The 57671-nt window shown below is 39.0% G+C and carries 45 protein-coding genes (2 of these 45 only partly in view); 16 read left to right on the forward strand and 29 right to left on the reverse strand.

The features are described from left to right. Both ACOQO5_RS04255 and ACOQO5_RS04260 read left to right on the forward strand, forming a co-directional pair. Positions 1-896, forward strand: the 3' end of a protein-coding gene (locus ACOQO5_RS04255; RefSeq protein WP_420580443.1) for a S9 family peptidase. 1024 nt of this gene lie to the left of the window's left edge; only the last 896 of its 1920 coding nucleotides appear in the window; its start codon lies off the left edge, out of view; the stop codon is at positions 894-896. 228 nt (positions 897-1124) lie between these two features. Then, positions 1125-4394, forward strand: a complete 3270-nt coding sequence (locus ACOQO5_RS04260) for an ELWxxDGT repeat protein (RefSeq protein WP_420580444.1) — start codon at positions 1125-1127, stop codon at positions 4392-4394. A gap of 57 nt (positions 4395-4451) precedes the next feature. Here ACOQO5_RS04260 and ACOQO5_RS04265 read toward each other — a convergent pair whose 3' ends face one another. The 3 genes from ACOQO5_RS04265 to ACOQO5_RS04275 all read right to left on the reverse strand — a co-directional run bounded on the left by ACOQO5_RS04265 (position 4452) and on the right by ACOQO5_RS04275 (position 8305). Next, positions 4452-5915, reverse strand: coding sequence for a M64 family metallopeptidase (locus tag ACOQO5_RS04265; RefSeq protein WP_420580445.1), 1464 nt, complete (start codon positions 5913-5915; stop codon positions 4452-4454). 220 nt (positions 5916-6135) lie between these two features. Further along, positions 6136-7227 (reverse strand): hypothetical protein, encoded by a 1092-nt coding sequence (locus ACOQO5_RS04270; RefSeq protein WP_420580446.1) that lies wholly within the window; start codon positions 7225-7227, stop codon positions 6136-6138. Positions 7228-7276: 49 nt separating this feature from the next. Further along, on the reverse strand, positions 7277-8305 hold the full coding sequence (locus ACOQO5_RS04275) for an alpha/beta fold hydrolase (RefSeq protein ID WP_420580447.1): 1029 nt from the start codon (positions 8303-8305) through the stop codon (positions 7277-7279). 521 nt (positions 8306-8826) lie between these two features. On the opposite strand from ACOQO5_RS04275, the gene mfd reads away from it, so the two are divergent. From mfd to ACOQO5_RS04290, 3 genes are read left to right on the forward strand one after another with little or no spacing between them, the layout of a single operon-like run. Beyond that, complete coding sequence (gene mfd / locus ACOQO5_RS04280) at positions 8827-12186, forward strand: transcription-repair coupling factor (protein WP_420580448.1); 3360 nt, start codon at positions 8827-8829, stop codon at positions 12184-12186. Positions 12187-12227: 41 nt separating this feature from the next. Beyond that, positions 12228-12836 carry a DUF2867 domain-containing protein gene (locus ACOQO5_RS04285; RefSeq protein ID WP_420580449.1) on the forward strand — a complete coding sequence of 203 codons (609 nt, stop codon included), beginning with the start codon at positions 12228-12230 and terminating at the stop codon, positions 12834-12836. Positions 12837-12882: 46 nt separating this feature from the next. Next, a complete protein-coding gene (locus ACOQO5_RS04290; protein WP_420580450.1) occupies positions 12883-13539 on the forward strand; it encodes a hypothetical protein in 657 nt (218 codons plus the stop codon). Between the two features lie 7 nt (positions 13540-13546). On the opposite strand, the gene ACOQO5_RS04295 is transcribed toward ACOQO5_RS04290, so the two are convergent. The 4 genes from ACOQO5_RS04295 to clpB form a co-directional block, all read right to left on the reverse strand. Then, positions 13547-14266 (reverse strand): 3'-5' exonuclease, encoded by a 720-nt coding sequence (locus ACOQO5_RS04295; protein ID WP_420580451.1) that lies wholly within the window; start codon positions 14264-14266, stop codon positions 13547-13549. 19 nt (positions 14267-14285) lie between these two features. Continuing rightward, positions 14286-15176, reverse strand: a complete 891-nt coding sequence (locus ACOQO5_RS04300) for an MBL fold metallo-hydrolase (protein WP_420580452.1) — start codon at positions 15174-15176, stop codon at positions 14286-14288. A gap of 244 nt (positions 15177-15420) precedes the next feature. Beyond that, on the reverse strand, positions 15421-15783 hold the full coding sequence (locus tag ACOQO5_RS04305) for a response regulator transcription factor (RefSeq protein WP_420580453.1): 363 nt from the start codon (positions 15781-15783) through the stop codon (positions 15421-15423). Between the two features lie 295 nt (positions 15784-16078). Next, a complete protein-coding gene (gene clpB / locus ACOQO5_RS04310) occupies positions 16079-18694 on the reverse strand; it encodes an ATP-dependent chaperone ClpB (RefSeq protein WP_420580454.1) in 2616 nt (871 codons plus the stop codon). A gap of 166 nt (positions 18695-18860) precedes the next feature. Here clpB and ACOQO5_RS04315 point away from each other — a divergent pair, with 166 nt between their 5' ends. From ACOQO5_RS04315 to ACOQO5_RS04325, 3 genes are all read left to right on the forward strand, one after another. Continuing rightward, positions 18861-20468, forward strand: a complete 1608-nt coding sequence (locus ACOQO5_RS04315; protein ID WP_420580455.1) for a LuxR C-terminal-related transcriptional regulator — start codon at positions 18861-18863, stop codon at positions 20466-20468. 94 nt (positions 20469-20562) lie between these two features. Beyond that, on the forward strand, positions 20563-22986 hold the full coding sequence (locus ACOQO5_RS04320) for a BspA family leucine-rich repeat surface protein (protein WP_420580456.1): 2424 nt from the start codon (positions 20563-20565) through the stop codon (positions 22984-22986). Between the two features lie 103 nt (positions 22987-23089). Continuing rightward, a complete protein-coding gene (locus ACOQO5_RS04325) occupies positions 23090-24205 on the forward strand; it encodes a TRAP transporter substrate-binding protein (RefSeq protein WP_420580457.1) in 1116 nt (371 codons plus the stop codon). Here ACOQO5_RS04325 and ACOQO5_RS04330 read toward each other — a convergent pair. The 17 genes from ACOQO5_RS04330 to ACOQO5_RS04410 all read right to left on the reverse strand — a co-directional run bounded on the left by ACOQO5_RS04330 (position 24202) and on the right by ACOQO5_RS04410 (position 44390). After that, positions 24202-24645, reverse strand: coding sequence for a GNAT family N-acetyltransferase (locus ACOQO5_RS04330; RefSeq protein WP_420580458.1), 444 nt, complete (start codon positions 24643-24645; stop codon positions 24202-24204). The two genes, ACOQO5_RS04325 and ACOQO5_RS04330, sit on opposite strands and share 4 nt — an antisense overlap. Next, positions 24605-25855, reverse strand: a complete 1251-nt coding sequence (locus tag ACOQO5_RS04335; protein WP_420580459.1) for an MFS transporter — start codon at positions 25853-25855, stop codon at positions 24605-24607. The genes ACOQO5_RS04330 and ACOQO5_RS04335 overlap by 41 nt, the downstream gene beginning before the upstream one ends. 122 nt (positions 25856-25977) lie before the next feature. Further along, positions 25978-26391, reverse strand: coding sequence for a MaoC family dehydratase (locus ACOQO5_RS04340; RefSeq protein ID WP_420580460.1), 414 nt, complete (start codon positions 26389-26391; stop codon positions 25978-25980). Continuing rightward, positions 26392-26844 (reverse strand): hypothetical protein, encoded by a 453-nt coding sequence (locus ACOQO5_RS04345; protein WP_420580461.1) that lies wholly within the window; start codon positions 26842-26844, stop codon positions 26392-26394. It abuts the gene before it with no gap. 334 nt (positions 26845-27178) lie between these two features. Beyond that, positions 27179-28354, reverse strand: coding sequence for an acetyl-CoA C-acyltransferase (locus ACOQO5_RS04350; RefSeq protein ID WP_420580462.1), 1176 nt, complete (start codon positions 28352-28354; stop codon positions 27179-27181). 33 nt (positions 28355-28387) lie between these two features. After that, complete coding sequence (locus ACOQO5_RS04355) at positions 28388-28744, reverse strand: four helix bundle protein (RefSeq protein ID WP_420580463.1); 357 nt, start codon at positions 28742-28744, stop codon at positions 28388-28390. A 38-nt stretch (positions 28745-28782) separates the two neighbouring features. Next, positions 28783-31185: a 3-hydroxyacyl-CoA dehydrogenase/enoyl-CoA hydratase family protein gene (locus ACOQO5_RS04360; RefSeq protein ID WP_420580464.1), complete on the reverse strand. Its 2403-nt coding sequence runs from the start codon at positions 31183-31185 to the stop codon at positions 28783-28785. Beyond that, positions 31178-31642, reverse strand: coding sequence for a MarR family winged helix-turn-helix transcriptional regulator (locus ACOQO5_RS04365; protein ID WP_420580465.1), 465 nt, complete (start codon positions 31640-31642; stop codon positions 31178-31180). Before ACOQO5_RS04365 ends, ACOQO5_RS04360 begins: the two co-directional genes overlap by 8 nt. A 125-nt stretch (positions 31643-31767) precedes the next feature. Beyond that, positions 31768-33576 carry a tetratricopeptide repeat protein gene (locus ACOQO5_RS04370; RefSeq protein WP_420580466.1) on the reverse strand — a complete coding sequence of 603 codons (1809 nt, stop codon included), beginning with the start codon at positions 33574-33576 and terminating at the stop codon, positions 31768-31770. A gap of 382 nt (positions 33577-33958) precedes the next feature. Further along, positions 33959-35716, reverse strand: a complete 1758-nt coding sequence (locus tag ACOQO5_RS04375; protein ID WP_420580467.1) for an Ig-like domain-containing protein — start codon at positions 35714-35716, stop codon at positions 33959-33961. Continuing rightward, a complete protein-coding gene (locus ACOQO5_RS04380) occupies positions 35713-36597 on the reverse strand; it encodes a class I SAM-dependent methyltransferase (RefSeq protein WP_420580468.1) in 885 nt (294 codons plus the stop codon). Before ACOQO5_RS04380 ends, ACOQO5_RS04375 begins: the two co-directional genes overlap by 4 nt. A gap of 3 nt (positions 36598-36600) precedes the next feature. Then, positions 36601-38463: a tRNA uridine-5-carboxymethylaminomethyl(34) synthesis enzyme MnmG gene (mnmG, locus tag ACOQO5_RS04385; protein ID WP_420580469.1), complete on the reverse strand. Its 1863-nt coding sequence runs from the start codon at positions 38461-38463 to the stop codon at positions 36601-36603. Between the two features lie 79 nt (positions 38464-38542). Then, the gene (gene ybeY, locus ACOQO5_RS04390) at positions 38543-38974 is read right to left on the reverse strand and encodes an rRNA maturation RNase YbeY (RefSeq protein ID WP_420580470.1); all 432 of its coding nucleotides are present in this window, start codon (positions 38972-38974) and stop codon (positions 38543-38545) included. Further along, positions 38974-39375 carry an ATP-binding protein gene (locus ACOQO5_RS04395; protein WP_420580471.1) on the reverse strand — a complete coding sequence of 134 codons (402 nt, stop codon included), beginning with the start codon at positions 39373-39375 and terminating at the stop codon, positions 38974-38976. Before ACOQO5_RS04395 ends, ybeY begins: the two co-directional genes overlap by 1 nt. A gap of 33 nt (positions 39376-39408) precedes the next feature. Further along, entirely contained in the window at positions 39409-42456 is a 3048-nt protein-coding gene (locus ACOQO5_RS04400) for a DUF4175 family protein (RefSeq protein ID WP_420580472.1), read from the reverse strand. A 245-nt stretch (positions 42457-42701) separates the two neighbouring features. Beyond that, the gene (locus ACOQO5_RS04405; protein WP_420580473.1) at positions 42702-44030 is read right to left on the reverse strand and encodes an ABC transporter substrate-binding protein; all 1329 of its coding nucleotides are present in this window, start codon (positions 44028-44030) and stop codon (positions 42702-42704) included. After that, a complete protein-coding gene (locus ACOQO5_RS04410) occupies positions 44031-44390 on the reverse strand; it encodes a hypothetical protein (RefSeq protein WP_420580474.1) in 360 nt (119 codons plus the stop codon). 85 nt (positions 44391-44475) lie between these two features. Here ACOQO5_RS04410 and ACOQO5_RS04415 point away from each other — a divergent pair, with 85 nt between their 5' ends. Continuing rightward, positions 44476-45168, forward strand: a complete 693-nt coding sequence (locus tag ACOQO5_RS04415; RefSeq protein ID WP_420580475.1) for a ComF family protein — start codon at positions 44476-44478, stop codon at positions 45166-45168. A gap of 47 nt (positions 45169-45215) precedes the next feature. Here ACOQO5_RS04415 and gldJ read toward each other — a convergent pair whose 3' ends face one another. Beyond that, on the reverse strand, positions 45216-46445 hold the full coding sequence (gldJ, locus tag ACOQO5_RS04420) for a gliding motility lipoprotein GldJ (RefSeq protein ID WP_420580476.1): 1230 nt from the start codon (positions 46443-46445) through the stop codon (positions 45216-45218). 237 nt (positions 46446-46682) lie between these two features. Here gldJ and ACOQO5_RS04425 point away from each other — a divergent pair, with 237 nt between their 5' ends. Both ACOQO5_RS04425 and ACOQO5_RS04430 read left to right on the forward strand, forming a co-directional pair. Continuing rightward, complete coding sequence (locus tag ACOQO5_RS04425; RefSeq protein WP_420580477.1) at positions 46683-47306, forward strand: sigma-70 family RNA polymerase sigma factor; 624 nt, start codon at positions 46683-46685, stop codon at positions 47304-47306. A gap of 110 nt (positions 47307-47416) precedes the next feature. Beyond that, the gene (locus tag ACOQO5_RS04430; RefSeq protein WP_420580478.1) at positions 47417-48583 is read left to right on the forward strand and encodes an aspartyl protease family protein; all 1167 of its coding nucleotides are present in this window, start codon (positions 47417-47419) and stop codon (positions 48581-48583) included. 3 nt (positions 48584-48586) lie between these two features. Here ACOQO5_RS04430 and ACOQO5_RS04435 read toward each other — a convergent pair whose 3' ends face one another. The 3 genes from ACOQO5_RS04435 to ACOQO5_RS04445 are packed head-to-tail and all read right to left on the reverse strand — an operon-like array spanning position 48587 to position 52402. Next, the gene (locus tag ACOQO5_RS04435; protein ID WP_420580479.1) at positions 48587-48949 is read right to left on the reverse strand and encodes a FlgD immunoglobulin-like domain containing protein; all 363 of its coding nucleotides are present in this window, start codon (positions 48947-48949) and stop codon (positions 48587-48589) included. Next, positions 48909-51356 (reverse strand): flagellar basal body rod modification protein, encoded by a 2448-nt coding sequence (locus ACOQO5_RS04440; protein WP_420580480.1) that lies wholly within the window; start codon positions 51354-51356, stop codon positions 48909-48911. Before ACOQO5_RS04440 ends, ACOQO5_RS04435 begins: the two co-directional genes overlap by 41 nt. Further along, positions 51356-52402 carry a saccharopine dehydrogenase family protein gene (locus ACOQO5_RS04445; protein ID WP_420580481.1) on the reverse strand — a complete coding sequence of 349 codons (1047 nt, stop codon included), beginning with the start codon at positions 52400-52402 and terminating at the stop codon, positions 51356-51358. The genes ACOQO5_RS04440 and ACOQO5_RS04445 overlap by 1 nt, the downstream gene beginning before the upstream one ends. A gap of 158 nt (positions 52403-52560) precedes the next feature. Between ACOQO5_RS04445 and ACOQO5_RS04450 the strand changes: the two genes are divergently transcribed. After that, entirely contained in the window at positions 52561-53496 is a 936-nt protein-coding gene (locus ACOQO5_RS04450; RefSeq protein WP_420580482.1) for a glycerophosphodiester phosphodiesterase, read from the forward strand. Next, positions 53493-53996, forward strand: coding sequence for a hypothetical protein (locus ACOQO5_RS04455; protein WP_420580483.1), 504 nt, complete (start codon positions 53493-53495; stop codon positions 53994-53996). The genes ACOQO5_RS04450 and ACOQO5_RS04455 overlap by 4 nt, the downstream gene beginning before the upstream one ends. Here ACOQO5_RS04455 and ACOQO5_RS04460 read toward each other — a convergent pair. Beyond that, positions 53993-55573 (reverse strand): SulP family inorganic anion transporter, encoded by a 1581-nt coding sequence (locus tag ACOQO5_RS04460; protein WP_420580484.1) that lies wholly within the window; start codon positions 55571-55573, stop codon positions 53993-53995. The genes ACOQO5_RS04455 and ACOQO5_RS04460 overlap by 4 nt on opposite strands. 157 nt (positions 55574-55730) lie before the next feature. Between ACOQO5_RS04460 and ACOQO5_RS04465 the strand changes: the two genes are divergently transcribed. The 3 genes in view from ACOQO5_RS04465 to fabF are tightly spaced (at most 33 nt apart) and all read left to right on the forward strand, a layout consistent with a single transcriptional unit that may run on beyond the window. Further along, positions 55731-56840: a sulfotransferase family protein gene (locus ACOQO5_RS04465; RefSeq protein ID WP_420580485.1), complete on the forward strand. Its 1110-nt coding sequence runs from the start codon at positions 55731-55733 to the stop codon at positions 56838-56840. A 33-nt stretch (positions 56841-56873) separates the two neighbouring features. Next, the gene (locus tag ACOQO5_RS04470) at positions 56874-57434 is read left to right on the forward strand and encodes a TetR/AcrR family transcriptional regulator (RefSeq protein ID WP_420580486.1); all 561 of its coding nucleotides are present in this window, start codon (positions 56874-56876) and stop codon (positions 57432-57434) included. 8 nt (positions 57435-57442) lie between these two features. Beyond that, positions 57443-57671, forward strand: the 5' portion of a protein-coding gene (gene fabF, locus ACOQO5_RS04475) for a beta-ketoacyl-ACP synthase II (RefSeq protein ID WP_420580487.1). Its footprint extends 1019 nt past the window's final position; only the first 229 of its 1248 coding nucleotides appear in the window; the start codon lies at positions 57443-57445; the stop codon falls past the right edge of the window.

Raw genomic sequence — 57671 nt, forward strand, 5'->3', positions numbered from 1 at the left:
ATTCCAGTACGCCAAGAAATTTGTATGTGTATGACTTCCGTACAAGTGAATACAAAAAACTCACGGATACCATGAGCAAAGAAATCAATCCGGATGATTTAGTTGCCGGAGAAGTGATCCGATTTTCCTCTTTTGATGGCATGCAAATACCTTCGATTTTATACAAACCCAAAGGATTGAAGCCTGGAGAAAAAGTACCTGCTATGTTGATGATTCATGGTGGCCCTGGTGGTCAGACCCGATTAAACTATACGCCAAGGCTTCAATATTTTGTAAATCATGGTTACGCTGTCCTGGCGGTGAATAATCGGGGGAGTTCCGGGTACGGCAAAACATTCTATGCGGCTGACGATTTGAGACATGGACAGGATGATTTACAAGATTGTATAGAGTCGAAGAAATTTTTGGCTACACTAGACTATATAGACACTGATAAGATTGGGATCATGGGAGGAAGCTATGGCGGATATATGGTGATGGCCGCACTGGCCTTTGCACCTGAAGAGTTTGCTGTTGGTGTCAATTATTTCGGCGTGACCAACTGGTTGAGAACCATCAGGTCTATCCCGCCGTGGTGGGAGTCTTTCAGAGAAGCATTATATACGGAAATGGGAAACCCTAATACTGAAGATTCGGTAGCACTATATAACAAATCTCCATTGTTTTTTGCTCATCAAATTACAAAGCCATTTATCGTATTGCAAGGAGCTAATGACCCTCGAGTACTCCAGGTAGAATCGGACGAGATGATAGAAGAAGCCAGAAAAAATAATGTGCCTGTAGAATATGTACTCTTCGATGACGAAGGACATGGCTTCAAAAAGAAGGAAAATAATATTACGGCCTCAAAAGAAGTGCTGAAATTCTTAGATAAACATTTGAAAGAGGTGAAGTAAGTATTTCTTATTTCAACCACCGGCAGTCTGACAAACCATAGAAATCTTAATGTCACAGCTAGTTGCATTAAGATTTCTCTCTTCTCCTTCTTTCGGTTAGCTCGTTCAAAATGACAAAGGGTTTAGATTGCAACTTTAATGCATGTGCTCTGGATTATTAGAGCCATATAATATTCTCCTAAAAAGGAATAAAAAGTATATACTTTTACAGAAACATTACTTTCTCATATGCACAAGATTTTTGGGACAATAGTTGTCCTTATTTTACCACACCTTCTTTATTCACAAGTCCAGCTCGTTAAAGATATTAATACAGATCCAGCATCAGTCCTGGAGGACAATCACTATAACGACATATTTTATGAGTGCGGAGATTATTTATATTTTGCAATTGATAATGAATTAGGGAAAGAATTATGGAAAACAGATGGAACTTCTGATGGTACGACCTTAGTTCTTGACTTGAATAAAGGTCATAACGATGGCATAGTAGAATCCTTTGTCTGTCTTGATAACATCCTGTACTTTCTTGGTAGAGATGGAAAAGAGCAAAACCAATACCTTTGGGATCTATGGTCAACAGATGGTACGGCCGCTAGTACTCATTTGATTAAAAAATTGGACAACGACCTCACTTCTTTAATAACTGACAATAGCAAAATTTTTGGAACTAGGCGCACAACAAGTAACACCCTGGAACTCTGGTCAAGTGACGGATCCGAAGATGGTACTCTAGTATTTGCTACAATTTCAAATGGTGATTCTTACATACAGGCATATGAAGGATTAGCAGTCAATTCGCACCTGTTTTATGTGATTGGTACATACGTGGAAGACCAATTTATCTTTCAATTGTGGACAAGTGATGGTACTCAAGAAGGGACCTTAAAATTACTCGAGAGTGATAATTATATTAACTATTTGATTGAGTTTGATGGTAAATTACATTTTGTAACGAATAACGAATCAAATTATCAACTCAGAATAAGTGATGGAACGCTTGAGGGCACACAGTTAGTAACAGAAATGACTGGTCATGTACAGTCTTTCATTCCATTTGGTGATCAATTGGTATTTACTTCTGGAGGTAGTCACTGGATTACTGATGGAACTGAATCAGGTACTGTTATTTTAGGTACCGGATATATCGATGCAGGCGTTGAATTAGGAGGTCTTTTTTATGGAATTGGCATTAAAAACAGCCCCCGTTCCAGTTTCCTAATGTCTACTGATGGAACGGCATTGAATACAGAGACAATCGCTGATTTCGAAGGAACTGTAAGTATTTACCATGATATTCCTACTCTCAATGATCAAATGGTTTTCCCCATTTATAGCGACTCTTATGGTGAAGAATTAGGAATAAGTGACGGTACTGAAGTAGGCACCATCATGTTAAAAGATATCTATGTTGGTTCTGAATCATCAATTCCAAGGTCCTGGGCAAATTACAAAGGAAAGGTTCTTTTTCTTGCCAAGGACGAAACTCATGGAACAGAACTGTGGTCCACTGATGGTACTACCGAAGGAACCACTTTAGTTAAGGATATTCTCCCCGGAACAAAAAGTATTAATGCATTTGATTCCAAATTGCACATTCAAGAAATAAACAATAAAGTTGCTTTTTATGGAGGATCAATCAATGAAAGTTCGATTTATGAAAGTGACGGCTCAATTGAAGGTACAAATGAAGTTGAAGAGTTTTCGAGAAGTATTTATTTTATTGGGAAATTGAATAATCGTTTGATATACTTTATTGGCCAAAGGTTTTATGAATTCTCTTCAACTGGCCTCTCCAAGATAGATGATTATAGTTCCGATATTTCTGGGTTAGGTTTAGTTCAAAATAATGCACGCGTCGCAGGAGACAAGATGTATTTCATGTTGGGTGTGACTAGTGGTACCAATGTCTATGGATATGAATGTTGGGTTACGGATGGGACTGTAGGCAGCACAAAAATATTAAAAGATATCAATGTGGGTTCAGGCAGCGCAATAGAGTCATTTGATGGAGGGGCTATCAATGGTCAATTCATATTTTCAGCAAATGATGGGTCTATTGGGAATGAAATTTGGATCACAGATGGCACAGAAGAAAACACCAAAATTTTGAAGGACATTAATTCAGGTTCTGAGTCATCATATCCCTACTCATATGAACCTTTTGGGTCAGAGCTATTGTTTGTTGCTGATGACGGCATTCATGGTCGAGAATTATGGAAAACGGATGGCACTACTTCGGGCACAGTGTTAGTCTCTGATATTATAGAGTCCAGTGAAGGATCTAATCCACGGTTTCTTACTTCTTTTAAACAAGAAATCTTTTTCTCAGCATTTGATGCCAGTGTAGGCTGGTCCTTGTGGAAAACCAATGGTACTGAAGACGGAACAACATTAGTAGTGGATATAAATTCGGAGAACGAAGATGCAGACCTGAGTTTCACTAACCTATTCGTCGCAGGTGATAACTTATACTTTTCTGTGGATGATGGAATACATGGAAACGAGTTGTGGGTTTCAGATGGGACATCCGAAGGAACACAAATACTTGAGATTTCAGAAGGAACGACAAGTTCCTTTCCAGATTTACTCACTGAGGTGGGAGGTTTTTTGTATTTCAAAGCAAACAATCAGATTTGGAGAACAGATGGTTCAGATACTGGTACTACACTGGTTGCCGATTATGATCCACTCGAATTAGTCTATTTGGACGGGTGGATTTACTTTTCAGCCAACTCCAAAGCATATGGTGTTGAATTGTTTAAAGTTCCATTTACAAAGTTGGATCAAATTGTATCTTTTGATCCTATTCCTGTGAAAAGATTTGGTGATGAAGATTTTGCCCTAAACGCTGTATCTGATTCTGGATTAGATATTCAATTTTATACAAACAGTGATAATGTTGAAATCGATGAAAATGTAGCTAGAATAGTTAGTTATGGAAGCACCACCATTTATGCTGAGCAACAAGGAAATGAATTTTACAACGGTGCCCAAGTTGAACAAACGTTCTGTATCAACCCCAGTGATCCTGTGATTTCCATTAAAGAAAGTAACACAACTGCGACAATTTTGGTGTCTAGTAATGATAAAGGCAATCAGTGGTATCTGAATGGTGAATCGCTAGAAAATGGCACAGAGTCATCATTTTATGCCTACGAATCTGGAGACTATTATGTAAGTACAGTATCTGAAGATTGTCTCACAGCTACTAGTGATGAAGTTTCAATTCTAGTAACAGCCGTCAGCACTTCACCAAGTGTAGATATTCTTGTTTATCCCAACCCCACCTCAGACTATATTCAATTTCAAACTGAACAACTTAACTTCCCTTTTTCAGTGGAGATTGTAAATATCCACGGTCAAGTAATGGATAACATTACAATATCGAACAACTTCTGGACACATTCCGTGAAGAACTATCCCAAAGGGTTGTATTTCATAAACATTGCAGGAAACGATAATGAGTTTAATTATTATAAATTATTAAAGAACTAATTCAATTGATTTCTATTTAAATTAATCAAAAGTTATTCTAAGGTGCCATAAACAAAATCACCTCGCATAAGACTCTATCACATCAATCATAGCCTCCTGACAAACCGGGCAAAAGTAATCAGTACGGGTAAACATGATACAATTTGGCGACGAACGATAAATACCTTCAGAAGCATAGCCAGCTCCTTCAAAAGCACCTATTTTTTTCGAAAAATCTGCGTTTTCTAAAAAGTCCTGTACTCGAGCATCTTCAGCCGTTACCTTTTCATCATACAATTGCTCAGCCGCAGCAATGGCCTCGGCCGATGCTTGTGCTTTTTTCAAAGCTGCGATACTGTCGTTCAGCATGCGACGCTCGGCTTGCCACTTCAAGCTGGTACTGTCATAAAAAGCTTTGTTCCAAGACGTAGGTAATTCGATGCCTTCAGATAACAAATGTTTCCATTTAACATTTTCCGGATCGAGTAGCGCCGTGATGTTTGGTTCGGCAGGTTCATAACCCTGCGGATAAAAATCATTGTAAGCTGAAGAAGAGGTGTAATACTCATCCGCCAACCCGAAAAACGAGTGTCCAAACTCATGCACCATCAGGTATTCACTAAAGATATTGTCTGAGGTATAGGTACAGTAAAAATTGTAAATACCGCCTCCGCCATATCGGCTATGATTCACCATAATATACAAGGCATCGTACGGCGCATGCCCGGCAATATCCCTTAGAGCTTTGTTGTCTTCAGTCAGCAAGTACCTCTCCGATCCCATGGAATTGAACGTGGCGCTTACGGCAGTATTCTTATCTATACCTGCGCGCGGTTCATCTATGCCACTATCTTCAGATGGCTTCAATACACCTCTAATATTAAACCGGTCTTTATACGACTTACACGGCTCAGCTTTGAAAAATACATCGGTAAATCTTTTCAGGTCTTCCTGAAATTTTTGATTGTCATCCGTAGAATAACCTTCGCCTACAATCAAGATATCAGCCTTCACATGCGGGTCGCCATTATCCAGGCTAGCGTACACATTTACCGTTTCATCTTTTGTACCCGCCACTGCTTGAGCCAAATCAATGTCGGTTCGGAACACTTCGTTGAGACTTCCACTCTTGTCTCGTTTTTGCAAAGTAAAAACAACCGACTTAATCGGTTGAGGTATAATGGCAGATTCGTGAAACTGCTTCACTTCGCCATTAATAGCTGGTGTACTGGTTTGATATTCTTTGAAATAACTATCGAACCCCTTGGAGTAAATCAATTCACCTGAGGCTTTGTCATAGACCTTGTAATAGTAGGCTCCGTAATTGAGTGAATCAACCAAATTGACGATACTGCCAGCCCAACCGTCGTACGAGTACAACTGATCTATTTCCACACTTTCAGACTTGGCATCTCCTGTATGGAAATAATCGATACGAAGAGTTTGATCGTTAAAATAAGTATCAAAAGGAGTTTTTGATTTTTGTTCACAACCAATGAGGCACAAAGCTGTCATGGCACTCAAGAAAAGTTTTTTCATCATTTTGTAAGGTTTAAAGAAGGGTAAATTAATGGAAATGATTGAATGGTGATTCTAGATTGCTCTATATCATAGCAGAATCAATTTCTTAAATTAAGGTGTCATTTCGACCAGAAGGGAGAAATCTCACTAACATTATGACCACAATTATTGGAATTTAGGATTTCTAGTTACTCTCGAAATGACAAGAAGAATACGAATCCTGTGATTTGCTTAATGAGGTCTAAAGAGATTGGAGCCAAGTTGTCATTTTTTCAAACAGACTCCATTTATCGGCAATCATCAAAAATATTGGGAAAATTATTGAGACAAACACAGCCGAAAGACTCTTCAGGTCAAAAGGCCATGTGTTTTTACTCTCCAAGATATTTTCCAATTCCTGAAGTGAACGAAGTCGAGCCAAATTTCTTTCACTTGCTCTAATATGAAAATCAGAATGTGCTTTTTTCAGCTTCTTGCCAATTTTATCAAGTTCCATTTCCTTTTCTTTTACCAACAATCGGTGAATATTATCTATGGGCCAAAAAATATAAACTATGATGATAAGTGAAAAGAATCCATACCAAGCCATATGTTCAGAGTACCAACTCCAATCTCCGACTACTTTGGCGACAATTCCGAGACTCAGCGGCATGAGCACAAGTATTGCTGTTTTAAGATGAACATCACCAATCGTGTTTGCCACATTCGACTTTGAAATGATTAGAGCCTTAATTTTCGAGTTTTCGCTCAGGCTACTTATAAAAGCTGCAAACCAAAAGAGACTATATGCCCCTGCACCAGCAAAAAACATGTTTGCAAACTCAAAAACAGCAAAAATAATCCTAGCCTCCTGTGTAACAAATGGAGTTCCCAAATAGTAGTCACCTGCGGCTGCTACTACTCCAGACAAAGCCCCACATATTATCATATTTCTGTTTCTGAAGATTTTCTGATGCTTGAGAAAAATTTCATGTTCTGCTTTCTTCGAAACATTAGGAATCAATTTTAAAAATTCATTATAATGGGTGTCGATTAATTTGTAAACCCATACGAGACCCGCCCATGAAAACATCATCTGTATACAAAAAAGAGCAAAAGAAACCAGATAAATTTCTTCCTCGCCCAGGGCTAACCATAAAATTTGAATAATAAAAAAAATAAGGGTGCATACGATAAAAACATTAGCCGTATAATGAAGTCGAGAAAAAGTAGCCCAGTAGGCTTGAAATGGTTTAATGGCATCTGGATGCCTTTCTGAAAATGATTTACTTGACTGATCCCTCGGTTTCTCTTCGCCATCAGGTACTTCGTCTTGCCATTCTTGACAGAACATACATTTTCTTGCCTTAATTAGTATTTGGTTGCAGCAATATTCGCATTCTTTAGTTTCGGGTTCCATGGTTTTGATTGGTTAAAAATTGTCGTGTTTTCTCTACAACCTTCCGGTTAATGAGCAATTGGTCATATAAATTTAGGTCTAAACTTCTTCTTTTTTTCAGCAAATGACCAAGTCCCTGATGGCAATAGATAACGATACTATCATCTATCAAATAGTTATTTTCCAATTCATTGATTCTAAAAGTAGGTTTTAATACCCAATCCATGCTGCCATATTGAATACATAGTTCTTTGTCTTGTAAGGCCGATTTTAATTTGTCTTGGAAATGGTTATCCAAATAATGGAATAACTCAAAGATGGTTTTGTAATGTGCGATGTAGTTGAAAAAACGGTGATGATCGGAAAATGTGAGAGCAAAAAACTGAGGCTTTTTACTTTTTTTGAAACTGGGTCTAGTTTGCGACTTGGACAAAAACCATCCCATAACCTTAAGCGGAAAATTGATAAAAACATTAAGGAAAACACGAATTACAAAGGTGTTTAATGAAGCCAAAATTTTAGCCCAAAATTTTGGAAACGCAACGCCAAGGGAATCTGGAGGTGAAAACAATACAACTTTTTTTATCTTCTTTTGCTCATTTCTTAACTCACAAAACTTAGCCATAGACAAGGCATGACCCAAGTTTTCTTTATCCATTTTTTTCTGCTGTATTAGCTTACTCACCCCTTCTTCTGCGAGAATGTTATAATGGGTAAGGTGGGACAATACTGCCAAAGCTCCAGCACTGTGGCCCATAAGGTCAATGTGGTGGACAGTATCATCAATTTTTAAGTTGATAAATTCATCAAGATTGGCACTCATCTGTCCAAATAGCCAAGCTCCTTTAGACCCTTGTTCGGGAAGGTCTAGAACAAAAATTTGACCATAAACTGATCTAAATTCTTCCAGAAAAGTCACATAGTTCTCTTTAAAAGCACCTGTTCCTGGTAAAAACAAAAGTGCTTTTGACTGGTTTCCAATTCCAGCTATTGATAAATAACCTATTCCTTTGATCCTTTTGGGCTTTACCATTGCTTAAAATAATGAAATTTTGTAAAGCATGCTAAAGACAATTTGTGATAAAAACCATTACATGGTATGCTAAAGAATAGATAAGATTACAAAAAAATAGCGCGCCCCGAAGAGAGACGCGCCATAATCACCAACCTAACCTTAAACAATGAATCGCGAGTGCGCGATCATGAATAGATTTATACTCTGCCTATGTAAATGGAATTGGGTCAGAAATAGTTCCCGGCTTTCTAAATAATTCGCGAACCTGTTCTGCGATCTGTCTGAAGAAACTACGGTGGTCTCCGAAACAGATGCCGGAATAGGTCCGGCAAGTGCTGATATCTAAGCATCTGCATCCTCTAGCTGATTCCCAAAGCCTAAGTCGAGGTACGACTGCTCTTCACAATTTGAAGTGTTGAAAATTGCTAGCACCCCCTAACTTAAATAAGTCGTACCTCGACTCATTATTAAAGAGGTTACTTGAAGTAACCTCTTTAATCTTTGGCTTTTGACTTACTTTTGTGGCTTAATATCCAGGTGTGAATCAAAGAGAATTACTTTCCCTATATAAATCTCAAGCAACTATTCAGGCTTTAGCGGAAGCTGTGAAGCCCAACGAGAATAAGATCATTAATTTGAAAGGGCTTGTCGGTAGTCTCGATGCCATCACGGCAGCAGCCACCTACCAACTCAATCACCAGAACCACATCTTCATCCTCCACGAAAAAGAAGAGGCCGCTTACTTCTACAACGACTTGCAAAACTTATTGGGCGACAAGGAAGTCTTGCTTTTTCCGTCATCCTACAAGCGTGCCTACGAATTTGAGGAAACGGAAAACGCGAACATCTTGATGCGTGCTGAGATTCTCAACCGGATCAACAACAAATCGTCGGCTGGTGAACTCATCGTCACATACCCTGAGGCCCTCACCGAAAAGGTGATCAACAAAAAATCTTTAGTTCAAAACACATTTACGGCCAAAGTCGGTGAGCAAGTAGATAGCGACTTCCTCACAGAGCTATTGCTCAACTATGGATTCGTGCAAGATGATTTTGTTTACGAGCCTGGTCAGTTTGCTGTCCGCGGGGGAATTGTAGATATTTATTCGTACGCAGGAGAGTTGCCTTATCGGATCGAATTGTTCGGCGATGAGATTGAAAGCATACGGACCTTTGACCCAGAGAGTCAATTGTCGAAAGACAATTTGAAAACGATCAACATCATCCCGAACATTCAAACCAAGTTGCTGGAAGAAACACGCCAATCATTTCTGGATTACGTACCCAACAATTCCAAAATCTGGGTAAAGGACTATCAAAACACCATGGACGTGCTGGATAAGTCTTTCGCGAAAGCGAAGGAAAGTTTTGACGCTATCCTAGAGGCCAGCGGTGGTGCCAGTCTGGCCATGGATCCCAACGAACTGTTTGAAACCAGTGAATCATTCGCATCAGCCATAGAGGATTATGTAAAGATTGAATTTGGCAATCGGTTCTATCTAAATCAAGCTGAGGCATTTAGTTTTGATGCCAGCCCGCAGCCTTCGTTTAATAAAAACTTCGACCTGATCGCCGAAAGCCTGGAGACCTATCAGGAAAAGCAATATGCTACGCTGATTGCTTCGGAGTCAGAAAAACCGATCGAGCAGCTGACCTCGATTTTTGAAGAAATCAACCCGTTTATCAAGTTCGACTCGCTGATCCTGGGGTTAAGAGAAGGATTCGTAGACAATCAAGCGCAAGTAACCTGCTACACTGACCACCAGCTCTTCGAACGATTCCATAGATACAAGGTCCGAAAGAAGCACTCCAAGTCGAAAGCACTTACGCTAAAAGAACTTCGTACTTTGAACCCAGGGGACTACGTGGTACACATCGATCATGGGATTGGACGATTCGCCGGGCTCGACATGGTGGATGTGAATGGGAACAAACAGGAGGCTGTACGGCTGGTCTATCGCGACGACGATTTGCTGTACATAAGTATTCACTCCCTACACAAGATTTCTAAGTATAGCGGCAAGGAAACAGGACCTCCGCAAGTAAGTAAACTCGGTTCTCCCGAGTGGGAAAACAAAAAGAAGAAGGTCAGCCGAAAGGTCAAAGACATTGCCAAGGAGCTGATTGCACTTTATGCAAAAAGAAAGGCAGCTCCAGGATTCAGTTTTGGAGAAGACGGCTATTTACAGGCTGAATTAGAAACATCCTTTATCTATGAAGACACACCGGATCAGGCTAAAGCTTCTGAAGATGTAAAAGTCGATATGCAGAAAGCACATCCAATGGATCGTCTCGTTTGTGGAGATGTCGGGTTTGGAAAAACTGAAGTCGCCATTCGTGCGGCCTTCAAAGCTGCCGTTCATGGCAAGCAAGCGGCCGTACTGGTGCCCACCACCATTTTGGCTATGCAGCATTACCATACCTTCTATGAGCGGTTGGCCAATTTCCCGGTAACGGTAGAATACATCAATCGATTCCGCACAACCAAAGAAATTAAAGACATTCTAGCCAGAGTAAAAGAAGGCAAAGTCGACATACTGATAGGTACCCACAGAATCGTAAACAAGGATGTGGACTTCAAAGACCTCGGCCTTTTGATCATAGACGAAGAGCAGAAGTTTGGTGTAAAAATCAAAGACAAGCTCAAAGAAATCAAAGTGAACGTCGACACCTTGACGCTAACCGCGACTCCAATCCCAAGAACGCTGCACTTTTCGCTGATGGGTGCTCGTGACCTGAGTGTGATTTCTACGCCTCCACCCAACCGCCAACCGGTGACCACAGAGATTCATGTCTTTAGCGAAACGATGACACGAGATGCGGTCAGCTATGAACTAAGACGTGGTGGTCAGGTTTTCTTCGTGCACAACAAAGTAAGCGACATCGAAAGTGTGGCCAACCTCATCCACCGTTTGGTTCCGGACGCCAGGGTAGGTTATGCTCATGGTCAGATGGAGGGGCCTAAGCTCGAGAAAACCATGCTCAAGTTTATCGAAGGTGAATACGATGTGCTAGTCTCTACCAACATTATTGAAAGTGGTTTGGACATACCCAATGCCAATACCATCATTATCAACAATGCACAAAATTTCGGGCTGTCCGACCTTCACCAGATGCGCGGCCGCGTAGGCAGATCCAACAAAAAGGCTTTTTGTTATCTGATCACGCCACCTACTTCTCACTTATCTTCGGATTCGAGAAAGCGACTCAGTGCACTTGAAGAGTTTTCTGATTTAGGTGATGGATTCAAAGTAGCGATGCGTGATCTGGATATCCGAGGTGCTGGAAATTTACTTGGTGGAGAACAAAGTGGATTTATATCTGACATTGGTTTTGATATGTACCACAAGATTCTGGATGAAGCAGTCAATGACTTAAAGGAAAACGAATTTAAAGATTTGTTTGAAGATCAAGCTGTGGATGTAAAGGCATTGGTTTCTGATTGCATTATAGAAACTGACCTTGAAATTCTCATTCCCGAGGATTATGTGAAAAACATTACCGAAAGGCTAAGTATCTATACCCAAATCGATAACATTAAGACCGAAGCGGAGTTAAATATTTTCAAACAATCTATTCTTGATCGGTTCGGTAAAATTCCAGAGTCGGTCATCGACTTATTTAAAACCGTAAAGCTGCGCTGGTTATCTATTGATTTGGGCTTTGAAAAGCTCGTGTTGAAAAATGGTCGCATGCGGTGCTACTTTCCTCCTAAAGACAATGATGCCTATTACCAATCACCCGCTTTTGGTCATATTATAGGTTACGTACAACAACATCCAAAAGCCTATCAACTGAAAGAAATCAAGGACAAATTGATGTTAGTCATGGCTGATATCGAAACGATAGATAAGGCTGTGGAGCAGTTGGATAATATTTGGGTGAGCTTGAGAAAATAAGGAGTGAACGGGTGATCGCTCCGAATTGGTTTTCGTTAAATATGAAAAACCAATTAGACAATATGAAACCTACTATAAACTCTCACCTAGCCCAACCTTGGCTAGCCCATGAAATTGTTAGTGGATTTAGAATAGAAGACATCTGGCATCTTCCCATCGACATCAAACCTAACACACCGATCAAGAACATTCTGGACACTTTCGTGGAAGCTATCAATCAGATAGGAACCAAAGGTTTCGCCGGATGGCTTTTTAAATTCAGAAACTGGCTAGGCCGGCTGTTTCATTGGGAAGACCAAAGTATTGAAACGCAAGATTTAGCACCAGGGGTATTGAAGAAACGTTACGCAACCCAAACCCAAACCACTGTAGATGAACTTCCTAAAGGAGGCTTTGGCCATTTCGATCTGGTCTATGCGTTAGACCAAGAAGTAATGCTAGAAATAGAAAACAAAACGGTTCAAGCAGCCATTCATTTGGCTAAAGTGGTAGATGATCAAGAAGCCAACGCACAAATGACCATTTATGTAAAACCGAATGGCATATTTGGCCAAATCTACATGCTATTGATAAAACCTTTCAGACACTGGATTGTTTATCCTGCTTTGCTGAGGATGTTGGCTAATCAATGGAATAGTAAATACGCCTAACTTCCTTCTTCTTGCATTTAAGGATTAAAACCAATCAATCCTCTAGATGCTCAAAATTCTGATCTTATTATTGGCGATATGCTTGTTTCAGGTCTGCGCAGTTGCTCAAAATGTTTCTGCTACCTTATCGGGTCAGGTGAGAGATAAGCAAACCAGTTCTTCAGTACCTTTTACCCATATAGTTGGAAACGAAAGGCAAAGCATTGCTAACTCCAATGGGGAGTTTTCAATTCAGGTCAGTATAGGAGACACGCTTACTTTTTCTCATATCAACTTCGACCGTTACAGCATTCTTATTTCTGATATTCCTGAAAAGGACATCATAATCTTTCTAAATAGAAAGGAGAATTTGATGAAAGAAATTGTGATTCGTGATTATCTACCTGAGGCAGAGTTCAAACAAGAAATAGTCGAACATGAAGTAAAGTATACCGAAGCAGAAGCCAATGCGATTCAGAATGTTGAGTTTTCAACTTTGTTGTATAAAAAAGGATACGTGCCAGAGATGAATAGTCTCGATAATTTTAAGAATTATCTAAAAGAACCTCAAGGAGTCACTTTGTTTTCGTCAGACCCTTCGAAAGGATTGCTCAAGAGTATAAAACGCTTGAGTCAACAAAGCAGAACCAATAGACCATTCATGCTCAGACTAAACAAAATTGATACGGCTTCAATAGATGAGATTAGAATTCCCAAAGACTAGAGTAAGCTTATTCCACAAACTGAATGCGCTCCTCATCTATTAACTCTATGCCCTGGATTTTTAAGTAAACCTGAGCGGTAGCCAATACATCTCGATTGCAGTATTCTGCAATTCGTTCCAGACCTTCTTCGTGATAATACACGCGGTTTACATCGCTACCGTCTATATCATCTTTGGGAGAAGGAATATTAAAAACTTCCGTGAGTAACGCTAAAGATGTGAAGTTTTTATAGTCGCCAAACTTCCACATCTCCATGGTGTCCATGTGCTTGATTTCCCATGGCTTTTTTCCTGAGAGCTGTAAGTAAGGAGGCAGGGCTATTCCATTGATCAACATACGCCGACAGATGTAGGGAAAATCGAATTCTTTGGCATTGTGACCGCAAAGCAGGATTTTATCTTCATCCATTTTGTCGTGCAAGAGCGCAACAAACGCTTCCAACAATTCCTTTTCATCATCGGACCGAATGGCTTTTATTCGGATATTCAACAGGTCTTCTTTGTCGTGATAAAGTATGCCCACAGAAATGCAGATAATTTTGCCAAATTCAGAATAGATAGCTGCCTTATCGAAGTATAGTTTGTCAAGAGGTGTTTCTTCATCTCTCCTCAGAAAAGTGCTTTTCTTTTCCCATAATTCCTGCATGGCAGGCTCTAACGTTTCGAAGGAAGGAGATCCCGAAACGGTCTCAATGTCAAGAAAGACTAGGTTTTTTAGGTTATTCATAAGAGGTTGGTATATACATTTAACTTTCTTTTTTAGTCCAATATCTTACTAACCCTGCAACACTCATCCAAGAAGGGTTCGCCGCCTCATACAATTCAATAGTGGGTTCGTCCAAACCAGCCATTCTCAGCTGTTGAGCGGTATACTCCATAAACAACGGCACCATTTCTTCATTGGTCAATTCTGCTTGCATCTGTTTTTGGATCCATGCTGCCCAATCGTCAAGTATGTTTTCTAGTGCTGTCAAGTGATTGCCTATATCTGTTATTTGATTGTAGTGTGTAAGATATAGGGCCGATGGATTGGCTTGTCGCAAAATATTTATGGAGGCTTTCCAATCTTCCAGATTGATATCTGGAGGAGGACAAGGAGGAACCACAGGGCCGTCATCAATTTTTACACCAGCCACGTCGCCAGTAAAAATTACATCTTCTACTTGCCATGCAATATGATGCTTAGCATGTCCTGGAGTGTGTAGACTCTTGATCTGCACATCTCCAACTTCAAAAACTTCTTGATCCTCAACCTGGATAAGTTGACTAGCCGGAATTTGCTTCATTTGACCCCAAAGTGTGTCCATCTGATCTCCGTAAATTCTAGTGGCAGATTCCATCAGGCGAGAAGGGTCTTCCATATTTTTTGCTCCGAACGGATGCAAGTAGATATTTGCGCCAGTTTCTGCCAATGCCCAAGCAGCTCCGGCATGATCCAAATGAATATGTGTCAAAAAAACATGTGTTATTTCTTCCATTCGATAGCCTAAATCTTCTACTCCTTTTTTGAGTTTCGGATAGGTAGAATGAGGACCAGTCTCAATTAGGATGGGGCCCTCACTTGTTGGCAACAAGTAAGCGGCAATGGCGTGATCCAAATTTTTGAAATGAAGGTCTATAATTTTGATTTCAGGCATGTGTATGAAGTTTGAATAAAGATAGGAGATTTATACAAACCACTATTCACATAAGCTTTAAATAAAAAATCCCGGGGAACCACCCCCGGGACAAAACTCAAAACATAACCAATCAACTAATCTCAACCGAGCGGTTGAGCACCGATAAGACCGACAGTCTTATCGATCGTTAATCAATCTAAACTCATGTATCTACTTTCAATCTCTGTGCCAAAAAGTATTAATGAATGTTAAAATGGGCATTTCACCTAGAAGAAACCATCATTTCCTGTTTTACCATTTGAGCTAACTCAAAAAATTTGGCTGGTTTTTTGATCACATCATCTACATGATCGGTGGTGTAAGCCATTTCTCCATCTGATGTATGAAGAATTATATGGATATGGTTGAAAGACTCCTTTACTTTTTTTGCAGTCTGTGCCCCATTCATATTCTGCATGTGATAATCTAGAATAATTGTATCTACCCAATTATTGTATAAAAAATCCATCACCTGATTACCATCACTACATTCTCCAACTATTTCTATGTCTCCACAAGCTGGCAACAATTTTTTCAATGTTTGCCTAATAAGAAAGCTATCATCAACTATTAATACCTTTTTCATATTCTCTTCCATTTAAGTAGGTTTAGATCACTCGATCTTTAATGAAAGAATACTTGCCACGACCGTGCCGAAATCTCAGTTTTTGGTGAAAATGGGTATTTCACCTAGACAAGAGATGACACAAAAAAGAGGCTGTCTCAAATGCCCCTATAAACTGTCAGGCTGAGCGGAACGCCGCCCGAGCCCTCGAAGCCTTGCTACTAAACTTGAGCAGACATTTCGAGAGCCTCAATGTGACAGCTATATGTGATTTTAGGCTTTTGAGACAACCTCTTCAAATAGAAATTTGACCTTTCTATTCGTCTATCTTCACTTCATCGAGGTTGATAAACTCAATCTCGTTTTGGTCGTTGAGAGTCATGCCAATCACAGATTCATTACTGATTTTTCCAGCTAATATCTGTTTGGACAAATCATTGAGAATCAACTTCTGCATGACACGCTTCAGCGGTCTGGCTCCAAATTGCGGATCAAAGCCTAGTTCACCCAGACGATCCAAGACTTGGTTTGAGCCTTCTAGTTTCATGCCATTCTCTTGCAATCGCTTCTGAATTAGCTTGAACTGAATTCCTACAATCTTGCGAATGTTCTTCTTGGTCAACGGTCGGAACATGATGGTCTCATCTACACGGTTCAAAAACTCCGGTCTCACTGACTGCTTCATGAGTTCAAATACTTCGCGCTTCGTTTTCTCAATGACTTCGCCCTCATTGTCTGCATTCAATCCAGCAAAATTTTCCTGAATCAAATGAGAACCAATGTTGGTCGTCATGATGATTATGGTGTTCTTGAAATTCGCCAAGCGACCCTTATTATCCGTCAACCTACCATCATCCAGCACTTGCAACAAAATATTGAACGCATCTGGGTGTGCCTTTTCGATCTCATCCAATAGTACAACTGAATACGGCTTCCTTCTCACGGCTTCTGTCAACTGACCCCCTTCGTCATAGCCGACATATCCCGGAGGGGCACCTATAAGTCTGCTCACTGCATGTCGTTCCTGGTATTCAGACATATCGATTCTCACCATGGCGTTTTCATCGTTGAAAAGATAATCAGCCAGGGCTTTCGCTAATTCCGTCTTACCTACGCCAGTGGTACCCAAGAAAATGAAGGAACCAATCGGACGATTCGGGTCTTGAAGACCTGCTCTACTTCTTCGTACCGCATCGGAAATACTCTCAATTGCTTCGGCTTGGCCAGCTACACGTTTACCCAGTTCATCTTCGAGATGCAATAATTTCTCTCGGTCACTCTGTAGCATTTTCTGTACAGGTATGCCCGTCCATTTGGCCACTACTTCCGCTATATCTTCAGAACCAACTTCTTCCTTGAGCAAAGAACTCTCTCCTTGCATAGCTTCCAGTTGCATTTTGAACTCTTCAAGTTTTTTTTCCGCTTCCTGGATTTTGCCGTAGCGAAACTCTGCAACTTTACCAAAGTCTCCTTCACGTTCAGCTTTGTCCGCTTCTGCTTTATACTTGTCTATATTTTCTTTTTCAGTTTGAATCCCAGTAATAACCGCTTTTTCATTTTCCCACTTGGCTTTCAATTCGTCTCTCCTTTCAGACAAATCTGAGATTTCTTTAGACAATAATTTTTCACGATTCTTATTCTTCTCTCTTCGAATGGCTTCGCGCTCTATTTCCAACTGCATGATTTTTCGCTGCAATTCGTCGAGCTCCTCAGGCAAAGAATCTATTTCAATTCTCAACTTCGAAGCGGCCTCATCCATCAAATCAATCGCCTTATCTGGCAACTGTCGGTCTGAAATATATCGGCTGGACAATTCTACTGCCGCTATGACTGCATCATCTTTCACTCGTACGCCGTGGTGCACTTCATACTTTTCCTTTATACCACGGAGAATGGAGATGGCATCAATTTCTGATGGCTCATCTACCAATACAGTCTGGAACCTACGCTCTAATGCCTTATCCTTCTCAATGTATTTTTGATATTCTTTCAGCGTAGTGGCACCAATGGCGTGCAATTCTCCACGAGCCAATGCTGGTTTCAAAAGGTTAGCCGCATCCATGGCACCTTCACCTCCACCAGCTCCAATCAACGTGTGGATCTCATCGATGAAGAGAATAATCTCACCAGCAGAATCTGTTACTTCTTTGATCACTGCTTTCAGACGCTCCTCAAATTCTCCTTTGTACTTGGCACCAGCCACGAGCATACCCATGTCTAATGAGTACAATACCTTGCTCTTCAAATTTTCAGGTACATCGCCATCTACAATTCGCTGAGCCATGCCTTCGATGATGGCCGTTTTACCCACTCCAGGTTCACCGATTAGCATCGGGTTGTTTTTTGTTCTACGAGACAAAATCTGCAATACTCTACGTATCTCTTCGTCTCGACCAATCACCGGATCAATCTTGCCATCTTTGGCCAGCTGATTCAGATTTTTGGAGTATCGCTCCAAAGACTGGTAGTTCGATTCTGCGTTTTGACTATTCACTTTGTTTCCTCCTCTTAGTTCTTCGATGGCGGTTTCCAAATCTTTTTGATTGAAACCAGATTCTTTCAATAGGCTTGCTGTTTTGTCTTTACCGGTCAAAATACCCAAGATCAAATGTTCGACAGCTACAAACTCATCGCCCTGTTTTTTTGCGATGGATTCAGCTTTAGTCAAAGCTGCTGCTGAGTCATTCGATAAGTAGGGCTGCTGGCCTGTGACTTTTGCGTAAGTAGCCACCTGACTTTCAATCTTCTCTACGAGTTGCTCTTTGTTGATACCTAATTTCTTGGTAACAAAACCGATGACGTTCTCATCAGATTCCAGAATACTCTGGAATATATGCGCCGGCTCTATGGCCTGTTGGCCATTGGCCAAAACCAACTCTCCGGCTTTGTTGATGACCTCTTGTGATTTTACTGTATATATATTGAAATTCATTCTGTTATTATATTTAATTTAGGTCTGCTTCTGCAATTCAAGAAGCATCTGATCGATCTCCGACAAAGCTTGTTCCAATTCTAGTTTTTGATATAAATCGGTCACAATGTCTTGAAACACAAAGGAATAGATAAATATTCGGTCAATATGGCCGATCGTTGAAAGTATGAAAAAATGGATTGTTGCTGTCGTGGTTTGTCTGAGCATTTGCAAAGGCTTATTGGCTCAAAGCCCGAATGAAATATATGACCAGCTGATTGATCACTATGAATATGACTCTGCCAAACTTCTAGTACAGCAATGGATCGAAGCGGAGCCTAATCAGTATGAGTGGTATTCTCTATTGGGCGATGTTCTGCTTTATCAGTATAAATACGACAGCTCCGTCGAGGTATTAAAAACGGCATTGAGTTTGGCACCTGATACTGCGCAGGTATTCAAGGGCAAGCAATACCTACTCATGGCTTATGCCTATCATGACCGGGGAAATTATCAATATTCGCTAGCGCTTACAAAAAAGTCCCAACGACTTTTGCCTGAATCTTCAAGCAGTTTGTACCGGGATATGCTGAGTCATCTGGCCTTGGAGTATAACAAACTCGGACAACGAGACAGCGGAGTGTATTATCTGAAAAAGCTCGTAGAAAAAGAAATCGTTCTCAACGACTCCGCCAACATCGCATCTACACTAAACGGACTCGGGCTCGCCAATGCCAAGATGAAAAATTATGATAAAGCGCAGGCCTACTATCGGCAGAGCCTGAAGTTTATGTCCAACCCAAAAAATAAAACGAAAGGCGCCGTATTGAATAATATAGCCATGAGCTACTTGGAAACCAACCAGCTCGACAGTATTGAATATTTCTTGAATCAATCAATTGCCATCCACGGCTTCTACTACGACTCAGTAAACGTGGCCAAACGTATATTTAACTTAGGCCAATATTATGTCAAGGCCAAGGCACTTGATCGTGCTGACAGTTGTTTTGATCTGGCGGAAGAAATATTGCGAAAGAAAAAGGCACTTGGCCTCCTTGCTCATATCCAACTCGGACGCGCCGACATCAACATGGATCAGGGCCACTTTGACTTGGCGATATCATCGCTCACTCGGATTTTGGAGGCATCCAGAAAAAGGGAGCATTTTGACTTGGCGCTATCAGCTCTTTCTAAACTTACTGCCTTATACAAAGGCATCGGAAATTATGAAAAAGCCTATGACTACCTCGAAGAACAGCAGGCACTGGAGCGAATAGCCAAAAAAGAAAGCACACTCTACAAAACCCAAGAACTTGAACTAGCCAATAGTATCGAGCAGAAAAAACGAGAATTGAAATTGCAAGAAACCAACTATCAGCTGGAGCTTAAAAATGAACGCCGTCTCTATGTTTTTCTAGGATTGGTGCTCTTCATGGCGCTGGTAGCGGTAGTCGTGTTTGGACGAATGGCTCGGCAAAAAAACAAAATGAAGCAGCAGCTACTCACCGAAGAAATAGACAACCTCCGCCATAGAATTAGTCGGATCATATCGGATGTAACTCTGGAAGCGATTGAAGTGGATATGAACAAAGTTGGGCAGATGACGCTCAACAAACTCACCGAACGGGAAATAGATATTCTGCAATTGGCCGTGACCAACAAATCAAATGCGGAGATCGCAGACGAAATTCACCTCAGTGTAAATACGGTAAAGTATCACCTGAAAAATATTTACAACAAGCTGGGCGTAAGCTCCAAATTAGAGGCCAGAGAGGCACTCTCTCATACAAATTAGTATTAATGTAGGCAGAACTACCCAGGGTGGGTTGGAAAACTTTTGTAATTGAAAGGCAGATTTGAAGCATTAATTCGCCAATTACAAATTCGCCATGAAACTAAATTCATTTAATGCCTGGAAGACCTTTGCAGTCCTTATTCTAATCGCACCATCTCTTGCCTTTGCCGAAGTACGGCCCTTCATCACTAGCTGGACAGCGTCTAGTGACAATGCCCAAATCAGTATTCCTGTTTACGGTACCAATATTACTATCGATTGGGGAGACGAAAATGTTGAGACCATCACAAACGCCAACGGTAGTGCCTATCATACCTATGCCACTGCAGGTTCGTATTCAGTAGAAATTACCGGCGGATTGTCGTATATCAGGTTCCCCAACGGTTATCAAAGTAAAATAGAAAGTATAGACCAGTGGGGTGACATTAGCTGGACAACCATGGAAGAGGCATTCAAAAGCTGTTTCTACCTTAAAGTGCTTGCCGCGGATGCACCTGATCTGAGCGGAGTCACCTCTATGGAGAGCATGTTTGAAGATGCTTTCAATTTCAATGAAGACATCAGTCATTGGGATGTTAGCACAATTGAGAATATGGTGTTTTTATTCAATGGTGCTTCGAATTTCAATCAGCCCCTGAATGATTGGGATGTATCCAATGTAATCAGTATGGGTGGTATGTTTAGGGAGTGTGGCTATAACCAACCTCTTGACGAATGGGATGTGTCTAGCGTAACAAGCATGAGTTCCATGTTTTACCAGGCAGATTTTAATCAGCCCATAAATAACTGGAATGTATCCAATGTGATCAGTATGTCCAATATGTTTAAAAATGCCAGGTATAACCAGCCCCTCAACGATTGGGATGTAGCTAAGGTGGTAAGCATGAGCTATATGTTTTGCGAAGCAAGGTCTTTCAACCAGCCTTTAGACCAATGGAACGTTTCATCCGTATCAGATATGAGCTTTATGTTTGAAGATGCGCTTGATTTCGATCAATCTATAAATGCATGGGATGTATCCAAAGTGACCGACATGTACGGCATGTTCAAAGGCGCAGAGTCTTTTGATCAACCGCTCAATGATTGGAATGTTTCGAAGGTAACTAGCATGAAGCAAATGTTTTCTGCCGCCACCGCGTTCGATCAACCACTTGATAAATGGGACGTTTCGGCGGTCACCAATATGAGCGACATGTTTAGAGGAGCGACAGCTTTCAACCAAAACATAAATGGTTGGGGGGTTTCTGCCGTAACTGATATGAGCTTCATGTTTTACCTGGCTTCAGCTTTTGATCAGCCGCTCAACGACTGGACAGTGTCCAATGTCACAGATATGATGAGCATGTTCGGCTATAGTTCATTCGACCAACCGCTTGATAAATGGAACGTGTCGAAAGTCACCAATATGGGCTCACCCAATGGTTATGCCAATCGTGGGATGTTTGCCGAAACACCATTCAACCAAGACATTAGTGCCTGGGATGTGTCGTCCGTACGTTTTATGGAAGGTATGTTTTACGGTGCAGAAAATTTTAATCAGGACATCTCAGGTTGGGATGTTTCTGAGGTTATAGATTTTAATGATTTCCTTTCTGGGGCTTCTTCGTTTGACAGAATCAATTACGACAAGTTATTGGATGCTTGGAGCTTGTTGACTTTAAAACCTAATATAGTTTTTGATGCAGGTTTAACCAATTATTGTGACGCCTCTACAGCACGTAGCACAATAATCGGAAATTTCAACTGGACCATTAATGATGACGGAGAAGATTGTACACCATTAAAATCTAGTCCAGCCCTATCGATTGACCCTCTAGAAAAATTGACTTACGGTGACCCCGCTTTCAACTTGAAATGGCAATCTCAAAGCGATGGAAACATCACCAGTTCATCCTTAAATACAAGTGTCATTAGTATCAATTCAGAACATCAAGCCACAATCAAAGGCAGTGGTCAAACAACTATTACCATAAACCAAGCTGAATCTGCAACACATTTGGCTGAACAAAAACAGGTTATTGTAACGGTGAACAAAGCTCAATTAAAAGTGATGGCCGTTGACCAATCGATCAAATTATCAGAAGAATTCCCGACACTTACTATAGCGTACGAAGGATTTGTAAATGGCGATTCGGAGGAGGACATCGTGCCTCCTTCGATATCGACAGATGCTGAAGATTCTGATGAAGAAGGAGAATTTCAAATTATCCTATCAGGAGGAGAAGCAAAGAATTATGAATTGAGTTTAGAACATGGTACACTGACTATTTCATTTGTGTTGAACCGTTCATCGTCTAGTGTAGCCAAGCCGGTATTATACCCTAACCCTGCTCATGATAGTTTTACCCTATCAGGAATTCAGCATTTGAAATCAGTATCGATCTTTGATCATACAGGTCAATTAGTGAAGCAAATCACAGATTCAAGAATTCAAATAACTCATTTGAAAGTAGGCATATACCAAGTAGTGGTAAACACCGACCAAAATAGATATGTCTACCGAGTAGTCAAAAAATAATTCACACAACCAGTTGAAGGATAGAATTGCCTATGTAATTCTATCCATTTTTATTTCCATTCTAAGTTTTGATTATCTTGGCTGATCTAAGAAACATAAATCTATGGCCGAATCATCTCGTAGAAAATTTATTAAAACCGGAAGTATCGTAGCTGCCGCTGGTGCCACAGGATTAATGACTTCTTGCGAAAAAAAGGAGTCTAAATCAGAATCGGTAAATGTCAATTTCAACAAAACTTACCAATGGAAAATGGTGACTACCTGGCCGCCAAATTTTCCGGTACTGGGAGAAGGCTGCATGCTACTGGCCAAATGGGTAGAAGAAATGAGTGGTGGCCGATTGAAAATTGAAGTGTATGGAGGCGGCGAGTTGATTCCTTCGCTCGAATGTTTTGATGCCGTGAGCCATGGCGCGGTAGAAATGGCCAATGGATCCGGGTACTACTGGGCCGGGAAAATTCCCGCTGCACAGTTTTTCTCTTCCGTTCCTTTTGGCATGAACGCCCAGCAAATGAATGCCTGGATTATCAATGGTGGAGCCAACAGATTGTGGGATGAAATTTACGAACCTTTCAACCTGATCCCCTTACCTGGAGGCAATACAGGTGTGCAAGCTGGTGGCTGGTACAACAAAGAAATCAACACCATCGAAGACTATCGCGGATTGAAAATGCGAATGCCAGGATTGGGTAGCAAAATCATAAACAAAGCGGGTGGCACTGCGGTGCTCGTAGCAGGAGCAGAACTGTTCACTAACCTGGAAAGAGGCGTGATCGACGCCACAGAATGGATTGGCCCATATCACGATTACCTGATGGGATTTCATCGGGTCGCCAAGCACTACTATTATCCGGGATGGCATGAGCCAGGTACGGTTTTAGAAATGATCATGAACAAAGACAAATTCAACGAACTACCCAAAGACCTTCAGGAAATCGTACGAGCCGCCATCTACAGACTGAACCAATGGATGCTACTTGAGTTTGAACAAAAAAATGCTGTCTACCTGCAAAAAATGAAAGATGAGAATGTAGACATTAGGCCTTTTTCTAGAGCAGTACTTGATCCATTAAAGCAGATAGCCGAAGAAGTAGTATTGGAGGTAGTAGAATCAGATGCACAGAGTAAGAAAATCTACGAGCACTATCTCAACTTCAGAAAACAGCTCTCCGACTGGTCTGATATCAGTGAAGGGTATTACTATAAAAACGTACTTTAGTTTTTGAGCAGTAGTTCCATATCCACATGTGGAATTCCATCTTCCAGATAGACATCTGAAATTTTTTGAAAGCCAAAAGAAGCATAAAAGCCCTTCAGGTAATCTTGGGCCTGTAATTCAGCCTTTTTGATGGCTCTATTATTATTGATGGCTTCCAGAGCAGCATACATCAACTTTCTACTCGAGCCGTTGCCACGAAAATCATATGCTGTGACCACCCGACCAAGTTTTGCCTTCTCTCCGTTCAATGTTTGAACTCTTAGATAAGCTTTGATCGTATCATTAGTTTTAATGAAGAAGTGATCACTTACCTGATCATTATCATCGAGTTCGGGATAAGCGCAATCCTGTTCCACTACGAAGACATCAACTCTCAACTTGAGAATTTGATACAACTCATCAAGTGACAGCTGATGAAATTTTTTTATTTGAATTTCCATAAGATTCGGCATTGAGCCTGTATTTCAAATATAAGCAAAGTCCCAAGCCTACGGCAGTAGCTACAAAAGTCATGTTCCAAGTAAATCCATAACCGTAGTTTTCTATCAACTGCATCCCGATATTGGGGCCTATGATATGAGCTGCCGAAAACGCAATGGGAAACAACGCCATATATTCTCCAGCTTTTCCTTTTTGAGATCGCTCCATAGCGAAAGAATTGGCAAATGGAAATATGAGCATTTCACCCAGTGTGATGAAAAACATACTTATCACCAATATACCTACCCAACCAGAAAGATTAAATACTAAAAAGCCTAAGCCGAGAATCAATGTACCCACCAACAAAACGGTAGCTTTTGACACTCGACTATTCTCTAACCAATTGATCAGAGGCATTTCAAACAAAAATATGAGCATGCCATTCATTCCAAGTAATAAACCAATTTGCCCTTCTGTTAGAAGATGAACTGTTTTGTAATAAACAGGAACGGTAGCAAACATTTGGAGAAACACGATAGCTGTCAAAAACACAATGGCGAGAAAAACCAAATAAGGTAAATCAGCATACGCCGACTGGCTTTTTTGGCCATTCGCTTTTTCATCGGTTATTGGCATACCATCCTTTTCGTTCAAAAGCATGTACAATAGAATGGAAGCCACCAAACAGGTAATCCCATCAATCCAAAACAAAGAACCATAAGTCAAAGTGGCAATGATGAGACCACCCATGGCTGGACCAAACGAGAAACCGAAGTTAATCGCCAGTCGGATGAGCGTCACTGATCTGGTGTTGTTTTCTGGTTTGCTATATGCTCTGATGGAAACATACATGGCAGGCCGAAACATATCTGCTACCAACATCAACACAAAAACACCTCCAACTAAAAACCAAAAGTCATTCAGATATTGCACAATGATGAAGACCACTCCTGCTCCAATCAAGCTAGCCAACATCACTTTGTAATAACCAAAAAGATCCGTGAGTTTACCTCCAAGCCATGCACCTAAAATAGATCCTACACCAAATGCAGTCATAACCCAACCTACTTGTGAAAGAGAATATCCCAAACTGGCCGTAAGGTATAGAGACAAAAAAGGCACCACCATGGTGCCCGCTCTATTGATTAATGTGATTAAGGCAAGCAGCCATATTTCTCGAGAAAGCCCGTGGTAGGACTGGATGTACGCGTTGAATTGTCGTCTAATCATCGTGTTGGTTTTGTAATGAGTGAGTTCGATACTGGGTATCGACAGTTTGGTTACGACCAAAATCAAGATAAGGATGCCTCCTATCTATGAAATAAAATACTGACTACAATCGACTGTACTAATTATGGGAGTTGCTCCAGGTTTTTAACTTCGGCCTGACCATCAAGTACAATTCTGTTTCTTCCTGTTTCGGTTTCAAAATATTGTGTACTTATCAACGCAATATGCTTTCCCTCTCGAATTTCTGTTATTTCGAATTTGGCGATATATCGCTTATCCGGATAGATGGCCCTTTTAAAATCTAATTTTTGGCTCAAGTAAAAAGTGCCCGGTCCAGGAAATTCCATGCCAAGGACTTTCGAAATGACAGCTGAAGTAAAAATGCCATGTACTATTGGTGATTTAAAATTGGTAGAAGCAGCAAAGTTAGCATCAATATGAAGCGGATTTTTATCTCCAGACAATTCAGCAAAAGCATTCACTTGTTCTTGGGTAATTGTAAACTCCGTTTCGTAAGTATCTCCGACTTTTAGCATTTATTGAACTTTAACATGGACAGCATCATAAGTATCATCCTTTTTTCCGTCTCCATCCCAATCCATTATGGCTTTATAAGTAATAAGGTTGTCTACAATTTTAAAATGGTACCTAAAGACTTCATCATCAATTGTGACAACCAAAGAATCATTTTGAATCTGCCATTTACCTCTTTCTTCTTTTGTTATTTCCTCATTCAAATTGGAGAACTGTGATATATAAGTACCATCCTCCAAAAACTCCGTCATGACTGGTTTATTTCTAAGTACTCTTTTCCAATCACCCTCCTTAGCCTGAAAAATTGAATCTTCTTTGCCAAGCTCTTTCATCGTTACTAAAAGAGACACATTTGACCATTTTCCAATTAGTTTGCTTTCACGTAAAGTTCTTTTCTTCGTTGTATTACATGAGGTGATTCCAACGAAAAGTATAAATATCAGTGCGTATTTCATTCGATAAAAATAGGTATTATTTGGTTTTGACAAATTGAGAATATAAAAAAAGCAGATGATCGCCCGTGATCATCTGCTAGTCATTTGTTGGATTAGTATGCTAAGTAGTCTAATAAAAAAGTCCACTTGGATTATAAAAATAGCTATAAACCAAATAAGTTGGAAATATTGATTAGGCTAATTTAGCCATTCAGAAGTTTCGTTGGATAATAACTCATTTGAAAAATATAATTCTAATTTTATAGAATTTGATAAAATAAAAAGGCCTTGTCCCTATAACTATCCGGATCAAGGCCTTTCACGCAATCAGCGTTTTCTCATAATAAAAGTTTGATTACTTCAGGAATTCATAGATGCCTGCTACACCTTGGCCACCACCTACACAAGCGGTCACCATTCCGTACTTTTGTTTTCTTCTTCTCATTTCGTTGATCAACTGAACGGACAGCTTCGCTCCTGAGCATCCTAGCGGATGACCCAGTGCAATGGCTCCTCCATTCGGATTGATTTTCTCTGGGTCCAAACCTGCCTCTTTGATCACAGCCAAAGACTGAGTAGCAAAAGCTTCATTCAATTCGAACTGGTCAATGTCATTCAATTTCAACCCTGCTTGTTTCAATGCTTTTGGAATAGCTGCTACCGGACCAATACCCATAATTCTTGGGTCTACGCCTGCAGCGGTGTAAGTTACCATTCTAGCTACCGGCTCCAATTTCAACTCTTTCACCATAGCTTCAGACATCACCATCACAAAAGCAGCTCCGTCTGAAGTTTGTGATGAGTTACCTGCAGTAACCACGCCTCCCATTTTGAAAGCCGGTTTCAATCTGGCCAAACCATCCATTGATGTTCCAGCTCTAGGCCCTTCGTCTGTATCCACAACGTATTCACGCTCGGCTTTTCTGCCCGCTTCATTTACATAAGTTTCTTTGACTGTGATCGGAACGATCTCGTCTTTGAACTTTCCATCTTTCAAAGCAGCCAATGCTTTGTCATGAGATTTCACAGAAAACTCATCTGCCTCTTCTCTAGAAATTTTGTAGTCGACTGCTATTTCTTCTGCAGTGAGTCCCATTCCCAAATAATATTCTGGCGTCTTTTCAGCGATTTTCCAGTTCAATGCTGTTTTGTATCCTAGCATTGGAACCAACGACATACTCTCTGTTCCTCCGGCGATAATACAATTCGCCATTCCTGCTTTGATTCTTGCTGCAGCGATTGCAATAGTTTCCAAGCCAGATCCACAATATCTATTGACCGTAACGCCAGGTACTTCGATGGGCAATGAAAGAAGTGAAATCATTCTTCCCATTTGCATGCCTTGCTCTGCTTCGGGAATAGCATTCCCAACGATCAGGTCATCTATTCTTTTTGGGTCTAACGCTGGTACATCAGCTACCAAATGCTTAATTACATCAGCTGCCAAATCATCCGGACGGGTGAATCTAAAGCCACCTCTTTTTGATTTACCAATTGCTGTTCTATATCCGTTTACTATATATGCTTCCATTTCAATAAGGTTTTAGTCGTTAGATGTTAGTTTTTAGACTTCTCTAACTGTTGATATTAATTTTCGGGTCATCTTCTGAAATTTGTTAATCTCAGAAATAAGCTTGTCTGTTTCAGTATTTGATAAAAAATCTAAATTTTCTGCAATAATCAATTGAGTTTCTAATTCATTGGATGAACCAATTGATATATTCAAAAAATGAGCAAAATCATTCGGTGTATTTCTTCCTGAGCCTTCGGCTATATTGGATGGTATAGAAACCGAACACCTTTTCATTTGACTTGCTAGACCATACTTTTCAGAATCAGGAAAATTGTCAATTAGTTTGTAAACCTGTATGACTATTTCGATTCCTCTTTGCCAAACTTTCAGTTCTCTAAAATTGTGCATGGTCTAAAGTCTTTTATCTAAATACTAATGTCTGAACTTTAGTTCCTCAAGGGTTTCCCTTTGAACAAAATGCTATGAATTCGCTCCAAAGTTTTTGGTTCACCCGTCAAACTCAAGAACGCTTCACGCTCCAGATCCAAGAGATACTGTTCTGAAACTTCCGTAGGTGCAGAGAGGTCTCCACCGTTCATCACCCAAGATATTTTCTGAGCAATTTTCATGTCGTGATCGGAAATGTAATTTCCGTATCTCATACCGGCCACACCTGCTTCGAACATCGCGAGTCCGGATTTTCCCTGTACTTTAATATCCGTTCTTTGTGCAGGCTGAGTATATCCAGCTTCTGCCAATTCAATGGCCTTGTTTTTGGCATCCGCCAAAAGTCGTGCTCGATTCAGCGTGAATTCATCTGATTTTCTGACGAACCCTAAGTCTCTAGCTTCATAGGCAGAAGTCGCCACTTTCGCTGTTGCGATAGTCATGAAGTTTTCCTGCAATACATTCAACTCCGGGTCTCCTGGTCTATAGGCGTCTGATGTTCTTAATGTCATCTCTTTGGTACCACCCCCTCCTGGGATAAGTCCAACACCCACTTCTACCAATCCCATATAAGTTTCGGTATGTGCCTGAATGTGATCCGAGTGCAAGGACAATTCACAACCACCTCCCAGTGCCATACCAGAAGTAGCGACTACAACCGGAATGGAAGAGTATCTTGCCCGCATCATGGTATTTTGGAAATGACCTATCATCATATTGATTTCGTCGAAATCCTGATCTCCGGCATACATAAATAGCATGGCCAGATTCGCTCCTGCAGAGAAATTTTGTCCTTCGTTGCCGATGACCAATCCTCTGTAGCTTTCCTCTGCTTTTGAAATTGAAGTATTGATTCCTTCAATAATCTCAGCACCCATCGCATTCATTTTTGTGTGGTACTCCAAGTTGAGAATACCATCTCCAATATCGTAGAGTGTACACCCTGGGTTTTGGTAGACAATATTGTTTTCCTTGAAGGCATCGAGAATTATAAGGCCTTCAGTTCCTGGGATTACTTTGTACGACTTGGATGGAATGTCGTAATACAGTTTTTTACCATTTTCGAATTTGTAAAAACTCTCGTGACCAGCGGCGATCATTTCTCCTACCCAATCGGCTGGTTTCATGCCGGCTTCTTCCATTTTGGCTGCTGTATCTTTCACTCCTAGCACATCCCAAGTCGCGAATGGTCCAATTTCCCAAGCAAAGCCTGCAGCAACTGCATTGTCAATTCTGTAAAGCTCGTCTGCAATTTCTGGAATTCGCATGGAGCAATATTTGAACATATCATAAAATGTAGCTCTGTAGAATTCTCCGGCTTTGCCTTCTGAATTGACCAAAATTGGAATTCTTTCCTTTACATTTTCAATATCCTTTACCTGACCGATGGCATCGAAGTGTCCTTTAGTTCTAGGACCATATTCAAAAGTTTTCAGATTGAGTTCAAGGATTTGCTTCTTTCCATTTTCATCCTTGGTCTTTTTGAAATAGCCTTGTTTGGTTTTGTCGCCCCACCATTTTCGGTCGTACAATTCTTGTACAATTTTTGGCAGTTTGAATTTTTCTCTAGATTCATCGTTTGGTAAACCTTCGTACAGATTGTTGGCCACGTTGACTGTGGTGTCCAGACCAACTACGTCCATGGTACGGAATGTAGCCGACTTTGCTCGGCCAATGATCGGGCCTGTAAGTTTATCCACCTCACCAACAGTGAGGCCGATTTTTTCTACGGCATGCATACCAGACATAATCGCGTAGATTCCAATTCGATTAGCGATAAATGCAGGTGTGTCTTTACATAGTACAGTTTCTTTTCCAAGGAATAGGTCTCCATAATTCATCAAGAAATCAACTATTTCTGGATCTGTCTCTTTAGTTGGTATAATCTCCAACAATCTCAAATATCTCGGAGGGTTGAAAAAATGCGTTCCGCAGAAATGCTTTTTGAAATCCTCGCTCCGGCCATCGGCCATAAAGTGGATAGGAATACCTGAAGTATTGGAAGTTACTAACGTACCTGGCTTTCTATATTTTTCTACTTGTTCGAAAACAATCTTCTTAATATCAAGTCTTTCCACGACCACTTCCATGATCCAATCGTATGCCGAAATTTTCGACATATCATCTTCAAAATTTCCGAGGGTGACCAGACTTGCACTCTTTTTATCATAAAGTGAAGCAGGCTTCGATTTCATTGTATTCTGAAATGCAGTATTGACAATTCGGTTACGAACCGCTTTGTCTTCAAGTGTGAGACCTTTTGCCTTCTCTGCTTCCTCCAATTCTTTCGGCACAATATCGAGGAGCAATACTTCTACTCCAATATTTGCAAAATGACAGGCGATTCGAGATCCCATGATTCCGGAACCAAGTATCGCTACTTTTTTTATAGCTCTATTCATTTTCGATTAACTGTATTTTTTGGTCAAGATTTTTATTTTCTTCTATTACATTGTCAATGGTGGTCATCACTTCAAAAAAGGCTTCTAGTTTTTTAGGTGATACCGATTCTCTCACTTTTTCATTAAAAAAAATGACGGCTTTTCTTGAAAAGTCTCTTTGTTTTTTTCCTGCTTCAGTAAGATAGATTCTTACAGAGCGTTTGTCTTCTGTATCTCTTTCTCTATAGATCAGTCCGGTTTCTTCCATTGTTTTGAGCATACGGGTCAAACTTCTGGATTCCATCCCGAGTAACGGCGCGATTTTCGTTGCGGGTGTACCTTCGTCCTGATCAATGTTGAGAAGTACAAATCCTGATGAAGCGGTAATGCCTTTCATCGCGCCTCCCTGGTTATACATTCTAGATATGGCATGCCAAACTACTTTGATGTGATAATCGACCGTTTCTTCTTTACGCATGTGCTTCTCGAATTAAGTAAGTAACTTTCGGTGGAAACCAAAGATATACAAAATATGTTATGCATGCATACTATATTTTGTAATTATGTTTTCTGTTGAAAAGAATCTGAGGAGTGTGCCCGGGCTTAATTGATATTATCTCCTCTCAGTTTGCGGAATCTTTTTCTTGCTTCAGCCACATAAACACTTCCTGGATAGGTAATCAAAAAGTCTTTGTAAATTTCCATGGCCTTAGGATTATCATACAAATGTTCTTCATAAACCTGAGCAGATAAGAACATAGCGTCATCGCCTAAAATATCTGTTGGATAACCACTGAGAATAGCGCTCAATTCCAATAAGGCATTTTCAAAGTTGCCCTTTTCCAGATTAATTCTTGCCATCTTCCAATAGATCTCATCTGTTAATGAATGGCCAGGATAGTCTTTTAACATTTTTCCAAAAGCAACTAAGGCACTATCCTTTTTGTTTTGGAAAAGCAAAAGTTCAATTGAAGCAAATTTTTTCATTACAAAATCCGATGAGTCCAATGCAGTATTGTCCTGAATCAGTAAACTGAGTGCAAGTGCGTCATTGGCAATCTCTCTAGTGGTGGCTAATTTTAAAATATCAAGATGACTCTTGGCCAATTCGAAATTGCCTTGAAAATAATTCAACTGGGCGTTCTTCAATTTCGCATCATAACCAATCGGACTGTCCTTGTTACTCTTCTCTACCTGCGAGTAGAGCAAGGTGGCTTCCCAAGGATCACCTGTCAATAAATATATATCGCCCAAGTCAAGTTTACTTTTTGCTTTAAGTGAGGGATTAATTCTAGGCGCCGATATGATCTCATTCAAAATGTTAATTGCAGAATCGAATTCGTCTAAATAAAATGCATGCAACAAAGCTTTGCTTCTATAGGCTTCAATAGTCTGTGTATTTACACCAATATCCAGTATCAACTGTTTGTATTCGTATGTCAATTCACGAATAGCCATCTTTTCCACTGGAAAATCGTTTTTTACTTTTTCTTCTCGGGTTTTTATTATCTGTCGACGAGCTGTAATGTAGTTACCAGTGTTTGGATATGTCTTAGTGATGTAGGTATAAATCTCAATGGCATCATCATAAGCTTTATTCTTTAGGGCAATGTTTCCAATACTCATTACCCTATTGCCATGTGTCTTAAATTTTTTGTCCACAGCTTTAGCCTGAATATAAGCACCATAAAAATTGTTCTGTTGCAAATTCACCCAGATCAGCAGTTCCGGGTAAATTTTCTGATTAGGATTTTTTTGAATTTTCTCTATGAGTATTTCTTGAAAATTCTGAATGTCTGCTTCCTTTTGAAGAATATTCTGGAGAATGTTTTTCACATATCTCAGATTGTTTGGTCTAATCGAAGCAAAAACTAAATACTCTTCTATCATTTCCGATTGCTGATCGAGCAAACGATAAGTATTTGCTAATTCTAATGCATAACTGGTTTTGTCTTTACTACTTTTTCTAGCTTGTTGATAAGATTTGAGTGCATAAGGCGAAAGCTGTTTGCTAATAAAATATTGTGCAGCTGTGCCTATAAGAAATCTATTCTCTTTAGAGTTTTCTATGGTTTGATTGAATCTAACTTCTGCTTTTTGTATATCGCCCATTTGCTGATAAAGAAGCCCATAGTCAATTTGGTAATAAACATTTGACGGATAATATCTTGTTGCCTTCTTCAGATGTTTTTCAGCTTGTTTATAATCACCCTTTGAAATTAGAATGTTTAGATAGTTGTTATGTATCTGTTGGATGTATTGTGGATTACCGGCTAGCTTTTGATATATATCCAGCGCCTTGTCGAATTCGCCATTGATAAAGTACTCATTGGCAAGTTGAACCTGATTAGAATTTTGCGCCGCCCCGAGTGTTGGAATTATTATTAATATCAAATAAAAAAATCTCTTCATTTCTCAGTTGTCCACACTTTGACCAAAACCCTAAAATAAAAATATAGATTAAAGAAATTATTATTCTTTATTAGGGACGTGGATATGTGTATAAGTTTTTGTTTTGTTACTCTTTGTTATTGTTTAGTGTATTACTTAAATCTAGCTACATCTTATTCACATCATAAGTTATTGATTTTTAGTTTGCTATTGACTTATCAACAGATTCTTTCTCCTTTGTGAATTAGTTATTTACATCTACGATTGCTGGGAGAAGATGTTGATATTTCATGACTTCTTGAAAGTTATCCTTGGGTTGAAACTGAATGGTAGATAATTATGAACTTGTCCGAAGAAGTTCACGGTTTATTCCACCTTGATTTACAATTTATCCACAGGGATTTTAGAAAGAAATTTGAATGTTTTCTAATTGCCAATTGGCCCGTACATCAAAGATTTCACTATAGAAATAAACACTTTCAGCCATTTCGTCTTTAAGTATATTGCCATATGACCACCGTCCATCTGAATTGTTGTCTATCATTACTCGAAAGGTGTATTTTCCAGGTTTTACAAATGGAAAAGAAAACTCAGCGGTATTATGAAGCTCTTCAATGACTTCATATTTGGCATTAACGAGCTGTAGAGTATATGAGTCGTATGAGGTATTGATTTGACCACTTACAGAGCCCAGTTGATCGAGCGATTTGAATTTATATGTATGTTGTACTGAAGCTGAGCTGTCTCCTTCTATACTAATAAAGGTTCCTTTTGGAAATGTAAGAGTTACCTGATTCGTATTAACCTTGGAAAAGTATTTGTACTTTGCTAATCTAACAGAGTCAACATTGGCTGTATCACTTGCAGTTGTAAGAGAATCAACTTCGGTAGTATCTCCATATATTTTGAGTAGTGTGTCTATTTCATTTTGGAGAAAGTGCTTATCCAAAAGAATGTCGAAATTGAGTTGGGTTTTGTTGTGATTCCATGAAATAGTACTATCCGGTATGAACTCCTTTTTGAGCGTATCATAGTTTATAATTATACTGTCTTGGTAGAATTTTTCAATCGGTTTATCAAACGAATAGGTGTGATGAACGAAAGGATCTACATATTCATTGTCTGATGGTATGAATGATGATTTGAATGCATCAGGTTTTCTTGAGGTCTCTAAGAATTTTATATATGTAGTGTCATGTGTCTGATTAAACATGCTGTCTGTAGCAGTAATGAGTAGACCTAAACTATCGACATCATATTGAAAGTCTTCAATTGGATAGAACCTTAAAATCTTGTTGCCTTTAACTCTATTATTCGGAGGTATTGGAAGGATCGATGTTGAGTCCAATTTTTTAATGTCGTATGCTGTAAAAGGCTTATTGTACTGAATATCAAAATAGCGTCCAGTGTTTTTTGATCTGATATATTTAAACTCTGATGCATTGATTAATTGTGTTCGTATGTAGACGGAATCTCTGGATAAATGGAGATTTAAAGAATCTACAAGGAATCCGTGAGCTTCAGTTTCAGGATTGAGAATGAGGTTTTTATTTTCATCATTGAATGTAAGAATTTTGTAATAGTCATTCTTAATGTTCTCTATGAGGAATTGTCCTTGCTCATTGGTTTTAGCGAAGTAGCGAGGTTTATCTTTTAATACATCTAATGAATCAGTTAATTGATAAAGGCCGACAACAAATCCTTCTTTGTCTTCATTGTTATATAGATCGGTAATTTTTCCGTTGACATAAATAGAGTCGATGTAATGTCCTGTTGAAAATGCAAAGCTTAGATTGACAGCAGGATTTTTTTCTGTGACATCTACTACACCATCTGAAAAGTTTAAAGTAAAAGTGGTACTATCACTAAAGGGTTCGTCAAATTCTAACGTGAGTTCATTCTTTCTAACTTTCACATTGAATTTGTTTTCAATGTGGGGCGTGATGAGTAATTGACTTTTAAGTTTATCTGCATTAACTCTTTCATCAAAGATGAAGTGAAATTCCTGCCCGTGGTATGCTATAGATTTATTGGCTGGTGTGGTTTCCAGTAATAGTGGCGGAATAGTATCTCGAGGGCCACCTGTAGGCGTGCCTTGATTGGCACAAGAATATATATATAATGATATTACAATTAAGAATAAGGGAAATAAGGATTTCATGCTTGTTTAAATATATATATCAAACTGGAATAGTTTTTGTTGTTTTTACGTGCCCAAGTATTTGATTTCCAACCGTTTATAACAGATTTTAGATAATTTATTTTACCTGTTTTATGTTTTTCACTAAGCATACTGACATAATAAGCGTCAAGTTTCATAGGTAGAGTTTCTTCCAATGTGAACTTGTTATATTTCATTAACTCTTTGATAGTCAGTTGATTGAAATGATATAGATGTCTTGGAACATCGTAAGCAGCCCAGTGCTGTTTATATATTTTTTGATCCAATGACTCGTGATTGGGAACGGCTATAACTAATCTTCCTTTTTTCGATAAATGCTTTTTGAGCGCCTGAATAGTTTCATTGAGATCATGTACATGCTCGAGTACATGCCATAGTGTGATGATACCAAATTTCTTATCAGGCAGATCATCGATTGAACCTACGACATTCAAGTCGTGATCGCTGATGGCAATGGTTCTTGCCATTTCATCTGGTTCGATGCCGATTGTTTTCCAGTCTTTGTTTTGTTGAATAAAGTTCAACAAATGACCTGTTCCACATCCATAGTCCAGAATGGATTTTTTGGATGCCAATCTTTTGATCAGGTTGAATTTTTTTCTGAGCGTATAGTTACGTGCTAATTTGTATACCCAGTTGATCAGATTGTTGGCCTGATTTGTATGCGATATATAATCTTCAGATTGATAGTATGATCCAATTTCATCTTTCCCTGGGCGAGGTGAAGTGAGCAAAAGTCCACAATTAGAACATTTCATTATTGCGAAACTTTCTTTCGAAACAGAGTAGTCGTCACAAATCATGTGATTGTTGAACTCTTTGGAATTGCAAGAAGGACAGGATTCTACTTTTTCGTACATAAATTATCGAGCCATATAGACCATCAATACAGAAATATCTGCGGGATTAACTCCACTGATTCGTGAAGCTTGTCCGAGATTTGTCGGTTTAATATTAGATAGTTTTTCTTTTGCTTCGGCGGACAAAGCTGGAATATTTCTATAGTTGAATTCACTAGGAATTTTTTTGTTATCCAGGTTACCCATTTGATCAGCTAGACTTTTTTCTTTCTCTATATAGGTTTCATATTTTACGAGAATAGATGCCTGCTCGAGTATATCGAGAGGTGTGTTTTGAGTGTACTCTTGAGCATCTTTATGAAACGCTATTATGTCGTGGATGTCTAATTCTGGTCTACGCAGAAAATTGATCAGAGGAGTTTTTTCTTTGATAGTAGCGGAATTGATCTCGTTGAGTTTTCCATTGATTTCAGCTGGTTTTACTTTGATCTTGCCAAGCTGATTGATTAGCTCGTCTGTATCTGCTATTTTTTGATTGACTGTGTCGAGTCGTTCTTTAGAGGCAAGACCAAGCTGATGACCGATTCCTGTTAATCTTATATCGGCATTGTCTTGACGAAGAAGAATTCTGAACTCTGCACGGGAAGTGAACATTCGATATGGTTCGTCTGTTCCTTTATTGATAAGATCATCTATAAGTACACCGATATATGCTTCAGACCTACCTAGTACGAAGGGCTCTTTGTCATGTACTTTATTGTGTGCATTTACTCCGGCCATTAATCCTTGACTGGCTGCTTCTTCATAGCCAGTGGTACCGTTGATTTGTCCTGCGAAATATAGGTTATCGATGAGCTTGGTTTCAAGAGTTGGAGCTAACTGGGTAGGTGGAAAATAATCGTATTCAATTGCATATCCTGGTCGAAACATTTTGACGTTTTCAAATCCAGGTATTTTTGTGATTGCTTTGTATTGAACATCTTCTGGTAAACTTGTTGAGAAACCATTCACATATATTTCTACCGTATTCCAGCCTTCTGGTTCTACAAAGATTTGATGCCTATCTCTTTCTGCAAAGCGATTGATTTTGTCTTCAATAGATGGACAATATCTGGGTCCTAATCCTTTTATTCTTCCGGTGAACATAGGAGATTTCTCAAAGCCTGTCTTTAAAATATCATGTACTTCAGCGTTGGTATATGTGATATGACAGGGCCGTTGATTCTTTAATGGTTTGGTATCGGTAAAAGAAAATTTACCTGGGGTATCATCTCCAGGCTGCTCTTCCATAACCTGCCAGTTTAAAGACCTTCCATCTACTCTAGGTGGAGTACCTGTTTTCATTCTTCCTGACTCGAAGCCTAATTCGACGAGTTGTTCAGTAATACCAGTTGCAGCTTTCTCCCCTGTTCTACCACCGCCAAATCGTTTTTCTCCGATATGGATTAGTCCATTGAGAAATGTACCGTTAGTGAGTACCACGGATTTCCCCATGATTTCTATTCCCATGCTAGTTCGTACGCCAATAACACGATTGTTCTTTACAACAAGACCAGAAACCATTTCTTGCCAGAAGTCGACGTTAGGCGTTTGCTCTAATGCAATACGCCATTCTTCTGCAAAACGCATTCTATCATTTTGTGTACGAGGACTCCACATAGCTGGACCCTTGGATTTATTGAGCATCCTAAATTGGATCATTGACTTATCTGAAATGATTCCTGAGTATCCGCCTAGCGCATCTATCTCTCGAACGATCTGTCCTTTGGCTACTCCGCCCATAGCAGGGTTGCATGACATCTGCGCAATGGTATTCATATTCATAGTGATGAGCATCACTTTTGAACCCATGTTAGCTGCTGCTGCTGCTGCCTCACAACCGGCATGTCCGGCGCCAACTACTATAACATCATATTGTGGAAACATGAAATATCTTCTTGTGTTCCACGTGAAACAGTTGTTCGAAGCACATAAAAGTGTTCCACGTGAAACGTTTTAAATTGTCTTAACTCTGAAATTGCGGCAAAGATAAATAAGCATTCTCTTTTTCTCTCATAAGTGATTGCTCAGCATCGGTTTTGTCATTGAATCCCACAAGGTGTAATACGCCATGTATAATGACGCGACGTAGTTCTTTTTCAAATGGAATGCCCTGATCCTGTGCGTTGTCTTGCACTCGTTCTATGCTTATGAAGATATCACTCTCAACGATGCCCTCCTCTTCTGAATTGTCGAAGGTGATGATGTCGGTGTAATAATCGTGCTGGAGATAATCTACATTAATTTGATGTAGGTATTCGTCTGAGCAGAAGATGTAATTGATTTCAGAAAGTTCATGGTGCTCTGATGAAATGGTATGAGCGATCCAGGAGCTGATGATTTCTTTATGAGAAAGCTCAAAGGCAGTGTCTTCATAAAAGAAATTGATTTCTGCCATTACGGTAGGTAAAAGCTGAGTTCTACTTTTTTTCCACTGTCTGCAAAAGAAACCTCATCACATAAGTTCTTCATTAAAAAGATTCCTCGACCTCCTGGTTTCTCAAGATTTTCAGGTGCAGTGGGGTCAGGTAGATTATCATAGTCGAACCCAGGCCCTTCATCTTCTACGATGAACTTTACTTGATTGTCTTCAAGAGAGAGAGACAAATGTACATTTTTTGATTTATCAGATTGATTGCCATGAACAATCGCATTGTTGACTGATTCTGTGACAGCGATCATAATATTACCGTATATATCATCCGTGAAATTATATTGCTCTTTGGCATTATCTATAAAGCTTTCAATGATTCTAATGTTTTCTGAAAGCGACGGAATCTGAATTTTAATGGCGTCCATTATTCTCTGTTAATCAATTTGTTTGCAAATATATTACTGTTCGTTCAACCTGCGGAAATATTTATTTACTTCTTCCTTATAGTAAGGATTCATCTTAGGTGGAACGGTATTCAGTAGTTCAAGTTCCTTTTGTTTGGCTTTTATATAATCTTCAAACTCAGGAGGTAGGTTTCTTTCGTAATTGGTGGCTTGTTCTGCCTCTCTCTCATCGTCGAGTTCGCGTTCACGTAAGGCATCTTCTGCTTTGAGCATACGGGTAAGGATGTCTTTTTGTCTATTGATGGTTTGTTGGGTGATTCGTTTATTCACCAAATCCATCTCAGTCTTTTCCATTTTGTCTATGGCCTCCTTTAAATTCTTCCCTGCTCCTCCCTCGTTTTCACCTAATTGGTCTTGCAATTTTTGAAGTTCACCTCGTAGCATTTCTTGTTCGGCTGCTAATTCAGCCAATTCTTTTGACAATGGCCTTCCTGATTTGCCGCTTTTCTTTAAATCTTCAATTTTTTTATTGAGTTGTTTTTGTAACTCCGAAAGTCCAGGAAGCTTTTGTTTTTGCCCTTTCTGCCCTTTTTGTGGTTTTCCCATAGCATCAGCCATTTGTTGTTGCATTTGTTGAAGTACATCATCAAGTAATAGAGCGAGGTTGTTGATAGATGTCATGGCATATTGTTGATGAGTAGTGGCTTCAGTTTTTCTCCTGTCTTTTAGTCCTTGTAAACTGGCTTCTACTTCATCGTTCATAGCACCAACTTCACGGGTCACAAAACTTTGTATTTGAAATACGCGATTGGCTAAAGAGAGTAAACTGTCTTCAATAATTTTTGCATCGTCTTTCAGTTTCAATTGTTGCTGAGATAGTGTCACATACCTTGGGTCGCTTTGATTCACTCCCTTAAACTCTTTCATTATATTTTCTTGATCAAAGGAAACCTTTACCAAATTGTCAACTATATCTCTTAAATGGTCGAGGTTTTCTTGCATCATGGTCATTTCCATACCTGCTTGCATCTCCTCCATTTTCTTTTGCATTTGCTTCATTTTATCGGAAGCATTCTGTTGAGATTGAGAAGATTTCTTTCTTTTTTTCTGCTCAAGCATTTCTGAGCTTTGCTGCTGTTCCTCTTGTATTTCTAATTCTTCTTGGTCAAAGTCTTCGAGATTTTCTGGCTGTTTCATCTCTTCATTGAGTTCTTCCAATTGATCCATTTCTTCCTGGAGATCTTCAAATGATTCGTTGAGCTCTTTCTGTTTTTCTTGAAGAGACTCCATTTCATTATCCTTATCGAGTGTCTCTTCGGCCAGGTTTTGCTGCTCCTGACTCAGCTCGTCTAAGTCATTGATGATCTCGTCCATTTTATAATCAAACTGTAGACGCTTAAACATTTCTATAGCTCGTTCAATTTCTTTTTGTAAATTCTCCTCCTTACTCTCTATCTGATCCATGATTTCTTCAATGTCTTCAGATCCATTTTGTTCTTCTAAAAGCTTTTTGAGTTCGTCGTAAAGCATTTTAGTTTCTTCATCTAGAATATCATCCATCAATTTTTGCAACTGATCTACTTTTTCTTGAAGCTTTTCGTTTGGTTTATTAAATCGCTCTTGTTTTTTCGCGAGATCTTGGTTTTGCTGAGATATTTTGTTGAGCGCTTCTTCTAGCTTTTCTTTTTGTTTGATCAGGTCATTAATCTTTTTATTCTCTTGCCAATTGAGGTTTTCTTTACTTTTCAGGTCGTTTTGTATATCCTTGATTTGCTCATTTAGGTCTTGAGCTTCTTCTAATGATTTGTCTAATTCCTTTTTAGCTCCACTGGCTTGTTTATCCAGCTTTTCTTTGATTTCCTTCTTTTCAGGTATTTGGAAAGTATATGTGGCACTTTGTGTGGGCTTACGACCATTTATACCATCGTTGTCCCAAACTCTCACAAAATACTCAACGGACTCTCCTTCTTGTATATCTAAAGAGTCTAATTTCCATTGGTAAAAGTAGTCTTGAGAAGAAAGACTCTTATTATAAGGAATTGGGAGCGAGTGCCTTACATCGTTTTGATCATAGATAAACTCTAGTTTAGAAATGCCATAGTCGTCACTAATGAGGCCATTGAAAACGATAAATGCAAAAAGTGTTGTATCCTGGAATGCGTTGACAGAAATTTTTGGGTATTCATCTTTGATTACCTCTATTTCGTAAGCAATAGAGTCCTTGTTTGGGCTATGTTTGTTTTCTAACTTTAGCTTATATAAATCACTTTGTTTAACTCTTTTCTTTGCTTCAAATAGTTGATTACTAGTACTTTCCAAATCGATAATGGATTTGTCTTGGTCAAAAAACATTTGAACAGATTCAGTTTCAATAGTTTTTATTCTCCAATTAATCTGTGTGCCTTCAGGAACAGTAAGGTTTCCGACGTTCTCCAATGTTTCATTCTTTTTGCCAGTATAGTTGGGATAATCCAGGTTAATGTTGAACGTCTTAATGTCTGGTCTTTGTAGAACTACGACTTCATGTTTAATTGATTTGTAATCCGCAGCATCTATAATAAAATTGAAGTTGTCTTGCACTTTATTGAATACATATTCCAATCGATGATTAGAATTTTTCTTCATCTTGGCTGTTCTACCTCGCGCACTGACGTAAACTTGTTCAGGAATTGCCGACCCGGTTACCTCAACTTCCAAGACAAAATCTTCATTTTTGAAGGCTATAAAATTTTCATTTAATGGTGTGATGGAAAAGAGCGAGCCAGGGCCAAACTCTTTTTCATAATTTACAATCCGGTTTGTACTTTCAGTCAAATACTGAGGGACAATTAAAAATATCAAAAGAAGAATGAATCCAGGGTAGGCAATATACTTGAGGTATTTTTTATTCGATTTTAAGTCAATGCTGGAGTTAAATTCGAAAGGCGTGATCTCTAAGGTACGTTTTTCAATACTCGCAACTGCTAAACTATTGTCAGCAGAAGAAATATTCCATAACTGTATGGTATTCAGTAACTTATCACTAATATCAGGGAAAAATTCGCCAATTGTTTTGGCTGCTTCCTCATCGCTTATTCGGGAATTGGCCCGGATAATATTCAAATACGGAAGTACTATTAGTTTGAATAATAAAAATAATAACGTAAATAAAAGAGTATAAAAAAGAATGGTCCTTGCTGTGGAATTAGGTAAAAGAGAGCCTTCAATTCCTGTTGCAACTAGGTAAATTGTAAGGATAAGTGAGGTAAAGAAAATGGAATTCTTAATGAGAATATTTAGATAATACTTCTTCTTAAAAGCATTAATCTTGTTTTTCAATATGTCTGTTGATTTATTCAAACGTGTATTTAATAAGATTTGATTTTCTTAAAAGATGCCTTCTTAACTATAGTACTAATTTTTGTTTTTGAATCAATACCTAATAATTCATTGTTATAAATAACATACTCAGGATATGACTCTAAAATCAAGAACTTTGAATTTTCAGTGCCTTTGAGCTTTTTAGCCAATTGAATTCTTGAGTATTTTTCATTGCTTTTATTCCAAAATTCCACCTCCATGTCCTTTATTACGATTTGTGGGTCAGTTGGATTTATATTTTCAGGAATAGTCTTGACAAATTCAATAGCTGGAGTGTTTAAGAAATATTGGTTTGAGTCATTTTCAATATCTGAGTACCATTGAATTTTGTGGATTGTAGAATCAAGAACATCCCTTGTTAAAAGACTATCTGATTTGAGGTCTATTGATGCCCAAATCTTTTGAAGGAATAGACTATCATGTACTTCTTTAATTTCTAAGTATTTAATAACTGATCTGTTGCTTTGCGTAACCTGATAAGCTGGATATTGACTTGTCAATATTTTGTTTAGACGTTTGGTTTGTGTCGAATAAGGTGATTGATATGGGTTGAATAAAACAAGGTCTAACTGACCACGCAAAAACTCTGAATAAACTAAATCTCTATTTTTGAGAAAGCTCAACTCAATAGATTGAATATTGCTCAAGCTTGTAGAACGACGGATAAGACGAGCTGAGATGTCTTCATTCAATTCGATTAATTCAAAATCTCCACTCCCAATATATGATCCATTACTTTCTTTAAACAGTGTAAAAACTGGATCCTGAAACCAGACAAGTAATTGCTCCTTTTTGCTTCGAAGATTGATGCTAAAACTGTAAGGATTGATAATCTGGAATCCATTAGGAATGGAGTCAGTGATGCCACGGTTTTCTCGGTACCAGTTGACTAACCCAAAGCCGTTCATGGATGAAAATAGCTGTTGCACGGATTCATTGCTATATTGATATTGAATAAGATACTTTAAGAAATCATGAACAGCTTGTGAATCAACGGGACTTCCGTCGTGAAAATATTTCTTCGGATTTAAATTGAATGTATAGCGGCCTTGAAGTGTATCGAATTGATAGGTCTCAAATAGATGACTGGAAAAATCTAATTCCATGAATTTTTCAAAAACCAGCTCTTTTACAAATACTTCACTTCGGTTATTGGATTGAAGAGGGTTGAGTTGTAAGATATTATCTTGAAAATTGATTCGAATGCTTTTTTTTCCGTATGGTTCTTTTGAATCAACGACTTTAGCAGGTGTTTCACATGAAACGAAGAGAAGGGTTCCGTAAAGAATGAGAATATATGATTTTATTTGATTCATTTAGTTGATTATACCAATCTCATCGGAAAAATACTCCAGCACGTACATTTTTAACAATTTTTCTTGTTCTAGGACATCAAAATGAGGTAATTGTTTTTTTAAAACCCAGTGTGGCCAACCATCTTTATCCGTTCCTTCTAGTGAATAGAACCCCGCAAGGCTTAAGCATTTGCATATACCCAAATGTATAAGATCTTGTTTTTCTTCCTTCGAAAAATTGTCATAGCCTCGGCCAAGCTCTTGAACACCAATAAGAAACAATACTCCTTTTAGATCAGCAGGTTTTCTTCCTAAAACTTCTTTGAGCTTTTCCCTCAACTTTACCCATTTTCTTTCTAGGTCTAAATCTTTTTTGAGCATTCTCTTAAATCATTTCTCACCTTAATATCAAAGATATTCTACCTTGTGTATGAAATAGACCAGGTAGCAGTTTAATTTTCACAAGATGATGAAAAAATATTTGAAAGACTTGTTGTCGTTGATCTACCCAAACGTTTGCTATAACTGTGATATAGCTCTGGTCGAAGGGGAAGATAAAATTTGTTTAAGGTGTTTCAGAGACTTTCCTCTCACAAATTATCACGAAACCGATCCTAATCCTTTGATTCAGATTGCTGCTGGAAATGAAAAAGTTAAAGGCGCTTTTTGTTATATGAAATTCAACAAAGAAGGAGTAGCGCAAAAGTTATTGCATGAATTGAAGTATAAAGGAAACGATACGATAGGCCTACTTCTTGGCGAATGGTTTGCTAAATATATTGAAAGAGAAATCTCGTCTTTGGAATTAGATGGAATTATTGCAGTGCCATTGCATAAAGCAAAAAGAAGAAAACGCGGCTATAACCAAAGTGAGGTAATAGCTAAGGGTATTCAGAATGTTACAGGGTTGAAAATTTTTCGTGATGCGTTAATCCGAACTAAAAATGTAAGCACACAAACAAAAAAGGGAAAAGTGGAGCGATGGCAAAATGTTGATCCTCTCTATCAAGTTGTTGATAATGATTCAATAATTGGCAAAAAGGTTCTATTAATTGATGACGTGATAACTACTGGAGCTACGATAAGTATGGCTGCAGAAGCCCTAGTTGGTTCAGGTGTTGACGAAATATATTTCGGTTGTATCGCTTCGGGCAAATAAAAAAGGCCGATTCGAAAACCGGCCTTTGTATCTAAGTTTGTTGTCTTTTAGTAGTTAGTTCCTGCTCTTATCATCGCACATCGGAAACCAATGGTAGATGTAGCAGAATCTTCTTCCAAATATCTTCTTTGTCCTGGAGACATCCAGTAAGCAACATCTGCCCATGACCCTCCTTTATATACTCTTACTCTATCGTTAATGAGAGAATTGTGATTAGCGAAATCATAACCATCTTCTTCATCAAGGAAGCCATCTCTTCTTACTGGATTGAGATCATCAAAATCTTGGTAAGAAAGTGGACGGTAAACATCCTGTACCCACTCATTTACATTACCTGCCATATTGTATAGACCAAAATCATTCGGAGGGTAGTCATAGATGTAAGTAGTAATCATAGCCCCATCGTTCAACTTACCTGCAATACCAGCATAATCTCCTCTACCTCTTTTGAAATTAGCGAGGAATGTACCTAGTTGCTTTCCATACGGATTTCTTAAAGCGTGACCATCCCATGGATACAGTCTACTATGCGTTTGGTTTTCATCTAACCACTGTGTTCCGATAAGTGCGAGAGCAGCATATTCCCATTCAGCTTCGGTTGGGAGACGATAGTTAGGCAATACGAAACCTGATTCTAATGGTATTCTTCCTGCAGATGGTAAATCAGCTTCAGCCTCTATAGCTTCGTCATAATATCCAGCATCTTCAGCTAATTTTTGATTTACTACGATAGATCTCCAAGTACAATAGTCTTGTGCTTGCTTCCAAGTAACTCCAACTACCGGGAAAAACCTAAATCCTGGGTATCTCAAATAATGATCGACATAAGGATCGTTGTAGGCAAGATTTTTCGCCCATACTGTAGTATCTGGTAAGGCAGACTCGTAAAACTCACGAGATGAGTCTAATCTCACATAATGCAAATACTCTAACCAATGAATGTTGGCAACTTCAGTTTCATCCATGTAGAATGACGCAACTGTTACGGTTCTTTCATGATTATCGCTTTGATTAGCAACATCTTCTTCAAAACTACCAAGGATAGTTCTACCACCTTCTATAAACCTTAGGTTGGGTCCATCCGGTTGACCACGAAAGTCATTGACCTGAAAGCCACTTTCTTCTTCGTTGAAAGCGAGACCGGTTGCTGTACTAGATTCGCCTGGATTATGACTTGTAGCATGACCACCACCGCCCATAGACCCACAAGAGGATATACTCAATGTGAGACCAACAAGTAATGCTGATACGTTTAAGTAGGGAACAAATTTTTTCATAACAAACTCAAATTTTATTCAAGCTCCTAAAATAAGGACAATTTTTCGTAAAACAAACACCATAAAATGCAAGCTGAGAAAATAATCACAATTTATCCCCAGACAATGTTTGCTAGTCCCTAGAAGGAGATTAACATTTTTTATCTATATATAGAATCCAAAAATATTTAATTTATTGTTCATCTGCATAACTTTTACTTGATTATGAATGTTCGGGAGTTTATATACACCGGATAGGTGAAGAATATTTTAATTAAATTTGCAGGTGAAAACATGTCACAAGCTGAAGCTGCACTATATCGTCCCTTGCTACACACCATCGCATATAAGATTGTGGGGTGTTCGGCTATAGCCGAAGACATGGTTCAAGACACTTTTTTGAATTGGTTCAAAAATGAAAAGAAAGAAGTAAAGGATGCTAAAGCGTATCTGATTTCATCTGTTAGAAATTTGAGCATCAATCATCTGAAAAAGAAAAAAGACGAATTATTCGATAATTTGGCTCCAAGCTTTCCTTCTTTTAGCATTAGCACAGACATTACATATTTGGATATAAAGCAGGAAATTTCGCATTCAATGGCTGTATTGTTGAAAAAACTACCTCCAGCTGAGCGAGCAGTTTTTGTATTGAAAGAAATATTCAATTTTGAATATGCAGACCTACCAGATATTATAGGAAAAACATCTGACAATTGTCGTCAGTTGCTGAGTAGAGCACAACAAAAGCTGAATCATGAAAAGGAACGCTTTGTCCTTGAACCTCAAAAGTTGACACAGTTGATTGGTAACTTTAAAAAGGCGACCTTAGGAGAGTTCGAAGGGCTTATCAAATCCTTGAGAGAAGATATAGGAGTAGAGTAGAGATGATTATGTCATCGAGATTCAATTCCAATGGCTGATAACTACCTAATTATTTCATTTCTTTACCAAGACTCCCTAAATTATCCATACGAATTAACTTAAAACCCATCATGAAACGACTTGCTCTTTTATTTGCTTTTATTGCGCCTATAGGTGTATTCGCTCAATCTCCTACTAAAAGTATACCCTTTGAATTATATGGCGACCATATAATTATTCAATTGAGCGTAGATGGTTCGGATCCATTAGATTTTATATTCGATTCTGGAGATGGCATTACCGTCATAGACGAAGAGATCGCTGATGAACTGCATTTAGTCAAAGAGAAAGTCATTCTAAATCAAGGCACGGTCTCTGGTTCTTTGATTAAACACAACAAACTGGAGATTGGAGACTATTTGCTCGAAAAAAACATCAAAGTCTATTCTACAGATTTAGATCATTTGGAAATTAGTTTAGGAAGAGACTTTGATGGTATTATTGGATATGATCTTTTGCATCATCACGCAGTACGTATTGATTATGACAATATGAAATTCGAGATCTATGAGCACGGTCAACATCCGAAAAAGGGAGAAGCTATTCCATTCAAATTGAATACCGCGATTCCTACCATAAAAGGCAATGTAGTATTGAATAACGGTGAACCACACCCAGGAACATTTTTTGTTATGACTGGAGCAGGAACAACGCTTGATTTCAACTCTCCTTATGCTGAAGAGTTTGATGTGATACATAAAACAGGCGAACATTATTTTTATTATGTCAAGAGTATTTCACAAGATGAAACGAAACACTTTGAAGGCATGGTGAAATCATTCACTTTTGGAAAACAAAAATTCGAAGACCTTCCTATTGGCATAAGCCAAGCTAAAACAGGCACACAGGCACACGAAAAGGTATCTGGCATTTTAGGAAACAAAATACTGAGTAGATATAATGTGATTTTTGACCTTCCTGCTAAACTGATCTATTTGGAAAAAAACAAAAACTTTGATGATCACTTCACTGTGAACTGCAGCGGTATAGATATTCAGCTTTCGAAAGACAAGAAAAAAGTACTTATTCATCAAGTGTTTGAGGGAAGTGTGGCAGAAGCAGTAGGAATAAAACAAAATGCTGAACTGGTCAGCATAGATGGAAAAAAAGCACTCTCAGATGTGAACTTTCCTCAAATTCAAAAAATGCTAGTTCAACCTGGTAGTACTGTAAAATTATTGATTGCCCAGGATGGCGAAGAAAAATCAGTAAACCTGGCATTGAAGCCACTTTTATAGTAGTTACTTATTTAGGATCATTTTACCGCCATAGCTTTTACCTTGATAGAGGATTTGATAATGGTATATTCCGTTTTGAACCGGAGTACCGCTCTGATTTCTTCCGTCCCAAGTGGCTGTAATGTCACCTGAATATTGGGGTGCATTTAATAAAGTCCTGATCACTTTACCTGCTACATCTGTAATGTAAATAGTCATTGATGATTCTTCGGGAATTGAAAATCGAATATGAAATTCATCATCAAAGGGATTTGGGTAGCCCAAAGCAAATTCCACCTTTTCAGGAAGGTCTGTTCCCGGAGAAACCAGTTTCGTATTTGATAGATCAGTTTCGAAAACGCCATTTCCATGTGTAGCAACAGCCATTTTTTCCATCACTAGATCGATAGTCCATCATTGTAACTACTGAATTTCCAATTTTTTCAGTTCCATCTTGTTGCCATACGGTTCCATTTGCAATTAGCTTGGTAGTACTAAAAAGGCCCATGCTGGTACCAACAAAATACTTGTACGAGCCGTCGTTAAGTGCAATAATTTCTGACCACCTAATACTAGGCCCATTACCTGTTCCATCTGGATTCTCTTCCAAATTTCCACCTACATCTGTAAAAGTGTCACCTCCATCTTCCGACAAAAACAGACTTGGTATTTTGTAATTAGAAAAACAAACAAGAATGCGTGAGGCATCATCTGGGTCTATCGTAATATTAGAAATATAACCTGTATGTGTAAAAATAGCTTCAGATTGAGCTGATGGTGAATTAGCATTTTCACTTTTATATACAGTGCCGATCGGAGTACCCCCAGCGACATTGTAAGTTCCAAAAAACAAGGTATGAGCAGGCTTAGTGGATATATCCAATGCTGTTATATTTTCACTTCCATCTGAAGCAGCATATACGACGCTCCAGTTTGTGGAAGTTGGAACCTGCTTGAAAGGTTTGATTTGAGAAAGATTATCATTTCTCCAAACAGCGCTGTCTCCCGCTAAATACATTCTATTATAATTATTCGGATCTAAAACAAATGGGGTTATGAATAAGTAATTATCACGGTATACTCCTATTGGGTCAACTTTTGCCCATGTGTCGATACTTCCATCATCTTCATATGAAATTTTAAATATCCCTGCTTCCTGAAAGGACATATACCAAAATTGATTGCCGGGTGTAGTAGCACAATAGCTTCCATCTCCTCCTAGTACAGAATTCCAACTTGGATTTTCGCCATTTACGGTTTTAATATAAGTACCATTGTCTTGCATCCCACCTATCATTTCATTTCTTCCCTGGTCCTTGGAAACAGCTATTGTATAATACTGTGAAGTCACATATCCATTATTTAGAGAAGACCATGAAACAGTTTCAGCTTTATTGTTGAATGTTTTGAATACCCCTCCATCGTTTGAAGATAACATTTGATTAGTACCAGATAGAAAAATCAATTCATGTTGATCGGGATGATGATTTTCATACGGTTGACTCACTGATTCTGTATCGTAGCCGCCTATTTGTGCAATGTTTGAAGAAGTGGTAAAACCGTCGGTTGAGCGATAGAGGTTCGTTCCACCAATAAATACTGTATTGGGATCACTAGGGTGAACTTTTATAGTCATATTGTAGGAACCTTGGCTATCAAAAGCTTCGAGTTCAGAGTCATCATTTGGTATATGGTCGGAGCGGTCAGACCAACTGCCGTTTTGATACCGCCAAAGCTGAACACTTGTTCCCTCTACCAAAAAGTAAATGATATTATCATTTGAAGGAGCATAAGACATGACTAACCTTTCAGAAAAGGAATTAAATCCGGCAGGTGTAATGTTAGACCAGTCCGTACCATTTTCAGAATAAAATATGCCTTTGTTTATACCGCTGAAACCATTGCCGGTAGACGTACTTAAATAGGCAAACATTTTACCTGTAGGTGTGACCATCACATTGGTGTAAAATGATGCTTCTGAATTATTAAGGTCACCAGAATTGTCTTCAAGAAGATTGGGTTCTCCAAGTAGCTTTTCCCAGCTAGCACCTCCATCTGAGGAACGCACAATGTTGCCGTAAATGGCAGCATAAACCACATCGTTGGAGAATGCTTCAACCGGGTTGATGGCTAGATTCCAAATGTAGTTGAATGGGCTATCGAATGAGGCAGGGTTGTTAGTGGATGTAGAGCTCAGCAGATCCCAGGACTGACCATTGTCAGTGGATTTAAAAATTCCGTCACCACGGTAAGGAGCACCTGAAGCTCTGGCCGAGTTTCCATCTAACTCTCCTGTTCCATAGTACCATGTATCTCTTTTTCCTATTCTTGGGTCTTGAACTATAGAGGTAATACTATTTAATGCAGAAGGTTGTGTGGTTCTTGCCCATGAAAGGCCGCTGTTTGTTGATCTCCACATTCCTCCAGATACTCCACCAGCTAATAGGATGTTTTCTTCACGCACATCAAAAGCCAATGCTCTTGTTCTGCCCCCAACATTAGATGGGCCAGCAAGCGTCCAGTTTTGTTGTTTTGTTCTTAAAAAGGTTTGATTAGACCTTAATTTCTTGGCAAAAGCAAATTCTTTGTGATGAATGTCCCGAGGCACCTCACTAGTTTTGGGGTCCATAAGCATTTGCCTCTCATAGTCGAACCGGGCATTTGGCTTTTCTTTCGTCCCTATGACCGAAGCTTCAGTAGGTAATGGAGGGTGGCTGTTTTGTGGGGAGTTGGTATTACAACTATATATTAAAATACTGAGCGAAAAACCCAGTAAAACTATCTTCACTTTCATCAAATATCTTCTCGCTTTGCATTTTCAACTTCCATAATCAAATCAGCACCAAAGGCCATGCTGGGGGTTTGAAACCCTATTTCCGACATCTGTTCACTCAATTTCTCTACAATCAAAAGAGAAGTGATTGCTGTGAGTTTGTAGCCTTCTGGTGTTGTAAGTTTTGCAGAACGAGTTTCACCCGCAGCATTTTTCACCTCTCCCCACAAATAGCAATGACTCTCTTCTCTCATTTGTTCGCTAGGTCCTGTCACAGATTTTTTGATTTTATTCTGAAGGAAGCTTTGCACAAATCCAAGTTTGAAAAACCACCGCCATTTTTGAACAAACTTCATTTTTTTTATCTGACCTGGGTGCATGGCTGTATACACCACAATGTTAGGAATTTTTGTACTTCTAAAAGCTGTGGACACATCACCCCATGGAATTGAAACGAAAGATTTTTCTTTTCCATCTAAATTCAAATTTCGGCTAGTATATGCATGAGGCACTGGGACTATCTTTCCCTCTTTTCGAATGGCTCCTCCTTTTCCGATGCCTTGTGTCATGGTGAGTGCCGTTCCACGGGAAGTGGAAGATTCGCTCATAAAGGCTAACTCGAGATGGGTAGCATCTGGAAGTTTCGATTTCAGATAACTAGCCAAACAATCACTGGGTACTACATCGAACCCTACACCAGGCATAATTAATATGCCTGCATCTTTGGCTTTATGATCGAAAGATGCACCTAATTCAAATACTTCAATCTCACCTGTAATATCTAAATAGTGCGTTTTGGTTGCCAGACACGCCTGCATCATGGTTTTAGCTGTAGAAGAAAATGGACCAGCGCAGTGCAATACAAGCTCTACTTCATTAAGTGCATCACGCAGCTTGTCAGATTCGGATAAATCAAATGAACGATAGTCAAACCCTAACTCTTCGGCGAGAGATTTTGTTTTATTTTCATCTCGTCCTGCCAGTATAGGACTAAATCCTTTTTCCTTAGCCAGATTAGAAATAAGTTTTCCAGTATATCCGTATGCACCGTAGATGAGAAATTTCATGTTGTTTTATTTTTAAGAATGGAAATTAAGCAAATCCTTTCAATCCTTTCACTCTTATCTATAACAATAATGTAAGCTAAGTTCACCAAGTTTTTTTTTATGTTAAGTGACTTGTTGTATTTTTATTGCCACAAAACAGACTTACAATTCCTATGTCGATGAACAGCCGCAATTTTATCTGGTATGCGCTTCCCATGATGATCTTCTTGGGCCTCATGTGGCTATACGAACCTTGGTTTTATCAAAGATATATTGCCAGTGAAAGGCTGGAGAAAATCAAAAAACGTGATTTTAAAATTGTAGGTCATAAAGGAGCTGCAGGTTACGCACCTGAAAACACCTTATCATCATTTCAAATTGCCATGGACATGGGAGCCGATATGATTGAAGTCGATGTGCATTATACAAAAGATGGAGAGGTAGTTGTTTTTCATGATGAAGAAGTATCCAGGACTACCAACGGCGCAGGTCGAATTCATGAAATGACATTGGCTGAGGTTAAAGAATTGGATGCCGGTTATTGGTTTTCCCCAAAATTTGAAGGAGAAAAAGTACCTACACTTGGAGAAACTATCGATTTGATACATGGCAAAATGGAATTGATTATTGATATCAAGTCAAAAGGGCATGGTTATTACGATGGTTTTGCTGAACGCATTGTAGAAGTTATAGATGAAAGAGGAGCTATGGAATGGTGTATCATTCAGGCTTATGACGAGCAGTATCTTGAACATGCTTATGAAGCGGATTCTACTATTGAAATGAAAAAAATCATGATGGGTGAAGATGAAACCCATTTATTAGCTTTTTACATTAATGCCAAGAGTTTCACTGATCATAGAAACATGCACGAGTTTTATGGTACCTTGAACCCTCATTATAAAACTTTGTCTCAAAGACGAATTTTCCGATTCCACGCCAGAGGCTACAAAGTGTACACTTATGTAGTTAATGAAAGGTCAGACATGCTTAAAATGTTAAACATGGGAGTCGATGGAATTATTACTGATTACCCTGACCGTATGGTGAAAATAAGGGAGGAACTGGAGCAACTTGACAGAAGGCGAGCTGCGGGAGACGAAGAAACACCTTGATAAACCAATACAAAAACGGAGAAGAGTATTACAATAAGATCTATCTCCTATTCAATTTTTTTATAGCCATTTCATTAGTTCCATTCGGGTATTTGCTTTTGCTTAAGCAATCGGGTGATCTTGTAGCCCAAGTATATGGAGATTGGTATTATCCGATGGTATTTTCCTTATTATTTGCTACGGCAGCTATTATTTTTCAAGCTAAGAAGACATTTGGGTTTTATTTAAGCAATGGAAAAAAAGGAGGCTCATTGAGAGAAAAACTAGATGGATATAAATCAAATTCAGTTAAGAAATATATAGCTTTCCTTTTAGCGAGTTTGATCTGTGTTTGCGGTTTCTATCTAGCCGCCAGTGGCGTTTTTATAGTTAGTTATATTGTGTCGATCATTTTACTATCAATCAAACGACCGACACTTAATTCCATTATAGAGGATTTGAAACTATCAGAAGAAGAACAAAAAATCCTCATTGAAAAAGAGGACATTCCTTTCCATTAAGCCTCTAATCCAACCGATTCGGTCATTACGTAATATCTCGGGTCATCAATATCCGAAATGATTATATCTTCAAACTTAGGGTTTGCCTTGATCAATACTCTTTTGCAATCAGGGCTCAGGTGTTTCAACATCACATTTTTGCCGAGAGCTTCATATTTGTTGACCACAATTCTTACCGCTTCAACACCCGAATGATCAGATACTTTTGAATCAATGAAATCAATTTCAATTTGTTCTGGATCCTCTACTGGTGTGAATTTGCTATTGAAAGCCTGTATAGAACCAAAAAACAATGGTCCCCATATTTCATAAACTTTTGTACCATCCTCTCGCAAGCTTTTTCTTGCCCTAATTTTCGTTGCATTTTCCCAGGCAAAAACCAATGAAGAAACGATTACTCCACAAATCACAGCAATTGCTAAATCAAACATCACTGTTACGGCAGAAACAAGTATAAGAACAAAAGCATCTGCCTTTGGAATTTTGTTGATAATCCTAAAGCTTGACCAAGCGAAAGTGCCTATAACTACCATAAACATTACTCCGACTAATGCAGCAATCGGAACTTGTTCGATATACGGGGAAAGGAATAAAATAAAAGATAATAACATCAAGGCAGCTACAATGCCGGACAATCTACCGCGTCCTCCGGACTCTACGTTGATCATAGACTGACCAATCATGGCACATCCACCCATTCCACCGAAAAACCCATTGATGATATTGGCTGTACCCTGAGCTACACACTCTTTGTTGCCACTTCCCCTGGTATCTGTGATCTCGTCAATGAGAGTTAAGGTCATTAGCGATTCAATTAAACCAATGGCTGCAAGAATTAATGCATAAGGAAAAATAAAGTATAAAGTCTCCAAGGTCAGAGGAATTTGTGGAATCATGAATGACGGCAATCCGCTTTCTATGCCAGACCCACCATTGGATTGAACAAATGAAAGTACAGTTTGTGTATCTATTCCTCCGAAGATGACTACAAGTGAAACCGTTAGAATGGCTGCCAATCCAGCAGGAACTTTGCTGGTGATTTTAGGCAAACCAAACATGATAGCCATGGTCAGTAGGACTAGTCCTAACATGACCCAAAGATCAGCACCAGCCAACCATTGTCCTTCTACTTTGAACATGCCCAACTGTGAAAGAAAAATTACGATGGCCAATCCATTGACAAACCCAAGCATTACAGGGTGTGGAATCAAACGGACAAACTTTCCCAATTTGAATACTCCAGCGGCCATCTGCAATAGACCCATAATTATCAAGGTAGCAAACAAGTATTGCACTCCAGCTCCTTCTACGCCTGGCATCAATGCATTTCCTTCCTTTACCAAGGAAACCATTACGACGGCCAATGCTCCAGTAGCTCCAGATATCATTCCTGGACGGCCTCCGATGACGGCAGTAACTAAGCCAACCATGAAGGCACCATATAAACCAATGATAGGATCAATGCCTGCTACGAAAGCAAAGGCAACAGCTTCTGGCACTAAGGCAAGAGCAACTGTGATTCCTGAAAGAATATCATTTTTGGCGTTTTGGGTTTTATTCTTGATCAGCTCAAACATAAATTTTTCTCTTTTCTAAAATGGGGTGCAAAGGTAGATGACTATTTCATAAGCTCATAGTCTATGTTTAAATTAAAGGGACACTTGTACCCAAAGTAATGGTACAGCATTTGAAAGGGATGCAAAACTTGAAATCAGCTCATATGAACTAAATGTAATGTCCAAATTCAATATTCCTCCCATATCAACACTATCCGGAAGTACGTTTTGGAATTATGTGAAAGCCATAAAGTCTGGTCGAGTAGAATGGACCTACTATCATAAAGTGCTGCTGACTGGGTTGGTATGTGGTTTGGCATCTCCTTTTCATTTTTGGGAAAAAATTAGAACGCCGAGATATTCAAAACTGAATAATAGCCCGCTTTTTATCCTGGGACATTGGAGGAGTGGAACTACTTTTCTGCACAACCTGCTATGTCATGACCCTAATGCTGCATTTGTTTCTACCTATCAATCTCTTTTCCCGAACAATATGCATAGCCAGTTCATTTTCAAGAATTTTATGAAAATGAATATGCCTGACAAAAGACCGAGTGATAATGTGCAGTTGGGGATTGACCTGCCGCAGGAAGATGAATTTGCTTTGGGCAATATGCAGCGACTGTCTTTTTATGATGTTTTCTATTTTCCTGATGGGTTTGAAGAGCTTTTCAACCAAACGATAGCCTTTGAGGGAGTAAGTCAAAAGGTTACCGATCAATGGAAGTCCGCATATAAAGAACTTATCAATAAAGCTTTGAAACATAGCCCTGGTACACATCCGATATTGAAAAATCCTGTAAACACTGGTCGAGTAGATAAACTATTGGAACTGTATCCGAACGCAAAATTTCTACACATCTATCGCAATCCTGTGGTGGTGTATCTCTCCATAAAGAAATTCTTCTTGTCACTTTTTCCGACACTACAGTTTCAGCGTACTACTGAAAAGCAGCTGGGAGACTTAATCATGAAATTATATGCTCGCCTGATGAAGCGATACCTTGATCAACGCCAGTTGATTCCAGGTGAGCAATTGTTTGAACTTCGCTTTGAAAACTTTGAAGAAGACCCAATGCGTTATGTAGAGGAAGTTTATAAGTCATTAAACTTTTCTAACTGGGATAATGCAAAGTCTAATATTCAAAAATATATCGTGAGCCAAAGTGGATATCAAAAGAATAGCTACCGAATTTCGAAACCTGAATTGGACAGCGTAGTCAAAGAATGGGACTTTGCTTTCAAGGCTTTTGACTATGATCTTCCAGAAAATATTGAAATCATTTAGCAATACTTACTTACTAGTAAGTATATTTGCTTTGTGTCGAATACGAGACAGCAAATATTGAATCTGGCAGAAGAGCTCATCAGAACACGTGGTTATCATGCTTTTAGTTATAAGGACATCAGTCAAAAGCTAAACATGAAAAATGCTGCGGTGCATTACCATTTTCCTTCCAAAGAAGCCTTGGGTGTGGCTATTATTCAGGAGAGCATAGATCTGTTCAAAAGCAAAGAAGAGTCGTGGGACCAAATGTCATGCTCAGATCAGCTTCAGGACTTCATCAGTATTTACCAAAAAAGTAAGGATCGCAAATGGTCGTGTTTGATGGGCGCATTGAGCGCTTCAGTAGAGGCATTGCCTGATGGCATGCAAGACAAGCTCCATGAGATGGGGAAATACATTCTTGATCGCTTGACCATCACTTTGAAAGAAGGACATCAAAAAGGAGAGTTCAACTTCTCTGAAGAGCCAAGAGCAAAAGCAGAACTGATCATATCTTCGTTGCTTTCTTCGCTTTTACTCGACAGAGTAATAAAAGAAAATGTATTCGACTCCATAAAAAATTCAATTATTCAATCTGTAATATCAAATAACTAAATCATACAATGGCTGAAAGAAGAGTAGTAGTCACAGGCATGGGAGCAATCACCCCACTGGGCAACGATGTACAATCCTTTTGGGACAATGCAATAAAAGGAGTAAGTGGCGCAGGCCCAATTACTCATTTCAATGCAGAAAAATTTAAGACACACTTCGCATGCGAGGTCAAAGACTTTGATCCAAAGCGCTATTTGGACAGAAACGAAATCAAACGAACTGATTTATACAGTCAAT

This window comes from Reichenbachiella sp. (genome assembly GCF_965223055.1).
GTDB lineage: Bacteria > Bacteroidota > Bacteroidia > Cytophagales > Cyclobacteriaceae > Reichenbachiella.

Coding starts and splice junctions, on each gene's coding strand:
- ACOQO5_RS04260 (WP_420580444.1), top strand. CDS start 1,125: ATGCACAAGATTTTTGGGACAATAGTTGTCCTTATTTTACCACACCTT.
- ACOQO5_RS04265 (WP_420580445.1), bottom strand. CDS start 5,915: ATGATGAAAAAACTTTTCTTGAGTGCCATGACAGCTTTGTGCCTCATT.
- ACOQO5_RS04270 (WP_420580446.1), bottom strand. CDS start 7,227: ATGTTCTGTCAAGAATGGCAAGACGAAGTACCTGATGGCGAAGAGAAA.
- ACOQO5_RS04275 (WP_420580447.1), bottom strand. CDS start 8,305: ATGGTAAAGCCCAAAAGGATCAAAGGAATAGGTTATTTATCAATAGCT.
- ACOQO5_RS04285 (WP_420580449.1), top strand. CDS start 12,228: ATGAAAAACCAATTAGACAATATGAAACCTACTATAAACTCTCACCTA.
- ACOQO5_RS04290 (WP_420580450.1), top strand. CDS start 12,883: ATGCTCAAAATTCTGATCTTATTATTGGCGATATGCTTGTTTCAGGTC.
- ACOQO5_RS04295 (WP_420580451.1), bottom strand. CDS start 14,266: ATGAATAACCTAAAAAACCTAGTCTTTCTTGACATTGAGACCGTTTCG.
- ACOQO5_RS04300 (WP_420580452.1), bottom strand. CDS start 15,176: ATGCCTGAAATCAAAATTATAGACCTTCATTTCAAAAATTTGGATCAC.
- ACOQO5_RS04305 (WP_420580453.1), bottom strand. CDS start 15,783: ATGAAAAAGGTATTAATAGTTGATGATAGCTTTCTTATTAGGCAAACA.
- clpB (WP_420580454.1), bottom strand. CDS start 18,694: ATGAATTTCAATATATATACAGTAAAATCACAAGAGGTCATCAACAAA.
- ACOQO5_RS04315 (WP_420580455.1), top strand. CDS start 18,861: ATGAAAAAATGGATTGTTGCTGTCGTGGTTTGTCTGAGCATTTGCAAA.
- ACOQO5_RS04320 (WP_420580456.1), top strand. CDS start 20,563: ATGAAACTAAATTCATTTAATGCCTGGAAGACCTTTGCAGTCCTTATT.
- ACOQO5_RS04325 (WP_420580457.1), top strand. CDS start 23,090: ATGGCCGAATCATCTCGTAGAAAATTTATTAAAACCGGAAGTATCGTA.
- ACOQO5_RS04330 (WP_420580458.1), bottom strand. CDS start 24,645: ATGGAAATTCAAATAAAAAAATTTCATCAGCTGTCACTTGATGAGTTG.
- ACOQO5_RS04335 (WP_420580459.1), bottom strand. CDS start 25,855: ATGATTAGACGACAATTCAACGCGTACATCCAGTCCTACCACGGGCTT.
- ACOQO5_RS04340 (WP_420580460.1), bottom strand. CDS start 26,391: ATGCTAAAAGTCGGAGATACTTACGAAACGGAGTTTACAATTACCCAA.
- ACOQO5_RS04345 (WP_420580461.1), bottom strand. CDS start 26,844: ATGAAATACGCACTGATATTTATACTTTTCGTTGGAATCACCTCATGT.
- ACOQO5_RS04350 (WP_420580462.1), bottom strand. CDS start 28,354: ATGGAAGCATATATAGTAAACGGATATAGAACAGCAATTGGTAAATCA.
- ACOQO5_RS04355 (WP_420580463.1), bottom strand. CDS start 28,744: ATGCACAATTTTAGAGAACTGAAAGTTTGGCAAAGAGGAATCGAAATA.
- ACOQO5_RS04360 (WP_420580464.1), bottom strand. CDS start 31,185: ATGAATAGAGCTATAAAAAAAGTAGCGATACTTGGTTCCGGAATCATG.
- ACOQO5_RS04365 (WP_420580465.1), bottom strand. CDS start 31,642: ATGCGTAAAGAAGAAACGGTCGATTATCACATCAAAGTAGTTTGGCAT.
- ACOQO5_RS04370 (WP_420580466.1), bottom strand. CDS start 33,576: ATGAAGAGATTTTTTTATTTGATATTAATAATAATTCCAACACTCGGG.
- ACOQO5_RS04375 (WP_420580467.1), bottom strand. CDS start 35,716: ATGAAATCCTTATTTCCCTTATTCTTAATTGTAATATCATTATATATA.
- ACOQO5_RS04380 (WP_420580468.1), bottom strand. CDS start 36,597: ATGTACGAAAAAGTAGAATCCTGTCCTTCTTGCAATTCCAAAGAGTTC.
- mnmG (WP_420580469.1), bottom strand. CDS start 38,463: ATGTTTCCACAATATGATGTTATAGTAGTTGGCGCCGGACATGCCGGT.
- ybeY (WP_420580470.1), bottom strand. CDS start 38,974: ATGGCAGAAATCAATTTCTTTTATGAAGACACTGCCTTTGAGCTTTCT.
- ACOQO5_RS04395 (WP_420580471.1), bottom strand. CDS start 39,375: ATGGACGCCATTAAAATTCAGATTCCGTCGCTTTCAGAAAACATTAGA.
- ACOQO5_RS04405 (WP_420580473.1), bottom strand. CDS start 44,030: ATGAATCAAATAAAATCATATATTCTCATTCTTTACGGAACCCTTCTC.
- ACOQO5_RS04410 (WP_420580474.1), bottom strand. CDS start 44,390: ATGCTCAAAAAAGATTTAGACCTAGAAAGAAAATGGGTAAAGTTGAGG.
- ACOQO5_RS04415 (WP_420580475.1), top strand. CDS start 44,476: ATGATGAAAAAATATTTGAAAGACTTGTTGTCGTTGATCTACCCAAAC.
- gldJ (WP_420580476.1), bottom strand. CDS start 46,445: ATGAAAAAATTTGTTCCCTACTTAAACGTATCAGCATTACTTGTTGGT.
- ACOQO5_RS04430 (WP_420580478.1), top strand. CDS start 47,417: ATGAAACGACTTGCTCTTTTATTTGCTTTTATTGCGCCTATAGGTGTA.
- ACOQO5_RS04435 (WP_420580479.1), bottom strand. CDS start 48,949: ATGGCTGTTGCTACACATGGAAATGGCGTTTTCGAAACTGATCTATCA.
- ACOQO5_RS04440 (WP_420580480.1), bottom strand. CDS start 51,356: ATGAAAGTGAAGATAGTTTTACTGGGTTTTTCGCTCAGTATTTTAATA.
- ACOQO5_RS04445 (WP_420580481.1), bottom strand. CDS start 52,402: ATGAAATTTCTCATCTACGGTGCATACGGATATACTGGAAAACTTATT.
- ACOQO5_RS04450 (WP_420580482.1), top strand. CDS start 52,561: ATGAACAGCCGCAATTTTATCTGGTATGCGCTTCCCATGATGATCTTC.
- ACOQO5_RS04460 (WP_420580484.1), bottom strand. CDS start 55,573: ATGTTTGAGCTGATCAAGAATAAAACCCAAAACGCCAAAAATGATATT.
- ACOQO5_RS04465 (WP_420580485.1), top strand. CDS start 55,731: ATGTCCAAATTCAATATTCCTCCCATATCAACACTATCCGGAAGTACG.